This is a genomic window from Catellatospora methionotrophica, from assembly GCF_011297335.1.
GTDB lineage: Bacteria > Actinomycetota > Actinomycetes > Mycobacteriales > Micromonosporaceae > Catellatospora > Catellatospora methionotrophica.
Map to the genome: position 1 here is coordinate 1 of NZ_JAAOTJ010000006.1, position 56,937 is coordinate 56,937.

The 56,937-nt window shown below is 71.6% G+C and carries 53 protein-coding genes, 1 tRNA gene and 1 pseudogene (1 of these 55 only partly in view); 20 read left to right on the forward strand and 35 right to left on the reverse strand.

The features are described from left to right. Positions 1-323, forward strand: a pseudogene (locus HAV40_RS16255) (IS110 family RNA-guided transposase); the annotation flags it as partial. Between the two features lie 86 nt (positions 324-409). On the opposite strand, the gene HAV40_RS16260 reads toward HAV40_RS16255, so the two are convergent. From HAV40_RS16260 to HAV40_RS16295, 8 genes are all read right to left on the reverse strand, one after another. Continuing rightward, positions 410-1,819 carry an acyl-CoA carboxylase subunit beta gene (locus tag HAV40_RS16260; protein ID WP_166382062.1) on the reverse strand — a complete coding sequence of 470 codons (1,410 nt, stop codon included), beginning with the start codon at positions 1,817-1,819 and terminating at the stop codon, positions 410-412. A gap of 108 nt (positions 1,820-1,927) precedes the next feature. Continuing rightward, entirely contained in the window at positions 1,928-3,154 is a 1,227-nt protein-coding gene (gene fabF / locus HAV40_RS16265; RefSeq protein ID WP_166382064.1) for a beta-ketoacyl-ACP synthase II, read from the reverse strand. Positions 3,155-3,169: 15 nt separating this feature from the next. Continuing rightward, complete coding sequence (locus HAV40_RS16270; protein ID WP_120316303.1) at positions 3,170-3,412, reverse strand: acyl carrier protein; 243 nt, start codon at positions 3,410-3,412, stop codon at positions 3,170-3,172. Positions 3,413-3,470: 58 nt separating this feature from the next. Continuing rightward, positions 3,471-4,415, reverse strand: a complete 945-nt coding sequence (locus HAV40_RS16275) for a beta-ketoacyl-ACP synthase III (protein ID WP_166382066.1) — start codon at positions 4,413-4,415, stop codon at positions 3,471-3,473. Then, positions 4,412-5,377, reverse strand: a complete 966-nt coding sequence (locus HAV40_RS16280) for an ACP S-malonyltransferase (protein ID WP_166382068.1) — start codon at positions 5,375-5,377, stop codon at positions 4,412-4,414. The genes HAV40_RS16275 and HAV40_RS16280 overlap by 4 nt, the downstream gene beginning before the upstream one ends. Positions 5,378-5,495: 118 nt before the next feature. Next, on the reverse strand, positions 5,496-6,704 hold the full coding sequence (locus tag HAV40_RS16285) for a PucR family transcriptional regulator (protein ID WP_409364932.1): 1,209 nt from the start codon (positions 6,702-6,704) through the stop codon (positions 5,496-5,498). 310 nt (positions 6,705-7,014) lie between these two features. Continuing rightward, complete coding sequence (locus HAV40_RS16290) at positions 7,015-7,827, reverse strand: LppM family (lipo)protein (protein WP_166382072.1); 813 nt, start codon at positions 7,825-7,827, stop codon at positions 7,015-7,017. Between the two features lie 56 nt (positions 7,828-7,883). Continuing rightward, a complete protein-coding gene (locus HAV40_RS16295) occupies positions 7,884-8,543 on the reverse strand; it encodes a hypothetical protein (protein WP_166382074.1) in 660 nt (219 codons plus the stop codon). Positions 8,544-8,768: 225 nt separating this feature from the next. Between HAV40_RS16295 and HAV40_RS16300 the strand changes: the two genes are divergently transcribed. Next, entirely contained in the window at positions 8,769-9,374 is a 606-nt protein-coding gene (locus HAV40_RS16300; RefSeq protein WP_166382076.1) for a copper resistance CopC family protein, read from the forward strand. A gap of 101 nt (positions 9,375-9,475) precedes the next feature. Here the strand turns inward: HAV40_RS16300 and gltX are convergent, their stop codons facing one another. After that, positions 9,476-10,903, reverse strand: coding sequence for a glutamate--tRNA ligase (gltX, locus tag HAV40_RS16305; protein ID WP_166382078.1), 1,428 nt, complete (start codon positions 10,901-10,903; stop codon positions 9,476-9,478). Positions 10,904-11,010: 107 nt separating this feature from the next. Continuing rightward, complete coding sequence (locus HAV40_RS16310; RefSeq protein WP_166382080.1) at positions 11,011-12,720, reverse strand: glycosyltransferase family 39 protein; 1,710 nt, start codon at positions 12,718-12,720, stop codon at positions 11,011-11,013. A 98-nt stretch (positions 12,721-12,818) separates the two neighbouring features. Between HAV40_RS16310 and HAV40_RS16315 the strand changes: the two genes are divergently transcribed. Continuing rightward, positions 12,819-14,489, forward strand: coding sequence for a stealth family protein (locus HAV40_RS16315; protein ID WP_166382082.1), 1,671 nt, complete (start codon positions 12,819-12,821; stop codon positions 14,487-14,489). Positions 14,490-14,701: 212 nt separating this feature from the next. Here the strand turns inward: HAV40_RS16315 and HAV40_RS16320 are convergent, their stop codons facing one another. Further along, a complete protein-coding gene (locus HAV40_RS16320; protein WP_166382084.1) occupies positions 14,702-16,528 on the reverse strand; it encodes an ABC transporter ATP-binding protein in 1,827 nt (608 codons plus the stop codon). Positions 16,529-16,741: 213 nt separating this feature from the next. Between HAV40_RS16320 and HAV40_RS16325 the strand changes: the two genes are divergently transcribed. Then, positions 16,742-17,401, forward strand: coding sequence for a ThuA domain-containing protein (locus tag HAV40_RS16325; RefSeq protein WP_166382086.1), 660 nt, complete (start codon positions 16,742-16,744; stop codon positions 17,399-17,401). 6 nt (positions 17,402-17,407) lie between these two features. Here HAV40_RS16325 and HAV40_RS16330 read toward each other — a convergent pair whose 3' ends face one another. Both HAV40_RS16330 and aceE read right to left on the reverse strand, forming a co-directional pair. Further along, positions 17,408-18,721, reverse strand: a complete 1,314-nt coding sequence (locus tag HAV40_RS16330) for a M48 family metallopeptidase (protein WP_166382088.1) — start codon at positions 18,719-18,721, stop codon at positions 17,408-17,410. A gap of 316 nt (positions 18,722-19,037) precedes the next feature. Beyond that, entirely contained in the window at positions 19,038-21,773 is a 2,736-nt protein-coding gene (aceE, locus tag HAV40_RS16335) for a pyruvate dehydrogenase (acetyl-transferring), homodimeric type (protein WP_166382090.1), read from the reverse strand. Between the two features lie 202 nt (positions 21,774-21,975). On the opposite strand from aceE, the gene HAV40_RS16340 reads away from it, so the two are divergent. The 4 genes from HAV40_RS16340 (at position 21,976) to HAV40_RS16355 (ending at position 27,577) form a co-directional block, all read left to right on the forward strand. Continuing rightward, complete coding sequence (locus HAV40_RS16340) at positions 21,976-22,533, forward strand: hypothetical protein (RefSeq protein ID WP_166382092.1); 558 nt, start codon at positions 21,976-21,978, stop codon at positions 22,531-22,533. 162 nt (positions 22,534-22,695) lie between these two features. Next, on the forward strand, positions 22,696-23,100 hold the full coding sequence (locus tag HAV40_RS16345) for a secondary thiamine-phosphate synthase enzyme YjbQ (protein ID WP_166382094.1): 405 nt from the start codon (positions 22,696-22,698) through the stop codon (positions 23,098-23,100). Positions 23,101-23,225: 125 nt separating this feature from the next. Further along, positions 23,226-25,826 carry a glycoside hydrolase family 9 protein gene (locus HAV40_RS16350; RefSeq protein ID WP_166382096.1) on the forward strand — a complete coding sequence of 867 codons (2,601 nt, stop codon included), beginning with the start codon at positions 23,226-23,228 and terminating at the stop codon, positions 25,824-25,826. Between the two features lie 182 nt (positions 25,827-26,008). Beyond that, on the forward strand, positions 26,009-27,577 hold the full coding sequence (locus HAV40_RS16355) for a DUF4139 domain-containing protein (RefSeq protein ID WP_166382098.1): 1,569 nt from the start codon (positions 26,009-26,011) through the stop codon (positions 27,575-27,577). Between the two features lie 25 nt (positions 27,578-27,602). Here HAV40_RS16355 and HAV40_RS16360 read toward each other — a convergent pair whose 3' ends face one another. After that, the gene (locus HAV40_RS16360; protein WP_166382100.1) at positions 27,603-28,514 is read right to left on the reverse strand and encodes a metallophosphoesterase family protein; all 912 of its coding nucleotides are present in this window, start codon (positions 28,512-28,514) and stop codon (positions 27,603-27,605) included. A 101-nt stretch (positions 28,515-28,615) separates the two neighbouring features. Here HAV40_RS16360 and HAV40_RS16365 point away from each other — a divergent pair, with 101 nt between their 5' ends. The 4 genes from HAV40_RS16365 (at position 28,616) to HAV40_RS16380 (ending at position 32,450) form a co-directional block, all read left to right on the forward strand. Further along, positions 28,616-30,934: a thiamine pyrophosphate-dependent enzyme gene (locus HAV40_RS16365; RefSeq protein ID WP_166382102.1), complete on the forward strand. Its 2,319-nt coding sequence runs from the start codon at positions 28,616-28,618 to the stop codon at positions 30,932-30,934. A 312-nt stretch (positions 30,935-31,246) separates the two neighbouring features. Next, a complete protein-coding gene (locus HAV40_RS16370; protein ID WP_166382104.1) occupies positions 31,247-31,690 on the forward strand; it encodes a DUF3052 domain-containing protein in 444 nt (147 codons plus the stop codon). A gap of 102 nt (positions 31,691-31,792) precedes the next feature. Further along, positions 31,793-32,251, forward strand: coding sequence for a peroxiredoxin (locus tag HAV40_RS16375; protein ID WP_166382106.1), 459 nt, complete (start codon positions 31,793-31,795; stop codon positions 32,249-32,251). A 127-nt stretch (positions 32,252-32,378) separates the two neighbouring features. Further along, positions 32,379-32,450: transfer RNA gene (locus tag HAV40_RS16380), tRNA-Val, on the forward strand. A 317-nt stretch (positions 32,451-32,767) separates the two neighbouring features. Here the strand turns inward: HAV40_RS16380 and HAV40_RS38005 are convergent. Continuing rightward, positions 32,768-33,229 carry a hypothetical protein gene (locus HAV40_RS38005; RefSeq protein ID WP_203671095.1) on the reverse strand — a complete coding sequence of 154 codons (462 nt, stop codon included), beginning with the start codon at positions 33,227-33,229 and terminating at the stop codon, positions 32,768-32,770. A 258-nt stretch (positions 33,230-33,487) separates the two neighbouring features. On the opposite strand from HAV40_RS38005, the gene HAV40_RS16390 reads away from it, so the two are divergent. Then, complete coding sequence (locus HAV40_RS16390; RefSeq protein ID WP_166382108.1) at positions 33,488-34,486, forward strand: leucine-rich repeat domain-containing protein; 999 nt, start codon at positions 33,488-33,490, stop codon at positions 34,484-34,486. 306 nt (positions 34,487-34,792) lie between these two features. On the opposite strand, the gene cutA is transcribed toward HAV40_RS16390, so the two are convergent. The 4 genes from cutA to HAV40_RS16410 all read right to left on the reverse strand — a co-directional run bounded on the left by cutA (position 34,793) and on the right by HAV40_RS16410 (position 37,198). Continuing rightward, complete coding sequence (gene cutA / locus HAV40_RS16395) at positions 34,793-35,098, reverse strand: divalent-cation tolerance protein CutA (protein WP_239085874.1); 306 nt, start codon at positions 35,096-35,098, stop codon at positions 34,793-34,795. 521 nt (positions 35,099-35,619) lie between these two features. Then, the gene (locus tag HAV40_RS16400; RefSeq protein WP_166382110.1) at positions 35,620-36,450 is read right to left on the reverse strand and encodes a helix-turn-helix domain-containing protein; all 831 of its coding nucleotides are present in this window, start codon (positions 36,448-36,450) and stop codon (positions 35,620-35,622) included. 11 nt (positions 36,451-36,461) lie between these two features. Beyond that, positions 36,462-36,998, reverse strand: coding sequence for a DUF6879 family protein (locus HAV40_RS16405; protein ID WP_166382112.1), 537 nt, complete (start codon positions 36,996-36,998; stop codon positions 36,462-36,464). A 2-nt stretch (positions 36,999-37,000) separates the two neighbouring features. Then, positions 37,001-37,198: a lipid A biosynthesis lauroyl acyltransferase gene (locus tag HAV40_RS16410; RefSeq protein WP_166382114.1), complete on the reverse strand. Its 198-nt coding sequence runs from the start codon at positions 37,196-37,198 to the stop codon at positions 37,001-37,003. A 295-nt stretch (positions 37,199-37,493) separates the two neighbouring features. On the opposite strand from HAV40_RS16410, the gene HAV40_RS16415 reads away from it, so the two are divergent. Both HAV40_RS16415 and HAV40_RS16420 read left to right on the forward strand, forming a co-directional pair. Then, on the forward strand, positions 37,494-37,703 hold the full coding sequence (locus tag HAV40_RS16415) for a hypothetical protein (protein ID WP_166382116.1): 210 nt from the start codon (positions 37,494-37,496) through the stop codon (positions 37,701-37,703). Then, positions 37,700-37,906, forward strand: a complete 207-nt coding sequence (locus tag HAV40_RS16420; protein WP_239085873.1) for a hypothetical protein — start codon at positions 37,700-37,702, stop codon at positions 37,904-37,906. The genes HAV40_RS16415 and HAV40_RS16420 overlap by 4 nt, the downstream gene beginning before the upstream one ends. A gap of 258 nt (positions 37,907-38,164) precedes the next feature. Here the strand turns inward: HAV40_RS16420 and HAV40_RS16425 are convergent, their stop codons facing one another. From HAV40_RS16425 to HAV40_RS16465, 9 genes are all read right to left on the reverse strand, one after another. Beyond that, a complete protein-coding gene (locus HAV40_RS16425) occupies positions 38,165-38,704 on the reverse strand; it encodes a histidine phosphatase family protein (protein WP_166382118.1) in 540 nt (179 codons plus the stop codon). Positions 38,705-38,793: 89 nt separating this feature from the next. Then, entirely contained in the window at positions 38,794-39,402 is a 609-nt protein-coding gene (locus HAV40_RS16430) for a hypothetical protein (protein WP_166382120.1), read from the reverse strand. An 89-nt stretch (positions 39,403-39,491) separates the two neighbouring features. After that, positions 39,492-41,066: a sulfatase-like hydrolase/transferase gene (locus tag HAV40_RS16435; RefSeq protein WP_239085872.1), complete on the reverse strand. Its 1,575-nt coding sequence runs from the start codon at positions 41,064-41,066 to the stop codon at positions 39,492-39,494. A gap of 71 nt (positions 41,067-41,137) precedes the next feature. Next, on the reverse strand, positions 41,138-41,782 hold the full coding sequence (locus HAV40_RS16440) for a GTP cyclohydrolase II (protein WP_409364929.1): 645 nt from the start codon (positions 41,780-41,782) through the stop codon (positions 41,138-41,140). 5 nt (positions 41,783-41,787) lie between these two features. Then, complete coding sequence (locus HAV40_RS16445; RefSeq protein ID WP_166382126.1) at positions 41,788-42,495, reverse strand: RibD family protein; 708 nt, start codon at positions 42,493-42,495, stop codon at positions 41,788-41,790. After that, positions 42,488-43,447 (reverse strand): lysylphosphatidylglycerol synthase transmembrane domain-containing protein, encoded by a 960-nt coding sequence (locus HAV40_RS16450; RefSeq protein WP_239085868.1) that lies wholly within the window; start codon positions 43,445-43,447, stop codon positions 42,488-42,490. The genes HAV40_RS16445 and HAV40_RS16450 overlap by 8 nt, the downstream gene beginning before the upstream one ends. Before the next feature lie 79 nt (positions 43,448-43,526). After that, a complete protein-coding gene (locus HAV40_RS16455) occupies positions 43,527-44,564 on the reverse strand; it encodes a glycosyltransferase family 4 protein (RefSeq protein ID WP_239085862.1) in 1,038 nt (345 codons plus the stop codon). 76 nt (positions 44,565-44,640) lie between these two features. Further along, positions 44,641-45,039, reverse strand: a complete 399-nt coding sequence (locus HAV40_RS16460) for a 6-pyruvoyl trahydropterin synthase family protein (RefSeq protein ID WP_166382130.1) — start codon at positions 45,037-45,039, stop codon at positions 44,641-44,643. Between the two features lie 2 nt (positions 45,040-45,041). After that, positions 45,042-46,022 carry a zinc-dependent alcohol dehydrogenase gene (locus HAV40_RS16465; protein WP_166382132.1) on the reverse strand — a complete coding sequence of 327 codons (981 nt, stop codon included), beginning with the start codon at positions 46,020-46,022 and terminating at the stop codon, positions 45,042-45,044. A 52-nt stretch (positions 46,023-46,074) separates the two neighbouring features. Between HAV40_RS16465 and HAV40_RS16470 the strand changes: the two genes are divergently transcribed. After that, positions 46,075-46,827, forward strand: a complete 753-nt coding sequence (locus HAV40_RS16470) for a CDP-alcohol phosphatidyltransferase family protein (protein WP_239085861.1) — start codon at positions 46,075-46,077, stop codon at positions 46,825-46,827. Here HAV40_RS16470 and HAV40_RS16475 read toward each other — a convergent pair. Then, a complete protein-coding gene (locus HAV40_RS16475) occupies positions 46,759-47,442 on the reverse strand; it encodes an FkbM family methyltransferase (RefSeq protein WP_239085858.1) in 684 nt (227 codons plus the stop codon). The two genes, HAV40_RS16470 and HAV40_RS16475, sit on opposite strands and share 69 nt — an antisense overlap. Positions 47,443-47,667: 225 nt before the next feature. Here HAV40_RS16475 and HAV40_RS16480 point away from each other — a divergent pair, with 225 nt between their 5' ends. From HAV40_RS16480 to HAV40_RS16490, 3 genes are all read left to right on the forward strand, one after another. After that, entirely contained in the window at positions 47,668-48,600 is a 933-nt protein-coding gene (locus HAV40_RS16480; protein ID WP_166382136.1) for an aminoglycoside phosphotransferase family protein, read from the forward strand. Between the two features lie 303 nt (positions 48,601-48,903). After that, positions 48,904-50,340: an alpha-amylase gene (locus HAV40_RS16485; RefSeq protein WP_166382138.1), complete on the forward strand. Its 1,437-nt coding sequence runs from the start codon at positions 48,904-48,906 to the stop codon at positions 50,338-50,340. Positions 50,341-50,451: 111 nt separating this feature from the next. Next, positions 50,452-51,276, forward strand: a complete 825-nt coding sequence (locus tag HAV40_RS16490) for an oxygenase MpaB family protein (protein ID WP_166382140.1) — start codon at positions 50,452-50,454, stop codon at positions 51,274-51,276. Between the two features lie 15 nt (positions 51,277-51,291). On the opposite strand, the gene HAV40_RS16495 is transcribed toward HAV40_RS16490, so the two are convergent. After that, complete coding sequence (locus HAV40_RS16495) at positions 51,292-51,927, reverse strand: hypothetical protein (protein ID WP_166382142.1); 636 nt, start codon at positions 51,925-51,927, stop codon at positions 51,292-51,294. A gap of 139 nt (positions 51,928-52,066) precedes the next feature. Between HAV40_RS16495 and HAV40_RS16500 the strand changes: the two genes are divergently transcribed. Next, positions 52,067-52,825, forward strand: coding sequence for a VOC family protein (locus tag HAV40_RS16500; protein WP_166382144.1), 759 nt, complete (start codon positions 52,067-52,069; stop codon positions 52,823-52,825). Between the two features lie 42 nt (positions 52,826-52,867). On the opposite strand, the gene HAV40_RS16505 is transcribed toward HAV40_RS16500, so the two are convergent. From HAV40_RS16505 to HAV40_RS16525, 5 genes are all read right to left on the reverse strand, one after another. Continuing rightward, positions 52,868-54,208 (reverse strand): peptidase C39 family protein, encoded by a 1,341-nt coding sequence (locus HAV40_RS16505; protein ID WP_166382146.1) that lies wholly within the window; start codon positions 54,206-54,208, stop codon positions 52,868-52,870. 119 nt (positions 54,209-54,327) lie between these two features. After that, positions 54,328-55,050 (reverse strand): hypothetical protein, encoded by a 723-nt coding sequence (locus HAV40_RS16510; RefSeq protein ID WP_166382148.1) that lies wholly within the window; start codon positions 55,048-55,050, stop codon positions 54,328-54,330. Positions 55,051-55,115: 65 nt separating this feature from the next. After that, a complete protein-coding gene (locus HAV40_RS16515; RefSeq protein WP_166382150.1) occupies positions 55,116-55,859 on the reverse strand; it encodes a tyrosine-protein phosphatase in 744 nt (247 codons plus the stop codon). Further along, positions 55,856-56,605, reverse strand: coding sequence for a tyrosine-protein phosphatase (locus HAV40_RS16520; protein WP_239085854.1), 750 nt, complete (start codon positions 56,603-56,605; stop codon positions 55,856-55,858). The genes HAV40_RS16515 and HAV40_RS16520 overlap by 4 nt, the downstream gene beginning before the upstream one ends. A 64-nt stretch (positions 56,606-56,669) precedes the next feature. Further along, positions 56,670-56,937, reverse strand: partial view of a dioxygenase family protein gene (locus HAV40_RS16525; RefSeq protein ID WP_166382154.1) — the final stretch only. The gene runs 521 nt beyond the window's last position; 268 of the gene's 789 nt are visible here — the last part of the coding sequence; the start codon falls outside the window, past its right edge; it ends in the stop codon at positions 56,670-56,672.

The window sequence follows — 56,937 nt, forward strand, 5'->3', positions numbered from 1 at the left end:
GCGCATCGACCGGGCACGGCAACCCGTACCTGGCCCGCGCCCTGGGGCAGATCGCCGTCAGCGCCGCCCGGACCAGCACATTCCTCGGCGAACGCTATCGGCGTATCGCCCGCCGTCGAGGCCCGAAACGCGCCATCGTCGCGGTCGGCCGCTCCGTGCTGACCGTCATCTGGCATCTGATGTCAGACCCCGAGGCCGCATTCCGTGACCTCGGGGCCGACTTCTACGACAACCGCACCAACCCGGCCAGACGGGCACGCAACCACATCACCGCGCTGCAAAGCCTCGGCTACAAGGTCACCATCGAACCGGCAGCCGCCTGACCGCGATACAACGACAAACCCTGTCCCGGCTCCGCTGCGCTACGCCGAGACGCTGCCGCCTGCCCACTCACCCTCAAGTTTTCGGACTAGAGGGGGATGTTGCTGTGGGCGCCTCGGGCGGTGGGGGCGGCGGCGAGGGCTTCGGCTACGCGGCGGCGGGTTTCGGTGGGTTTGATGACGTCGTCGACCACGCCGATGTCGACGGCGCGGTTGACGCCGCCCGCAGTGCGGGTCTGGTCTTCGATCAGGCCGGTACGCAGGGCTTCGCGCTCGTCGGGCGGGGCCGCGGCGAGCTTGCGGCGGTGCAGGATGTTCACGGCCGCGCCCGCGCCCATGACGGCGACCTCGGCGTTCGGCCACGCGAACACGGCGCTCGCGCCGAGCGAGCGCGAGTTCATCGCGATGTACGCCCCGCCGTACGCCTTGCGGGTCACCACGGTCACCCGGGGCACGACCGCCTCGGCGAAGGCGTGCAGCAGCTTCGCGCCGCGGCGCACCACGCCGTCCCACTCCTGGCCGAGTCCGGGCAGGTAGCCGGGCACGTCCACCAGGACGACCAGGGGCACGCCGAGCGCGTCGCACATGCGCACGAAGCGGGCGGCCTTCTCCGCACCGGCCGAGTCGAGGCAGCCGCCCAGGCGCAGCGGGTTGTTGGCGACGACGCCGACGGTGCGCCCGGCGAACCGGCCGAGCACGGTCACCACGTTGGGCGCCCATTTGGCGTGCAGTTCCACGCCGGGTTCGTCGAGCAGCGCCTTGACGACAGGCCGGACGTCGTACGCCCGGTTGGCCGCGGCGGGCATCGAGACGCTGAGGTCCCGGTCGTCGGTGACGTCGGCGGGGGACAGCCTGCCCTGGCGGCCGAGCAGCCGGGCGAGCCGGCGTGCCTGGCTGAGCGCGGTCGCGTCGTCGGGGCAGGTGAGGTGGACGACACCGGAGCGGCGGCCGTGCGCGTCGGGGCCGCCCAGGCTCTCCATGTCGACCTCTTCGCCGGTGACGGAGCGGACGACCTCGGGGCCGGTGACGAAGATCCGGCCCGCGTCACTCATGATCACGATGTCGGTCAGCGCCGGGCCGTACGCCGCGCCGCCCGCGGCCGGGCCGAGCACCACGGACAGCTGAGGGACCCGCCCGGAGGCTCGGACCATCGCGGCGAAGACCTGGCCCACGCCGTCCAGCGCGACGACGCCCTCGGCGAGCCGGGCACCGCCGGAGTGCCACAGCCCGACCACGGGGATGCGCTCCCGGACCGCGGTGTCGATGGTGTCCACGATGTGCTGGCAGCCCTCGACACCCATCGCGCCGCCCATCACGGTGGCGTCGGTGGCGAAGGCGACCGCGGGCACGCCCTCGATCTCGCCCCGGGCGCTGAGCACCCCGGAGCCGTCGGCCCCGGCCAGGGTGCGCACCGTGCCCTCGTCGAACAGCGCCCGCAACCGCACCAGCGGGTCGCGGTGGTCGACGCCCCGGTCGGCTGCCGCCGAGATCGTGGTCATACGGGTCTCCTCGGGCGGGGACGGGTGAACGAAACGACGCCCAGGCGCCTCACGGCACCTGGGCGTCGCCTGGCTGTGACCGGCGGCCGAACTGCTCGGCCGACCGGCTCAGGGCCGCGTGAACAGGAGGGCGACGTTGTGCCCACCGAAGCCGAACGAGTTGTTCAGCGCCGCCGCGATCTGCAGCGGGCGGGCCTTGTGCGCCGCCACGTCCATGGTCAGGGCGTCGTCGGGGTCGTCGAGGTTGATCGTCGGCGGCACGACACTGTCGCGGATCGCCAGGATCGTCGCGATCGACTCCAGCGCGCCCGCCGCGCCGAGCAGGTGCCCGGTCATCGACTTCGTCGCGGTCAGCACGGGGTGCTCACCCAGCGCCGAGCGCAGTGCCGCGATCTCCGCGATGTCGCCGACCGGGGTCGACGTCGCATGGGCGTTGACGTGTACGACGTCGGCCTTGTCGACGCCCGCGTCGCGCAGCGCCTTCGTGATGGCCTTGGCCGCGCCCGTGCCCTCGGGGTGGGGCTGCACGATGTCGTACCCGTCGGAGGTCATGCCCGCCCCGGCCAGCCGCGCGTAGATCCGCGCACCGCGGGCCACGGCGTGGTCGGCCCGCTCCAGGATCAGGATGCCCGCGCCCTCGCCCAGGACGAAGCCGTCACGGCCCTTGTCCCACGGGCGGGAGGCCTTCTCCGGCTCGTCGTTGCGCGTCGACATGGCGCGCATCGAGGCGAAACCGGCAATCGGCAGGGGGTGGATGACGGCCTCGGTGCCACCGGCGATGACGACGTCGGCCCGGCCGGACCGGATCATGTCCAGACCCCAGGCGACGGCCTCGGCTCCGGTCGCGCACGCGCTGGTCGGCGCGTGTACGCCGGCCTGCGCGCCGTACTCCAGACCGACGAAGGCGGCCGGACCGTTCGGCATCAGCATCGGCACCGTGTGCGGGCTGACCCGCCGCGCGCCGGACGCCTCCAGGATGTCGTCCTGGGCCAGCAGGGTCTGTGCGCCGCCGATGCCGGAGCCGACAACAACGCCGAGCCGCTCTTTGTCGAGGCCGGCGTCGGCCAGGCCGGCGTCGGCCCACGCCTCGGCAGCGGCGATGAGCGCCACGGCCTCGGAGCGGTCCAGCTTGCGCAGCCGTACGCGGTCGATGACCTCGCTCGGCTCCACCGCCAGCTGGGCGGCGATCTTCACTGTCAGCTGATCGGCCCACTCCTGGGTCAGCTTGCTGACCCCGGAGCGGCCCGCCAGCATCGCGTCCCAGGTCGACGCCACGTCTCCGCCGAGCGGGGTGGTGGCGCCGATGCCGGTGACGACAACGTCAGGCTTGGTCACGTCAATCTCGCAACTTCAGGAGTTGGCGACGATGAAGGAGACAGCGTCGCCGACGGTCTTCAGGTTCTGGACCTCGTCGTCCGGGATCTTCGCGCCGAACTTCTCCTCGGCGGCCACGACGACCTCGACCATGGAGAGCGAGTCGACGTCGAGGTCCTCGGTGAACGACTTCTCCTCGGAGACGTCGTCGGGGTTCACGCCGGCGACCTCTTCGAGGATCTCGGCCAGGCCGGTGACGACCTCTTCGCGCGTAGCCATGGAACTTGGTTTCCCTTCGGTTGGTGGAACTTATGGTGAGAAAAGCCAGGGGTGGGGCTCAGGGGCAGCGGACTACCTGACCGGCGTAGGTCAGGCCGCCGCCGAAGCCGACGAGCAGCACCGGCGAACCGGACTTCACCTCGCCGCGCTCGATCATCTTGGACAGCGCCAGCGGGATGCTCGCCGCCGAGGTGTTGCCCGACTCGATGATGTCGCGGGACAGCACCGCCGGGTCCACGCCGATCTTGCGGGCCAGCGGCTCGATGATGCGCAGGTTGGCCTGGTGGGGCACGAAGCCGCCCAGGTCACCGGGGGCCACCCCGGCCTTCTCGCAGGCCGCGAGCGCCACCTGCGGGGCGGTGCCGGTGGCCCAGCGGAAGACCTTCTGGCCCTCCTGCACGATGTACGGCTGCCAGCCCTCGATCGCGATAGCGTCGCTGGGCTCGCTGCCCCAGACCACGGGGCCTACACCGGGCTCCTCGCCCTCGGCGGTCCCGGACAGGACAGCCGCGCCCGCGCCGTCCGCGAAGATCACGCAGGTGCTGCGGTCGGACCAGTCGGTGATCTGCGACAGCTTCTCCGCGCCGATCACGAGGGCGTGCTTGGCCGCGCCCGCGCGGATCGCGTGGTCGGCATTGGCCAGTGCGTACGAGAAGCCCGAGCACGCGGTGTTCAGGTCGAACGCGGCCGCCCCGGCGATGCCGAGCTTGTCGGCGACCCGGCAGGCCACGTTCGGGCTGCGGTCGATCGAGGAGCAGGTCGCCACGATCACCAGGTCGATGTCGGTGGCACTCAGACCGGACGCGGCGAGCGCCTTCTCCGCGGCGAACCCGGCCATGTCGGCGACGGTCTCGGTGTCGGCGATACGCCGCTCCTTGATGCCGACGCGGGACTGGATCCACTCGTCGTTGGTGTCGACCATCTGCGCCAGATCGTCGTTGGTCACGACGCGCGACGGCTGGTAGTGCCCGAATGCGAGGATCTTGCTGCCGTTAACGGTCATGATTGCTCTCCGATACGGGCTTGCGGGGTGGACTCGGGCGACCCCGGTGCGCTGTGGCGCGAGATGAGGTCCTTCGCGGCGGCCAGATCGTCCGGCGTGTTCAGCGTGACGATCTCCGGCGTGCCGGGCTTCAGCTCGCGCTTGACCAGCCCGGCGAGGGTGCCCGCGGGCGGCAGCTCGATGACGGCGGTGACGCCGCGCTCGGCCAGGCCGCGCATGCACAGGTCCCACCGGACCGGTGCGGTGACCTGGCGGACCAGACGGCCGAGCATGTCCTGACCGTCGGTCACAGCCGCGCCGTCGGCGTTGGACAGCTGCGGGCGCTGGGCGTCGGCCGTGGCCACGGTGCTCGCGACGGCGGCCAGGGCCGCCTCGGCCGGTGCCATGAACGGAGTGTGGAACGCCCCCGCGACCTGCAGCTTGATGACCCGGGTACGGGCCGGCGGCGCGGCGGCGAACTTGTCGAGCGCGTCGAGCGCGCCCGCGATGACGATCTGCCCCGCGCCGTTGCGGTTGGCCGCGTACAGGCCGTGCGCCTCCAGGGCGGCCAGCAGTTCGGCCTCGTCGCCGCCGAGCACGGCGGCCATGCCGGTGGGCTCCAGCGCGCAGGCGGCGGCCATTTCGCGGCCACGTACCCCGGCCAGCGTGATCGCCGCGTCGGGCGTCAGGATCCCGGCCAGCGCGGCCGCGCCGAGCTCGCCGACGCTGTGCCCGGCCACGACCGACACACCGGCCATCGGCAGCTGGTCGGCGGCCAGCAGCGCGGCGGCGATCAGCAGGGGCTGTGTCTTCGCGGTGTCCTTGATCTCCTCGGCGTCGGCCGCGGTGCCCAGGTGCACCAGGTCGACTCCGGCGAGGCCGGACCACCAGTGCAGACGGTCAGCGGCGCCGTCGAGGTCGAGCCACGGCGTGAGGAATCCGGGTTTCTGGGCACCCTGGCCCGGGGAGAGTACGGCGAGCACGTCTTCAACCCTGAGGGATCACGGACCCGCACGCTGTTGCCGGGGATGACTAAATCCTCCTACCGATGTTGTGGGTACTCCACAAAGATCGGCGCACAGTGGCGGAATTATGTCCTGTTCATGTCGGCTTAGTGAGCTGTTCGCCCTGCGTACCGGGCTCCAGGCGACCCAGCGCAAGGGCGATCTTGAGGGTGAACGCGTCACGCGGAGTCAGTGGGCCGAAGCCTGTGACCTCGGCCACTCGGCGCAGTCGGTAACGCACCGTGTTCGGGTGGACGAACAGTGCTCGCGCCGTCGCCTCCAGCGCGCCACCGTGCACGAGGAACGCGTCCAGCGTCTCCAGCAGCTCCCCGCTGGTCCGCGCGAGCGCCCCGTACGCCGAGTGGCGCAGGATGCGCCGCGCCTCCCCGTCACCGGCCAGGGCCCGTTCGGGCAGCAGATCGTCGGCGGCCACCGGCCGGGGCGCGGCGGGCCACGCGGGCGCGGCCCGGTAACCCGCCATCGCCGACCGGGCCGACTCGGTGGCCGCCTCCAGCGACGGCACCGCCGGGCCGACCACGACCGGGCCCTCGCCGAACGCGGGCAGCAGCCGCTCGGCGACCGACACCGGATCGCCCGCCCCACCCATCACCACGACCAGCCGGTCGCCGTGCACACCGCCCAGCACCTCCACGTCGGCGCGCCGGGCGGCCCGGTGCACACCGTGCAGCACGATCGCGGCCTCGCCGCCGGGGGAGCGGCCCACCACCACCGCGACCGGCGGCGCGTCGGTCCAGCCCAGCGCGGCGGCCCGGCTGGCCAGCACGTCGGCGGAGTCGCCGCGCAGCAGCGCGTCGACCAGCAGCGCCTGTAGCCGCGCGTCCCACGCGCCGCGCGACTCGGCCGCGCGGGCGTACACCCGGGCCGCGGCGAACGCGACCTCGCGGGAGTAGCGCAGCACCGCCTCGCGCAGCTGCTGCTCCTCGCCGTCAGCGGCCAGGTGCGGCACCTGCTCCTCGACGACGTCGATGGTGACCTTGATCAGGGCGACCGTCTGCTGCAGGTTGATGCTGCGGGCGAGCGCCCGCGGCGCGACGTCGAAGACCTCGTCGGAGACCGCCTGCGGCCCGCCCCGCGTGCCCGCGCCGGTGCGCAGCCACTGCACCAGGGACTGGACCCCCGCCTGGGCCACCAGCATGACCCAGGACCGCTGGTCGGCCGGCAGCTCGCGGAACCACGGCAGCGACTCGTCCATGCGGGACACGCTGGCGGTGGCCAGGGCACCGGCGGACCGCTCGATCTGCCGCAGGGTCGCGGCCAGCGGCTCGCCGTCGGTCATGTGCCCCATATTAGGGAGCTTGCGCGCTCCCGGGCTCCGGCTCACGCGGCACGCCCCCGGGACCGGCCCGGCCCGGCCGGGATCACGGCCCGCCGCCCGGCCGCCAGCCCGCTTTCACGGTGCCCGGCCGCCAGCCCGCTTTCACGGTGCCCGGCCGCGCGGTGCGCGGGTCTGCTCGCGCGGTGCGCGGTGCGCGGTGACACGACGCGACAGGCGCTCGCGCGGTGCGCGGTGACGCGACGCGATGGGCCGCTCGCGCGGTGCGCCCGCCGCGGAGCGGGTGAGCAGGCTCCGGGGACGGGCGCGCCGCCGCGTGCGGTCACGGCTGCGGATACCCGTCCGTGCCGCCCTGCTGCGGCGTGGGATGGGTCGACGTCGCCGGGTTCGCGCCGACTGGCTGACGCACGGTTGCGGGGTCGAACGACGTCGCGGCCGGATCGGCCAGGGCGGGAGCCGCCTTGCGGCGGGTGAGCCAGACGGACAGCAGCACGATGCCGACGATCACGGCGAGCCCGAGCACGCCGCCGACGATCGCGACGACCAGCCACGGGAAGGCGCTGCCCTCCTCGGCCACGGCGCGCAGCTCGTTCTTGCCGCCCAGTGCCACGTTCCAGCGCACAGTGTCGCCGTCCACGACCGCCTTGGCGTCGTGCTCGACGACCTTGCCGGGGAAGGTGACCGCGAAGCTGATCTGCAGGCTGCTCAGGAACGGCTTGACCATCTCGGCCTGCGGCCCGAGGCCGTCCGCGCCGGTGTCGAGGTCGGCGGTGAACAGGTACTTGCCGTTCGCGTGGGTGATCGAGGGCGCGCCCTTCTCACCGGTGTTGAACTCGGTGAGCGGCAGGTCGTCGTAGACGATCTTCTTGCCGTAGTACTTGCCGTCGTCGTAGACCTCGGTGCGGGTGCCCTTCGGCAGCTCCGTGAGACTGTCCCCGGCCTCGGCGAAGGCCTGCTCCGGGCTCTTGCCGCTGAGCTGCAGCACCGACTTGTCCAGCGCCATGATGATCGTGCCATCGACGGTGTCGTCGCTGTTGACGGTCATGTTCATGTCGAGCTTCATGCAGCCGGTGAGGCTGAACGCCGCCACGGCGAGCACGGCCAGCGTGCGCAGGGGTTTGCGGGGCAGTCGCATCGGGCCAGTATGTGGCACCTGCGCCCCGGCCGGAAGCCGGGGCGCGGGTGCTGACGTCAGATGGTGCGACGGAAGGCGTACGCGATGGCGAAGACGCCGAGCGCGATGACCACGACGACCGCGCCGTTGAGACCGACGAAGCGCTGCCAGTCGCCGACCATGGCACGGATGTCCGGCTCGGCGGTCGCCGACTCGACCAGTCCGCCGCCCACGCCGCCGCCCTCGGCCGGCGGGGCCGTGCCCAGCAGGACCCCGGCGCCGCGCAGCGAGGCGTCCATGGTGAAGCGGCCCAGGAACCAGGCGGCGGTTACCTTGCGCTTGTCGGGCTGCGCGGCCGGCCGGAACACCCGGGGCCCGCCCGCGGCCAGCGGGTACAGGTCGTAGGTCTGCTTGTCGACGCCGTTGACTGCGCTCAGCACGGTGAACTTCGGGCCGAGCTTGTCGGCAGGCAGGCCCTTGAGCGTCGAGGTGCCGCCGGCCAGCCAGTCGACCTCGCCCGCCATCGCCGTGAACGGCCGCTGGTGGGAGTCGGAGCGCAGCACGATGGGCGCGCCCAGCGTGTCGGAGGAGATGGTGATGCTCCGCACCGTCGGCGACGGGCTCGGCTTGGGCGACGGCGTCGGCGCACCGAACGCGGGCGCGCCGATCAGCAGCATGGCTGCCGCGCACAGTCCTGCCGCGATCTTCACGATGGTGCCCTTCACGATGCCCTGCATGGCCCGCCCCGTTTCGCTGCGTCACCTGGTGCCAGTGTGACTGGTGGTACCTCTTTTAGACCCGCGAGAAACCTGTCAGGTTGCTGCTCGGATAGTCACGTTTCGGACACGGAAGCGATGCTGTCCGGATCCGGGGCCGTTCCACGCGATTCGCCGGGAACTGAACAGGCCGGTAACGTCGACCAACTGCGGATTGCGGTGGATCATAACGAGGCGGAGGCGATCGTGGCGGACAGTCGGCAGCGGACCGGACAGCACCGGGCCGCTAGGCGGGGCGCGGCGGCGCTCGCCGTCCTGATGGGACTGGGCGCGCTGCTGCTCGGCGCGACGCCCGCCTGGGCACACAATGCCCTGGTGGAGGCCTCTCCGAAGAAGGACGCGAAGCTGAGCGAGGCCCCCGCGGCGGTGAAACTGACCTTCCTCGCCACGCTGAAGAGCGATGGGACGAAGCTCACGGTGACCGGTCCGGACGCGGCCGTCGCGTCGGGCCCGGTGACGGTCAGCGGCAAGGCGGTGTCCGCGCCGTTCACCGGTGCCGCGGGCGGTGTCTACACGGTGGCGTACGAGGTGCTGTCGAAGGACGGTCACGTCGTGAAGGGCTCGTACAAGTTCACGCTGACGGTGGCCGAGAGCGCCGCGCCGAGCCCGTCGCCGGTCACCGAGTCGGCGCAGGCCAGCCCGTCGGCCAGCCTGGCGGCGGCGAGCACCGCCCCGGTCGCCGACACGGAGTCCGGCGATCCGTGGTGGCCGTGGGTCGGCGGGGCCACGGTGGCGGGCCTGCTGGTCGGCGGCGTCGTGAACCTCGTCAAGAAGCGCCGCGAGAAGGTCTGAACCCCACCCCGTCCTTAATAGACGCTGGCCTATCTCGTCGAAAACGACACGCGTTTTTTCGATGAGATAGGCCAGCGTCTATGTGAAAAGGGGGCGGGCGGTCAGGCCGCGGCAGCCTCCAGGCGGCGCAGGGTGCGCTCGCGGCCCAGCACCTCCAGCGACTCGAACAGCGGCAGGCCGACCGAGCGCCCGGTGACCGCGACGCGGACCGGGGCCTGCGCCTTGCCGAGCTTCAGCCCGTGCGCCTCGCCGACGGTGACCAGGGTGTTCTTCAGTGACTCGGCATCCCAGGACGGCAGCTCGCGCAGCGCGGCGATGACGTCGGGCAGGATCCCCGCGTCCTTGGACGCCTTGGCCCAGGACGCCTCGTCGAGCAGGGGCTCGTCGAGGAACAGGAAGTCCACGTACGACGGGACCTCGGACAGCACCGTGATGCGGGTCTGCACCAGCTCGGCGACCTGTGCGAACACGGCCGGGTCGTACGCGTCCGGCGACCACGGGGGCGGCGTGATCCCGTACCCCCGCTCCTCGCGCTCCTGCGGCGTGGGGAACGGCCCGGTCAGCCACGGCGTGCAGACCTCGGTGAACTCCGCGACCGACAGCGCCCGGATGTACTCGCCGTTGAACGCGCGCAGCTTCTTCTCGTCGAAGAACGCGGGGGACGGGTTGACCTCGTCGAGGCGGAACTCGTCCTCGATCACCGACCATGCCACGATCTCCCGGTCGCCGCTGGGCGCCCAGCCGAGCAGCATCAGGTAGTTGCGCATGGCGGCGGCGAGGTAGCCCTCGTCGCGGTACATCTCCAGGGCGACCTTGTCTCGGCGCTTGGACAGCTTCTGCCGCTTCTCGTTGACCACGACCGGCACGTGCGCCCACACCGGCGGGGTCTTGCCCAGCGCCTCCCAGAGCAACTGCTGCTTGGGCGTGTTGGGCAGGTGCTCCTCGGCGCGGATCACGTGGGTGATCCCCATGGTCATGTCGTCGACGACGTTGGCCAGCAGGAACACCGGCGAGCCGTCGCCGCGCGCGATGACGAAGTCCTCGAGGAGCTTGTTCTCGAAGGTCGGCTCGCCGCGGATCAGGTCGACGACCTTCGTCACGCCCTCGTCGGGGGTGCGGAAGCGCAGCGCCCGGCCCTCGCCCGCGCTCAGGCCCCGGTCGCGGCAGAAGCCGTCGTAGCCGGAGTACTTGTTCTCGGTGCGGGCCTGCACGTCGTCGCGGGTGCAGTCGCAGTAGTAGGCCTTGCCCGCGTCGAACAGCTGCTGGGCGGCCTTGGTGTGCTCCGCGTGGTACGCCGACTGGAACAGCGGGCCCTCGTAGGTGTCGCGGGCGATGCCGATCCACTCCAGCGCGGACAGGATGCCCTCGGTCCACTCGGGGCGGTTGCGCGCGGCGTCGGTGTCCTCGATGCGCAGCACGAACACTCCGCCCTGCTGCTTGGCGAAGACCGCGTTCTGCAGCGCCGAGCGGGCGCCGCCGACGTGGAACATACCGGTCGGGGAAGGGGCGAATCGCACACGTACCGTCACGGCCTCCAGCGTACGGCGCGACCCGGGGTGCTCCGCCACCAGGTTTGCCGTCCGGTGGATACGCGAAGGCCCACCCCGCGCGGGGTGGGCCTTCGCGTGCTCGGGCGCTACTGCTGGGCGGGCGAGGGCTGCTCGCGGACCAGCAGGGCGACCGCGACGCCCTGGGTGCGCTGGGCGAACACCGTGGTGAACTCGTCACGCAGCAGCTCGGCGCGGGCGACCGGCATGGCCGCGAACAAGTCTTGGTCGGGCGCGGAGGTCACCAGCCAGAGCCGGGTGACGCCCTTGGCGCACTCGGCCGGGTCGGCGCACTCGACGGCCTCGAAGCTGCCCCGGTCCTGGCCGCGCACGGACACGAACACGTCCCTGGGCCCGTCGAGGTCGCGCAGCTCGTAGGTCATCCCACGGCGGAAGGTCCGCGGGCCGCCGTAGGGCTCGCCGCCGTAGGCGATGGCGTCGCCCGGCAGCAGTCGCGGCCGCATGATCTCGGCGGCGGTACGCAGGTCCGCCTGGTTCCCGGCGGGCAAGGTGCGCGCCTCGACCTGTCCGGGCACCCCGAGCAGGGCCAGCGCCGCCAGCACGCCGAACGACACGGCCCAGGCGGGCCCGTCCCCGGCGAGCGCCCGCGCCGGCCGGACGGTAACGCCCCTGGCCGACCCTGCGCCGCGCTCCGCCGATCCACCGGTCGCGGCTCCCGCGCCGAGGACCGTCTTCGCGCTGCGTTGCCCGGCGGCGGCCGCGCTGCGCGCCGCCGTGGTGGGCGGGACCGGCGACACCGCGCGGGCCGCCGCGGCGCGGGCCGCCGGGGTCAGCGCGGCGACCCGTGCCGAGGCGTGCCGCAGCGTGCAGGCGGCCAGCAGCACCCAGGCGGGCACCGTGAACAGCAGGTACCGCGACAGCATCATGTTGATCACGGGAGTGAGCGCCAGCACGGAGGCGGGCGGCAGCAGGGCCCAGGCCAGCAGGAACCGGCGGCGCGGCTCGGCCAGGCGCACCGACAGCAGCGCCAGCGCCAGCACCGCGAGGCCGATCCACAGCGAGCCGAAGGTGCTGGTGATGAACTCGCGGATCGACTCCTCGCCGCGGTCGCCGATCCAGCCGATCTGACCGGTCTGCCGCTTGCCCAGCCACAGCAGCGGCAACACGGGCAGCCCGCCGAGCACGGTGGCGGCGACCCAGTTGCGCAGCGCCACCGAGCGCACCCCCGCCGCGCCGACGACGGCGACCGCGTAGGCCGCCAGCACCGTCAGCGCGACCAGGTGCGACCAGCCGAGGGCCGCCACGACCAGGGTGTACGGCACCCAGCGCCGCCACCGTTCCGGCTGCTCCAGGGCGCGCAGCAGCGCGAGCGCGCCGGCCACGGTGAACGCCAGCGCGAACGCGTACGGCCGGGCCTCCTCGCCGTAGCGGGAGACGGCGGGCAGCAGCGCGAACAGCAGCCCGGCGACCAGTCCCGCGCCGGGGGAGAACAGCCGCCTGCCGAGCGCGCCGATCAGGCCCGCCGCAGCGGCCATCGCCAGCGCGGAAGGCAGCCGCAGGCTGGTCAGGCTATCGCCGAACAGGGCGACCCACGCGCGGGTGAACAGGTAGAACGGCGCGAACACCGCATCTACCTTGGACAGCAGGAGTTGCAGCTGGTCGGTGGAGAGCGAGGCCGCCCACCAGGTGGCGTACTCGTCGCGCCAGAGTGCGCGCCGGTCGTGCCCGACGAGCACGACTAACAGGGTGACCAGCGCGGGGATCGTGATCGGAAGGCCGCGGGCGAGCCGGGAGCCGAACGGGGCCGCCTCGAGGGCGTGCGGTTGTGGGCGGGTCAAGCGTTGACCCCCTGACAGCGGAAAACGGCAGTCAACATGAATGTCCTTATTATCCAAATACGCAGCCTTATGCGGCTTATACACTATGTTGGGTTGTTGTGAAGCAGATTGTCAAACGCCTCCTGCCGAGACCCGCCCTGCGTGCCGCCGCCTACCGGCTCCCGCTGCGCCAACGGGTCCGCATCGCCAAGCTGCTCGTCGGTGGGACGGCCCGCACCCGGACCCCCGGCACCGCGAACCCGGCCACCGGGTCCTCGCCCGCCCATGCGTGGCACGACAATCTGCAGACCGTGATCGCGCTGCTGGAAGCCGACAACGTCGACTACTTCTGCGTGCCGCACACCGACCCCCGGCGCAGCGCCGTCGCCGTCGCCGCCGAGCACCGCGCCCAGGTGCTGCGCCTGCTGCGCGGCCGGTCCGGCAGCGACGCGGTGATCCGCACACTCGACACCGCCGGACGCCGGGTCAGCCCGCAGCGCTGCGCGATCGTGCAGGTCTACCGGCCCGCCACGGGCCCGTCGGTCACGCCGCTGACCGAGGGCGCGTACGCCTGCGAGATCGAGTTCTGGTCGACCGTGAAGCAGCAGGGCTGGCAGGCCCCGCGCCAGGTCGGCCCCCGCAACCACAAGGTCGGCACCGTCATCAGCGTGGACAACCCCACGCAGTACGTCGCCGCCGCGCGCCTGTCGGCGTTCGTGCCCCGCGACACCGAACCCCGCTACCGCAGCCGCGCCGTGTACGCCGAGCCCGGCCCCAACGACGTGCAGTTCCCCATCGACGTCGTGTTCACCTGGGTCGACGGCGACGACCCCGCCTGGCGCAGCCGCAAGGCCCAGGCCCTCGGCGAGGACCCCGACGACTCGTTCGCCGGGCTGGCCACCAACGCGTCCCGGTTCACCTCACGCGACGAGCTGCTCTACTCGATGCGCTCGCTGCACGCGTTCGCGCCGTGGGTCAACCACATCTACCTGGTGACCGACGACCAGACACCGTCCTGGCTCGACCCGACCTCGCCGTACGTCACGCTGGTCTCGCACAAGGAGATCTTCGGCGACGTCGGCGTGCTGCCGACCTTCAACTCGCACGCCATCGAGTCGCGGCTGCACAGGGTGCCCGGCCTGTCCGAGCACTTCCTCTACTTCAACGACGACATGATCCTGGGCCGCCCCGTGCTGCCGACCCAGTTCTTCTTCGCCAACGGCGTGGCCAAGTTCTTCCCGTCCAGCTCGCTGGTGGACGTGAACCCGCCCGCACCCGCCGACGCGCCCGTGGACGTCGCCGCGAAGAACAACCGCCGCCTGCTGCAGACCCGCTTCGGCACCCAGCTCTACCAGAAGATGCGGCACGTGCCGTACCCGCTGCTGCGCGGCGTGCTGGAGGAGATCGAGACCGAGCTGCGCGAGGAGTCCCACGCCACCGCCTCGCACCAGTTCCGCGACCGCGGCGACCTGTCCATCCCGTCGTCGCTGGCGCACTACTGGGCGCACAGCACCGGGCGTTCGGTGCCCGGCTCGATCAGCCACACCTACATCGACCTGGGCCGCCTGATCGCGCCGATCATGCTGGCGCGGCTGGTCCGCCAGCGCAACGTCGACGTCTTCTGCCTCAACGACACCAACTCGGCCGACGGCGAGATGGACGAGCAGACGGCGATGGTCCGCGACTTCATGGAGGCCTACTTCCCGTTCCAGGCCCCCTGGGAGCAGACCGGCCGCATGGACCTCACCCAGCGCACCGCCCAACCCGCCACCGCCGCGCTCGCCGGCTGAGACAGCCGCCCCGCCGGGCTGGGCAGGGCCGGGCGGGGCCGCACCTCGTTTCACATAGACGCTGGCCTATTACATCGAAAACGAGCCTCGTTTTTTCGATGTAATAGGCCAGCGTCTATTTACGACGGGACGGTGTGCGCGGCAAGCGGAACGGGGCGCGTAGCCGCCCGGATCCCGGAAGTTGCGGCAAGGGTGTTGCGGGGAGGGGGTCGTCAGGCGGGGTCGGGGGTGGCGAGGAACTGGTGGGCGGCCAGTTCGCGGTAGAGGGGGCTGGTGTCGAGGAGTTCGGTGTGGCGGCCGGTGGCCACGACGGTGCCGTGCTCCAGGACCACGATCTGGTCGGCGTCCACGACGGTGGACAGGCGGTGCGCGACGATCAGCAGCGTGCGGCCCTCCGCGACGGTGTCGATGGCGGAGCGCAGGGCGGCCTCGTTGCGCGCGTCGAGGTTGCTGGTCGGCTCGTCCAGCAGCAGGATCGGCGGCGCGGCCAGCAGCGTACGGGCGATCGCCAGGCGCTGCCGCTCCCCACCGGACAGCAGCACACCGCCCTCGCCGACCTGCGCGTCGAGCCCCAGCGGGGTGCGGTCGACGAGCTCGTCGAGGTTGACCGCGACCAGCACCGCCCGCATCTGCTCCTCGGTCGCGTCGGGCGTGGCCAGGCGCAGGTTCTCCCGCAGCGTCCCGGCCAGCACCGGCGACTCCTGCTCGACGTAGCCGAGCCGGGACCGCAGCGTGTCATGGCTCAGCTCGCGTACGTCAACGCCGTCGACCCGCAGGCTGCCCGAGGTCACCTCGTAGAAGCGCTCGACCAGTGACAGCAGCGTCGACTTGCCCGCCCCGGACGGCCCGACCAACGCGGTACGCGTACCGACCGGGGCTCGGAAGCTGACCTCCCGCAGCACCGGCTCGCCGACCCGGCCCTCGGCGTCGGTGTAGCCGAAGCCGACCCGGTCGAATTCGATCGCGGGTGCGCCCGACTCGGCGCGGGCCGGTCGCCCCGCGGCGGGCTGTGGCGGAACGGGGCCCGAGGCCGGGGCGACGGTCGCCGGATCACCGGCGCCCTCCAGCGGGATGACCAGCACCTCCTCCATGCGCTGGAGCGCGCCGAGGCCGGCCTGGAGCTGGGTGTACGCGTTGAGCGCCTGACCGAGCGGCATCACCAGGAAGAACACGAACAGCACGAAGGCGACCAGGTCCCCGACGGTGATCGCGCCGGAGGCGACCCGTGCCCCGCCGACGCCCAGCACCAGCAGGAACGAGCCCTGGATGGTGGTCACCATGGCGGGCTGCACGATCGCCTGCAACCGGGCGATCCGCACCCCGGCGTGGTACGCCTGCTCGGCGCTGTGCGACACGGTCGTGGTCTCGCGGGCCTCGGCGCGGCTGGCGCGGATGGTGCGCGCCGCGGTGATGGACCGTTCGACGGCGGCGGTCATCTCACCGATGCGGGCCTGCGCGTCGCGGGACATGCCGCGCACCTTGCGGGCGAAGAAGATGCCGCCGGACAGCCCGATGACCAGGCCGATCAGGGTGACGCCGAACAGCAGCGGGTCCAGCAGCACCATCGCGGTCGCCGCGCCGAGCACCATGATCGCGCCGCTGACGGTGTCGAACAGGCCCGAGGTGACCACGGCGCGCAGCAGCGTGGTGTCCGCGCCGACGCGCGACAGCAGGTCACCGGTGCGGCGCTGGTCGTACTCGGCGATGGGCAGGCGCAGCAGGTGGCCCGCCAGGCGGCGGCGGGACGTGAGGACCAGGCCCTCCGCGGTGCGCTGGAGCAGGAAGTGCCGGAAGCCGTCCACGGCGGCGACGCCGACCAGGGCGGCCACCAGACCGAGCACGCTGGCGCTGATCGGGGTGCCCGCGCCGAGCCCGTCGAGCACGTCGCGGGTCAGCACCGGCTGCAGCAGGGTGCCCGCAGTGGTGACCAGCGACAGGGCGGCGACGATGATCAGCGAGGAACGGTGGGACCGCAGGTACGGCCAGAGGGTGCGCAGGCCGACCTGGGGCTCTGCGGCGGAGGGGGCTTCCGGGGGCATGTCCCGACACTAGCTCCAGCACCACAGTCACCGTCCTGAGCACCGCGTTCGCCGCCGCCGCACACGCGGAGCCGGATCCCCCGCGAACCCTGACGCGGCCGCCGACCGGATGCCCTCCGGCCTGACGGGACAGCCGCCCGGATGCCCTCCGGCGGTATCGGCCGCCGTCGACCGTGTTCGCCGCGCCGGGGGAAAACGTTTACCCTGTTCGCCATGCGTAGCGCGTTGATCGTCCGCGGTGGTGCCGACTTCCACGACCCCGTCGGCACCACCGACAGCTTCCTGCCGTTCCTCAAGGAACAAGGGTTCACCGTCGAGACCGCCGACGACCTGTCCGTGTACGACGACGCCGCCCTGCTCGCCCGCACCGACCTGATCGTCAACTGCTGGACCGCCGGCGGCGACGCGTTCACCCCCGACCACGCGGCCAACCTGGACCAGGCCGTACGCGCCGGCACCGGGCTCGCGGGCTGGCACGGCGGCATCGTCGCCGCGTTCGCTGAACGCCGCTACCAGTGGCTCACCGGTGGCTGGTTCACCTGCCACCCCGGCGACTTCGTCCCGCACACCCTCACCGTGCGGCCCGAACGCGCCGATCACCCGATCGTGGCCGGGATCAGCACCGTCGCCCTGCATACCGAGCGCTACTGGATGCTGGCCGACCCGCTCAACGACGTCCTCGCCACGGTCACGTTCGGCGTCGAGGACGGCGAGCCGTGGCACGAGCCGGTGACCCACCCGGCGGTGTACACCCGGCAGTGGGGCCTGGGCCGGATCTTCGTCTCCACCGTCGGGCACCACCTGCCCGACCTCGACGTCCCCGAGATCCGCACCCTCACCGAACGCGGCCTGCGCTGGGCCGCCCGCGGCTGAGCGCGCTCACCACGATGCGGCGATGATCCGGCGGTAGCGCTCCTCGAAGGCCGCCAGCTCGACGTCGATCGCGGCCGCTTCGGCCTCGCCCAGCACGACCTGCGGGTCGCGGTGCGGCTGCGCCGCGATGACGCGGTGGCGCAGCTCAGCCGGGGGATGGCCGGTGAACGGCGACGCGTCGCGGCGCAGCGTGAGCTGGCGCAGCCGGGCCTGCCGTGGCGCGATCGCGGCACGGGCCGACTCGACCGCCTCCCGCCAGCCCTGCATACCCGCACCGCCGCGAGCCCGGCTCCCGATGATCCCGACGTAGACGTGGGCACAGCTCGCCATGTCGGTCAGGGTGAGCGCCGCCGTGCTGCCGGCGGCCCGCGCGGCCAGGTCGTCGGCGTAGTACTCCGCGTGCTGGCAGGCGCGCGCGCCGAGCACGTTCAGCCCCAGGTGCAGCAGCCAGCTCAGTCGCGAGAGCAGCCAGAACACGGGCGCCACGACCAGCTCGACCACTTTCACGGCCAGCTCCATCAGGCCGTCGAACTCCGTACGGCCGAACAGTTCACGGGGGTCGAGCAGCTGGGCGACGTACGCGAAGAAGGTCAGTGCGGGCTGCTTGCGCAGGCTGCGCCGGTGGTCGTTGTTGATGAGATGGCCCAGCTCGTGTGCGATCAGGGCCACCCGCTCCTGCGGGCGCAGCGCCGTCCACAGCGGCAGCCCGAGTGTCAGCACCCGCCGCCGCGCGAACCCCACCACGGCGACGGACGCGTTCCACTCGGGGCTGAGTACCAGCACGTGCGGCATCGGCGCGCCGACGGTCTGCGCCACGCGGTCGAGCAGGGCGAACAGCCGCGGCTGCCGGTCCCGGGTGATCTCGTCGTACGGGCTGTGCACGTCGCGCAGGCGGCCCAGCCGCGGCCGGCACAGCACCGCGAAGCCGACCATGATGAGGCCGATCAGCTTGACCAGGAAGTGGCCGGCGATCACCAGCCACACGCCGCCCGCGGCGAGCCCGAGCAGCAGCGCGGCCAGCACCAGCGAGACCGTCGTCAGCGCGACGCCGACGACGCCGGACCGCGGCCGGGTCAGCGGCCGGCCCGACAGCTGCGCGAACAGGTCCCGGTTCAGCCCGTACCCGATCCGGCGCGCCCAGCGCTCCTGCAGGTTGGCAAGCCGTCCCAGCAGCGGGTTCGGGGTGTACACGCCGAGGTTCCACTCGCAGCGCGCACACCACGGCGCCTCGCCGGGCTCCACGGCCAACGTGGTCTGACACTGCGGGCACAGGCCGCTCTCGACGGCGATGATCGACACGGCGGCGATGCTGTCACCCACCCCCCACCCCGTCAACGGCACAAATCGCCCTGCCGCCACACCTCTCCGGCCTCAGCCATCCCCACCACGCCGTCCCGCAAAGCGCAGTCCCGCGCATGATCGTTGTTTCGTGTCACTTTCTGCGGCCCGAGCCCAGGTTCTGACCTGAAACGGCGATCTTCGCCGCCGCCGCCCGACGAGGACGTCGACGACGACGCCCGTGTCAAATCAGTGCGAAGGCCCCGCAACACCAGGTCGCGGGGCCTTCGTGGTGAGGAAGGGCACCTTCCTTACCGGTACGTATAGCGGTAAGGAAGGTGCCCTTCCTTCGGTTCGGTTAGGAGTCGCCGCCGGTTTCGCCGGCGGGAGCCGCCAGGACGTCGTCGATGGCGTACTTGCGGGCCGCCTCGGCCGGGGCGGTCGCGGGGACCTCACCGGCGCGGGCGAGCTGGGCCAGGACCGCCACGGCGATCGACTCGGCGTCGACGTTGAAGTGGCGGCGCAGGGCCGAGCGGGTGTCCGACATGCCGAACCCGTCGGTGCCCAGCGACGTGTAGTCGCCCGGGACCCAGCGCGCGATCAGGTCCGGGACGGCGCGCATCCAGTCGGACACGGCCACCTTCGGGCCCGGCGCGTTCTCCAGGGCGCGGGTCACGTACGGCACCTTGGCGGGCTGGTCCGGGTGGAGCAGGTTGTACCGCTCGGTGTCGATCGCGTCGCGGCGCAGCTCGGTCCAGCTGGTCGCCGACCACACGTCGGCGGACACGCCCCAGTCCTCGGCCAGCAACTGCTGGGCACGCAGCGCCCAGTGCAGGCCGACGCCCGACGCCATGATCTGCGCCTTCGGGCCCTCGACCGTCGCGGGCGCGTACCGGTACAGGCCCTTGAGCAGGCCCGCCACGTCCACGTCGGCGGGCTCCGCCGGGTGCACGTACGGCTCGTTGTAGACGGTCATGTAGTAGAAGATGTCCTCCGGCGTCTCGCCGTACATCCTCTTCAGGCCGTCCTCGACGATGTACGAGATCTCGAAGCCGAACGCCGGGTCGTACGCCACCGCGGCCGGGTTGGTCGCCGCGATGAGGTGCGAGTGACCGTCCTCGTGCTGCAGGCCCTCGCCGTTGAGCGTGGTGCGGCCCGCGGTCGCGCCGAGCAGGAAGCCGCGCGTCATCTGGTCCGCCGCCGCCCACAGGCCGTCGGCCGTACGCTGCCACCCGAACATCGAGTAGAAGATGTACACCGGGATCATCGGCTCGCCGTGCGTGGCGTACGCGCTGCCCGCGGCCGTGAACGAGGCGACCGAGCCGGCCTCGTTGATGCCCTCGTGCAGGATCTGCCCGGCCGTGGACTCCTTGTAGGACAGGAACAGCTCCCGGTCCACCGAGGTGTACGTCTGGCCGTGCGGCGAGTAGATCTTCGCGGTCGGGAACAGCGAGTCCATGCCGAAGGTGCGCGCCTCGTCGGGGATGATCGGCACCCAGCGGTGGCCGATCACCTTGTCCTTCATCAGGTCCTTGAACAGCCGGACGAAGGCCATCGTGGTGGCGATCTTCTGCTTGCCGGAGCCCTTCTTCAGGTCCGCGTAGACCTTGTGCTCGGGCAGCTGCAGCGGGACGTGCTTGGTGTTGCGCGAGGGCATCGAGCCGCCCAGCGCCGCACGCCGCTCCATCAGGTAGCCGATCTCATCGCTCTTGGCACCCGGGTGGAAGTACGGCGGCTCGTACGGGTTCGACTCCAGGGCCGAGTCCGGGATGTCGAGGAAGAGACGGTCGCGGAAGCTCTTCAGGTCGTCCAGCGTCAGCTTCTTCATCTGGTGCGTGGCGTTGCGGCCCTCGAAGTGCGAGCCCAGCGTCCAGCCCTTGATGGTCTTGGCGAGGATGACCGTCGGCTGACCGGTGTGCTCGGTCGCGGCCTTGTAGGCGGCGTAGAGCTTGCGGTAGTCGTGGCCGCCGCGCTTGAGACCCCAGATCTCGTCGTCGGACATCGTCTCGACCATCTTGCGGGTCCGCGGGTCGCGGCCGAAGAAGTGCTCGCGCACGTACGCGCCGGACTCCGCCTTGTAGGTCTGGTAGTCACCGTCGGGCGTCACGTTCATCAGGTTGACCAGCGCGCCGTCGGTGTCCTGGGCGAGCAGCGGGTCCCACTCGCGACCCCAGACGACCTTGATGACGTTCCAGCCGGCGCCCCGGAAGAACGCCTCCAGCTCCTGCATGACCTTGCCGTTGCCGCGGACCGGCCCGTCGAGGCGCTGCAGGTTGCAGTTGATGACGAAGGTGAGGTTGTCCAGCTCCTCGCGCGCGGCCAGGCCGATCGCGCCCAGGGTCTCCGGCTCGTCCATCTCGCCGTCGCCGAGGAAGGACCATACTCGCTGGTCGGAGGTGTCCTTGATGCCGCGGTGGTGCAGGTAGCGGTTGAACCGCGCCTGGTAGATCGCGTTCAGGCCGCCCAGGCCCATGGACACCGTGGGGAACTCCCAGAAGTCCGGCATCAGGCGCGGGTGCGGGTACGACGGCAGGCCGCCGCCCGGGTGTGTCAGCTCCTGGCGGAAGCCGTCGAGCTGGTGCTCGGTCAGGCGTCCTTCCAGGTACGCGCGCGCGTACATACCGGGGGAGGCGTGGCCCTGGTAGAAGATGTGGTCGCCGCCACCGGGGTGGTTCTTGCCCCGGAAGAAGTGGTTGAAGCCGACCTCGTAGAGCGAGGCGGACGACGCGTAGGTCGAGATGTGCCCGCCGACGCCGACGCCGGGGCGCTGCGCCCGGTGCACGGTCATGGCCGCGTTCCACCGGATGTACGCGCGCAGCCGGCGCTCGATGTGCTCGTCGCCGGGGAACCACGGCTCCCGCTCGCTGGGGATCGTGTTGATGTAGTCGGTCGTGGTCAGCGGGGGGACGCCGACCTGCCGCTCACGAGCCCGCTCCAGCAGGCGCAACATGACGTACCGGGCGCGCTTGGCGCCTCGCTCGTCGATCACTCCGTCGAGCGACTCCACCCACTCGGCCGTCTCCTCGGGATCGATGTCCGGGAGCTGGCTCGGCAGGCCGTCGCTGATCACCGGGCGCTTGCGTTCGGTGGCCACAGGCGTTCCCTCGTAGTTGTAGTGATGATCGGACTAGACACAGAGTTTGTCTGTTCGACCCATCCTGCCCCTCCGGTGGGGGATTCGTCACGCGTACCGCCCTGCGATGCGACACGCGACACGCATACTGACCAGTAACATTTGGGTCGGTTTCACGACCGGGGGAGCGCTCCAGTGGCGTACGCCGATTAGATTGCCGCTCATGCGACGACTCCTCGGTCTCCTCCTCATCGCATGGGGCTTCCTGCTCGCCGTCAACACGACCTTCCCTCTCCTGGCCGACCTGGGCGGCGAAAAGGTGACGGCAGGGGTCAACGGTGATGAGTGGACATGTGATCCGGACTTCCTGGCCCCGCCGTACGCGGGCATCTACGGCAACTGCGAGCTCAGCTGGGTGAACGGCCCGCTGCGCGACAGCGGCCGGGTGGTCGGCCCGGATGTCGCCGACGCCGTCGAGGCGAACAAGACCGCGGTCCCGGCGGTCGCGATCACCGGCATGGAGGGGTACGCCTTCCTGCCGCCCACGGGCCTGGAGCACATCGTCGGCTTCATCGCCCCGCTGGTGATCGTCTTCGGCCTCATCCTGCTGTTCGCCCCCCGCAGGCGCCGCCGTCGCGGCCGAGGCGGCCACTCCCACGGCCACCACGACCACGACGATGACGACGACTACGACAGCGACGACTCCGGCGACTCGGGCGACTCCGGCGGCGACAGCGGAGGCGGCGACAGCGGAGGCGGCGACGGCGGAGGCGGCGACTGACCCCCACCCCCGCCTCCCGGCCCCACCCCCTGGCCACCCCTTCCAAGATCGGCGTTTCGGGTCACAAAGTGAGGTCCGACCCCACTTTTTGACCGGAGACGCCGATCTTTCTGTGGCGAGCGGCGGTGCGCGGCAGCGGGGACGGGCGTTTAGGGTGGGCGGGTGCGTAGTGAAGTGCTGACAGTGCGGACCGGGAACCGGGCGGCGGTCGTGGACATCACCGATGAGGTCGCGGCGTTCGTGCGGGAGCTGGGCGACGGGCTGGTGCATGTCTTCGTGCCGCACGCGACGGCCGGGGTGGCGATCATCGAGACCGGTGCGGGCAGTGACGACGACCTGCTCACGGCGCTGGAGCACGTGCTGCCCGCCGACAACCGCTGGCAGCACCGGCACGGCTCGCCGGGCCACGGGCGCGACCACGTGCTGCCCGCGTTCGTCGCGCCGTACGCGAGCCTGCCGGTCCTGAACGGACGCATCGCGCTGGGCACCTGGCAGTCGATCTGCCTGGTGGACACCAACGGCGACAACCCCACCCGTCAGGTGCGCCTGTCCTTCCTCGCGGGCTGAAACTTCCACGGTCCCGCTGAAGGGGCGATTGACACTCCGGAAACGCGGCGGCAATAATTCATGGGCGCAGATGGGAGCGCTCCCAGGTCAATTGGCGCATTTCCCCTGCTCACGCCCCGCTTTCGATGCAACACCGATCGCTCCATCGAAAGGACCTCCCAGTGCGTAGACCCGTGCTGATCGCGCTGGCCGCCGTGGCCGGGCTCGTGTCGACGAGCCTGACCGCGGCCGCCGCCTCGGCCGATCCTCCCGAGCAGATCGTCAACGGCACCTTCACCTCCGGCCACGCCCCCTGGTGGGGGACGTCGAACATCACGCTCGACTCCAGCGGCGGGCAGCTGTGCGCCGACATCCCCGGCGGCACCGTCAACCCGTGGGACGTGATCATCGGTCAGGACAACGTGCCGCTGGTCGCGGGGGAGACCTACAGCTACACCTTCACCGCGAGCGCGACGCCCGACAAGGTCGGCAAGGCGCTCATCCAGCTCCCGGTGGACCCGTGGACGCAGTTCCTGGCCGCGAATCCGCTGATGACCGGCACTGCCACCGGCTACTCGTACACCTTCACCGCGCCCGTCTCCCTTCCGAACGCGCAGGTGGCGTTTCAGATCGGTGGCAGTGCCTCCCCCTGGCGGCTCTGCCTCGACGACGTCTCGCTCAAGGGCGGCGCCGAGCCCGAGGTGTACGAGCCCGACACCGGCCCGCGGGTGCGGGTCAACCAGGTCGGCTACCTGACCAGGGGCCCGAAGAACGCCACCGTCGTCACCGAGGCGACCGCTGCCCTGCCGTGGCAGCTCAAGAACGCGGGCGGCAGCGTCGTGGCCAGCGGCAGCAGCACCCCGCGCGGCGTCGACGCCAGCTCCGCCCAGAACGTCCACTCGATCGACTTCAGCGCGTACGCGGTCGCGGGCACCGGCTTCACCCTGGTCGCCGACGGCGAGACGAGCCGCCCGTTCGACCTGGCCGGCAACCTCTACAGCGGCCTGCGCGACGACGCGCTCAAGTTCTTCTACACCCAGCGCTCCGGCGTCGAGATCCTGGACAGCCTGCGGCCCGGCTACGGCCGCCCGGCGGGTCACGTCGGCGTCGCGCCGAACAAGGGCGACACGTCCGTGCCGTGCCAGCCGGGCGTCTGCGACTACTCGCTGGACGTCTCCGGCGGCTGGTACGACGCCGGTGACCACGGCAAGTACGTCGTCAACGGTGGCATCTCGGTGTTCCAGCTGGTCAACGAGTTCGAGCGGGGCAAGTGGGCGGCGACCGCCCAGGCCTTCCCGGACGGCCAGCTGAACCTGCCGGAGAGCGGCAACGGCGTGCCCGACATCCTCGACGAGGCGCGCTGGCAGCTGGAGTTCCTGCTGAAGATGCAGGTCCCGGCGGGTAAGCCGCTGGCCGGCATGGCCCACCACAAGATCCACGACAGCGAGTGGACCGGTCTGCCGCTGCTGCCCCACCTCGACGACAAGCAGCGCGAGCTGCACCCGCCGTCGACCGCGGCGACCCTGAACCTGGCCGCCGCGGCGGCGCAGGCGGCCCGCGTATACGCCCCGTACGACCCGGCCTTCGCGGCCCGCAACCTGGCAGCGGCCCGCACCGCCTACGCGGCGGCGGTGGCCCACCCGGCGATCCTCGCCAGCCCGGCCGACGGCACCGGCGGCGGCACCTACGACGACGTCGAGGTGTCCGACGAGTTCTACTGGGCGGCGTCCGAGCTCTACCTGACCACGGGCGAGAGCCAGTACCAGGCCGCGGTGACCGGCTCGCCGCTGCACACCGCCGACGTGTGGAGCAGCAACGGCTTCGGCTGGCAGTCGCTGGCCGCGCTGGGCCGCCTCGACCTGGCCACGGTGCCCAGCGCGCTGCCCGGCCGGGCAGCGGTGCGCGCCTCGGTGGTGACCGGCGCGGAGGAGTACCTGGCCGCGCTGGCGGCGCACCCGTACGGCGTGCCGTACCAGCCTGCGAACAACGCCTACGACTGGGGCTCCAACAGCGGGATCGCCAACAACCTGGTGGTGCTGTCGGCGGCGTACGACATCACGGGCCGGGACCGGTTCGCCGACGCGGTGGCCCAGGGCGCGGACTACCTGTTCGGCCGCAACGCGCTGAACATGTCGTACGTGACCGGCTACGGCGAGGCCAACGCGCACAACCAGCACAGCCGCTGGTACGCCCACCAGCTCAACCCCGAGCTGCCCAACCCGCCGAAGGGCACCCTGGCCGGCGGCCCGAACTCGTCCATCCAGGACCCGCTGGCGCAGCAGAAGCTGACCGGCTGCGTCGGGCAGTTCTGCTACCTCGACGAGATCGACTCGTGGTCCACCAACGAGCTGACCATCAACTGGAACGCCCCGCTGGCCTGGGTGGCGGCCTTCCTCGCCGGTCAGGGTGACGGCGCGTCGGCACCCGCTCCGGCCTGCAAGGTGACCTACACCAAGCACAGCCAGTGGAACGACGGGTTCAACACCCAGATCACCGTCAAGAACACCGGCTCGACGGCGGTCAACGGCTGGACGCTGCGCTGGTCGTTCCTCGGCGCGCAGTCGATCGACGACATCTGGAGCGCCTCGGCGACCCAGTCCGGTGCGACCGTCAGCGCGTCGAACCTGCCCTTCAACAAGGTCATCGCGCCCGGGAAGTCGGTGACCTTCGGGTTCGTCGGCGACCCCGCGAGCGGTCCCAACCCGAACCCGGCCCTGTTCACCCTGAACGGCGCCGCCTGCTCGTAACTCCTCCTCCCCGGAAAACGGGGCGGTCGCGGCACACCCACGCCGCGGCCGCCCCTCCGCATTGGTGCGCTTGCCCGGAGCCGGTGTGGGTAGCCTCAGCTCATGAGCGGGCGAATCGCCGCACCGGCCGACCGGGCGGGTGCGGGCACGCACGCCCACCACGAGCGCAGCGAGGAGACGGCATGAGCCTGAGCACGGACGGTTCCGAACTCGTCGACGCCCCGATCGTCGCGGTCACGGTGTTCCCGGACCGGGCCCGGGTGACCCGGCGCGGCACGGTGACCCTGACCCCGGGCGAGCACCGCGTCCCGTACGGACCCCTGCCGCTCGGCCTGCTGCGCGACTCGGTGCGGGTGTCCGGGCACGGCCCGGCGACCGTCGCCGGGGTGAACGTGGTGACCCGCCGCGAGCCGGTGACCTCCGACGCCGCGGTCACCGCGCTGGAGGCGGAGCTGCGCGAGATCGAGGCGGCCATCGCCGTGCTCGACGACGCCGACAAGGTCGCCACCGCACGGGAGCGTTTCCTGGGCCGGCTGGCCATGCGCGGGGCCGGGACGCTGGCCACCGGCGAGCCGACCGCCGCGAGCAGCTTCGCCGACGGCCTCGACGAGCAGCTCACCGCCCTGCACGCGGGGCGCCGTACCCGTGACCGGGAACGGCTGGACCTGCACCGCCGCCGGGACGCGGCCGAGCGCCGCCTGATGGACCTGCGCGGCAGCACCCGCCCCGACCGGCTGGTCGCCGAGGTGCTGCTGGAGGTCGACGGCGACGGCGAGATCGAGCTGGAACTGTCGTACGTGGTGCCGGGCGCGAGCTGGAGCAGCGGCTACGACCTGCGGCTGGCCGGGGAGAACCTGAACCTGACCTGGCACGGCATGATCACCCAGCGCACCGGCGAGGACTGGCCGGAGTGCGCGCTCAAACTGTCCACGGCCCGGCCCGCGGGCGCGCTCGAAGTACCCGAACTGGACCCCTGGTACGTCGACGTGCTGCGCCCGATGCCGGTCGTCTACGCGGCGGCCGCGATGTCGATGTCCGCCCCGCCGCCGCCCGCTCCCGGAGCCGCGATGCCGACGATGATGCCCAAGGCGCGGGCCGCGGTGCGCGACACCACCGCGAGCGTCGAGGAGGGGCCGGTCGCGGCGACGTACACCCCGCTCAAGCCGGTGGCCGTGCCCGCCGACGGCACCACGCACCGCACCCTGATCGCGCGCTTCGACCTGGCCGCCCGCCTGGACCACATCACCGCGCCGGTCCGCGCCGAGGAGGCGACGCTGCGCGCGATCGTGCCCAACACGTCCGGGCACACCCTGCCCGGCGGGGCCGCCGCCCTGTTCCACGAGGGCGACTTCGTCGGCTCGACCCGCCTGGAGCCCTGGGCCCCGCAGGAGGAGCGCGAACTGGCCCTCGGCGTCGACGACCGGGTCCGCGTCGAACGCGAGCTGGTTCGCCGCGCCGCCAGCAAGGCGACCCTCGGCTCCACCCGCCGCACCGACGCCGAATACAGGATCACGGTCGCCAACCACAGCCCCCGCCAGGTCAGCGTGACCGTGCTGGACCAGCTCCCGGTCTCCCGCGACCCTCAGATCACGGTCAAGGAGCTGGGCGCCAGACCGGAGCCCGCCGAGCGCTCCGAACTGGGCGTATACACCTGGAAGCTGACCCTGGCGCCCAACACCACCCAGGAGATCCACTTCGCCCTGCGGGTCGAGTCCGCCAAGGGCGTCGACCTCGCCGGCTGGCGCGACTGACGGCGGCGGGCAGGGCGTCGGCGGCTCAGTGGCAGGCGCCGACGCCCTGGTCCTGGAAGGTGCTGCCGGCCGGGGTGACGAACTTCCAGGTGTAGGAGTCCTGGTAGAGCGAGAGCTTCAGGACGCCGAAGGTGTCGGCGTTGCGGGCGCGCGAGTTGGCGGCGATGCCGTCCTTGCTGAAGCCGTTGAGACCGCCGCCGCCGGTGCCGACCGTGAACTGGCGTACGCCCTTGGCCTTGTCCAGCTCGCCGTCGGGGGTCTGCGGGGCGAAGCGCTCGTAGTGGTGGTTGTGGCCGTTGAGGACGACCTCGACGCCGTGGTCGTACAGGAGCTGGAAGAACGGCTTCACGCGCGGGTCGGAGCCGTGCTTCCAGCCGGACGTGAACAGCGGGTGGTGCCACATCGCCACGGTGCACTTCGCGTCCGAGGACTCCAGGGTCTCGCGCAGCCAGTCGGCCTGCTCCGCGTCGCCCTCGCAGTCGATCACGTCGCAGGACGAGTTGAGCACCACGACCTGCCAGCCGCCCAGCTCGTACGCGTACCAGCCCTTGCCCTTCTCGCCCGCGGCCTCGCCGAAGTAGTCGTAGTACGGGCCGCCGTCGTCGGTGCGCATGTCGTGGTTGCCGATGGCGGGGCGGGTGCGGTCCTTGTGCCGGCCCCAGTGGGGCTCGTAGCACTTCTGGAACTGCTCGGCGGTGCCGGCCACGTACGCGTTGTCGCCGAGGGTGAACACGGTGCCGGGGATGCGGTCCAGGAGTTTGGCCGTGGCCTCGTCGCCGTCGCTCAGGCAGCTGCCGATGTCACCGGCCCCGACCAGCACCGCGGGTTCCGCCGCGGCGGGTGCGGCCTGGGCGGCCGGTGGCAGGACGGCGAGCGTGGCGCACAGGCCGAGTCCGGCGAGCAGCAGGCGGCGGGCACGGGGGGACCGGGGAGTCATGACGCAGATTATGGGTAAATCTGGATAAATCGTCCAACTTGCGGAGTGGTGTGGCGTGTCCGATCACCGATCCGGGTGGTCGCTCCTATGTCCTCTGAGTAATGCTGTGCAGCGTGAGCACCTCTCATGATCTCGACGAACGGTTCCGGAGCGCGCTGGCGGCGTGGCCCGCCAGCACCCCGCCGAACGGCGATCCGCATGCGACGGTGCGCCCGGACAGCGGCCTCACCGGTGTCCTGGCCAGGGACCTCTTCGACGCGCAGATCACCAGCAGGCACCTGGACCTGGCCGCGCGGCGGCTGCGCGCCGACGGCGCCGGGTACTACACCATCGGCTCGGCAGGCCACGAGGGCAACGCGGGCGTCGCCGCCGCACTGCGCCCCACCGACCCCGCGCTGCTGCACTACCGCTCCGGCGCGTTCTACGCCGCCCGCGCCGCCCAGCTCGCCGAGGGCAAGGTCGACGCCATCCGCGACGTGCTGCGCGGCGTCGTGGCCAGCGCCGCCGAACCCATCGCGGGCGGGCGGCACAAGGTGTTCGGCAGCACCGACCTCAACGTCATCCCGACCACCTCCACGATCGCCTCCCACCTGCCCCGCGCCGTCGGCCTGGCGTTCGCCGTCGAGCGCTCCCGCCAGGGCCTGGACGCCCGGCAGGGACGGCACGCCGCCGACTCCGGGCAGCCCGCGCTCGTGCCACCCGCGTGGCCGCGTGACGCCGTCGTGCTCTGCTCCTTCGGCGACGCCTCGGTCAACCACGCCAGCGCCGTCGCCGCCTTCAACACCGCCGGCTGGTCCGACTTCACCGGGCTGCGGCTGCCGCTGCTGTTCGTGTGCGAGGACAACGGCCTGGGCATCAGCGTGCGCTCGCCCGCGGGCTGGGTCGGCGAGACCCTGCGCTCGCGCCCCGGCGTGCGCTACTTCCACGCCGACGGCTGCGACCTGGCCGACACGTACGCCGTGGCCCGCTCCGCCGTCTCCTGGGTGCGCCGCCACCGCCGCCCCGCCGTGCTGCACCTGCGCACCGTACGGCTGATGGGCCATGCCGGGGCCGACGCCGAGCTGGCCTACCGCACCCCCGCCGAGATCGAGCACGACCTGACCCTGGACCCGCTGCTGCGCACCGCGCGGCTGCTCGTCGACGCGGGCCAGGCCAGCCCCATGGAACTGCTCAGCCGGTACGACGAGATCGGCTGGCGGGTCCAGCAGACCGCCGCCGCCGTACGCGACGAGCCGAAGCTCGCCTCCGCCGCCGAGGTCGTCGCCCCGCTCGCCCCGCGCCGCCCGCTGCGTGTCGCCCGGACCATCGCGCGGGCCGGGGAACGGGCCGCCGGGGCCGCCCTGGCCGAACGCCACCGGATCTTCGGCGGCAAGCTGCCCGAGACGACCGGCCCGCAGACGCTCGCCCAGGCCGTCAACGCCACCCTGTCCGACCTCATGATCAGCCACCCGCAGGCGCTGGTCTTCGGCGAGGACGTGGCCCGCAAGGGCGGCGTCTACGGCGTCACCAAGGGCCTGCGGGACCGCTTCGGCCCCGCCCGCGTCTTCGACACCCTGCTCGACGAGACGTCCATCCTCGGCCTCGGGCTCGGCGCGGGCCTCGGCGGGCTGCTGCCGATCCCCGAGATCCAGTACCTGGCCTACCTGCACAACGCCGAGGACCAGCTGCGGGGCGAGGCCGCCAGCATGCGCTTCTTCTCCCAGGGCGCCTACCGCAACCCCATGGTCGTACGCATCGCCGGTCTCGCGTACCAGAAGGGCTTCGGCGGCCACTTCCACAACGACCACTCGGTCGCCGTCCTGCGCGACATCCCCGGCCTGGTCGTCGCGGTGCCCTCGCGCGCCGACGACGCCGCCGCGATGCTGCGCACCTGCGTCGCCGCCGCCGAGGTCGACGGCACCGTCAGCGTCTTCCTGGAGCCGATCGCCCTCTACCACACCCGTGACCTGCACACCGACGGCGACGGCGGCTGGCTGAGCCCGTACACGCCCCCCGACCGCTGGGCCGACACCCACGTGCCCGTCGGCCGCGCCCGCAGCCACGCCTACGGCGCCGGAGACCGCCTCACCGTGCTCACCTTCGGCAACGGCGTACGCATGTCCCTGCGCGTCGCCGCCCGCCTGGCCGAGGAGGGCCACGGCTGCCGTGTCGTCGACCTGCGCTGGCTCGCCCCGCTGCCGCTCGCCGACATCGTGCGCGAGGCCGGGGCCACCGGCCGCGTCCTGGTCGTCGACGAGACCCGCCGCTCCGGCGGCGTCGGCGAGGGGGTGCTCGCCGCGCTCGTCGACGCCGGATACGTGGGCCTGGCCCGCCGCGTCGCCGCCGTGGACACCTTCCTGCCCCTGGGCCCCGCCGCCGACCACGTCCTGGTCGGCGAGGACGCCATCGAACGCGCCGCCCGCGCCCTGCTCGCCGCCTGACGCCCCGCCGCGCCGCGCGTCACGCGCGGTGCGGCCAAGATCACTCGACTCGCCTGGCAGGTGGGCGAAAAGCCGTCCAAGATACGCACAGGCGCCCGGCAAGTCCGATGACCTTGGGCGGAACGGGGCGGCGCGGGGCGCTCGGGTAGGGGGCCGGGCCGCGATTTTGGCGACCCGCCGAGGCCGCCACTTGCGCTGGGCGCTAGAACTGTGTGGACTACCCGCAGTCGGCTGTGACGCCGACGACAATAATCGAGAGGCACCGCGGGCCAACCGCGGGTGTTCCCGAAAACGAAGAGGAGGCACAAGACAGTGAGCGCGACCGCTGGTCAGGCCGCCGAGGGCGTACGCAGCCTGGCGGACCGGTTCGGCATCGAGCCGGACATGGTGGTCATGGAGATGGGCTACGACGACGACGTCGACGCCGAACTCCGTGACGCCCTGGCCGACGCATGCGGATCAGATCTGGTGGACGAGGACACCGACGAGGTGGTCGACGCGGTCCTGGTGTGGTACCGCGAAGACGACGGTGACCTGTTCGAACTGCTTACCGACGCCATCTCCCCGCTCGCCGAGAGCGGCGTGGTGTGGCTGCTGACCCCGAAGTCGGGTCGGCCAGGGCACGTCGAGCCCAGTGAAATCGCCGAGGTGGCACCCACCGCGGGACTCTCCCAGACTTCCACCCTCAGCGCCGGCAAGGACTGGAGCGCGGCGCGGCTGGTGGCACCGAAGGCGGCCCGCGCGTCCAAGCGCTGACCTCCGCCGCGGTTCTCGAGCGGCCTGCCCCGAGCGGCAGGCCGCCAGGTAGCTTTGCGACCATGGAAGGTGAATCTTCACCGACTGTGGAGGCAGAACACCATGCCTATCGAGGCCGGCGCGCAGGCGCCCGATTTCGTCCTGAAGGACCAGAACAATCAGGAAGTACGCCTGTCGGACTTCCGTGGCACGAAGAACGTGCTGCTGGTCTTCTACCCGCTCGCCTTCACCGGCACCTGCCAGGGCGAGCTGTGCGAGATCCGCGACAACCTCAACGACTTCGTCAACGAGGACACCCAGGTGCTGTCGATCAGCGTCGACTCGGTGTTCGCGCACAAGGTGTGGGCCACCGAGCAGGGCTACGAGTTCCCGCTGCTGGCCGACTTCTGGCCGCACGGCGGGGTGGCCCAGGAGTACGGCGTCTTCAACGACGAGCGGGGCTTCGCCAACCGGGGCACGTTCGTCATCGACAAGGCGGGCGTCGTCCGATACGCGGAGATGAACCTGCCCGGTGAGGCCCGCGACCAGGACGCCTGGCGCAAGGCGCTCGAAGCGCTCTGAGCCGGTTCGTTGATCACGTCCTGGTCCGGGCGGGCCGGGACGTGATCATGGCGTGGCGCGTAACTCCCGCGAAGGCGGGGTCGCCCGTCAGGTACGATTCTCCGGTTCGTGTCGGCGCAAGCCGAGCGGGCGTGTAGCTCAGCGGGAGAGCATCCGCCTTACAAGCGGAGGGTCGCAGGTTCGAACCCTGCCACGCCCACAGTCCAGGAGCAGATATTTTACCTGCTCCTGCTGTTTTCTCGTGGTCCTCAGTGCGGTCAAGCTTTCGCCGCAGTTGACCGCCGCAGATCCTGAGTTGCCGCCGCTAGTTGCACGGACGTTGCACGCAAGATCGACATAGACCTGATCGGCGTGGAGGAACCCGCGGTTTAGGAAGGGCATGTCCTCGGCGACTCGGTATGGCGTCGACCTGCGTGGACATGCTCCGCCGAACTGTGGCCAACCAAGATCATTCCGTAAATGTTCCGCAGAATTCTCGCTGCCGGTTCAGCGACCCGCGTACCTGGTGGCCAGGTGTTACCACTCGAAGATCTTCCATTCCCGTCGCGGAATCCAGCTTTCGCTGGTATCCCAGCAGCGGTCAGCCCATGCCGCCGCAACCAGCACAGGTCGGCTCAGCACAACGTCGCCAGCTCGTTGAGCCCGCAGCACCAACCCGAGCTGTGGCGAGCACGGATCGGCGCACTGCGAGTATCGCAACTCCATACCCTGCGTCATGAGGTAGGCCGTGAACTCATCCTCCAGGCGTGAGGGCGTCTGCCCCACCAGGCGTATCCCTTCATGGATTACCTGTGGGCCACGAAGTGCGTTAACCGCAATGGCCGCCAGCCCGGTCGACTTGTCGTAGTAGGCGGTAACCGCTGGCCCAGGGGAGTCCCTGTCGGTGAAATCCGTCCAATCTTCGCGCTCCGCGGCGCTTTGCCAACTGGCGACGCTGAAGAGGCCATGCATCGCCGCCTCGGCCTGGTTGTGCGTCATGCCGAACTCCAACGGGCCGACACGTTCGAAAGGCGTAAACGACCAAGTAGGTCGTTGCGCTTCCGTCAGGATGGCCCAAACCTCCGTCGCCATACTTCCCTCCGATGGAAGTGCCATACCTCGCCAGGCTGCGGAGGCATGGTAACGGCCGGAGCGGGCTGCCCCTGCTGCTGTCGGCGGCTGAGAGCCACGATGAACTGGTGAGGCCCGGCGGCAGCGTGACCCTAAAAACGCAGCAAGCCGCGTTAGGTTGTCGCTGTGGAACGCGACATGACAAATGTGACGGTCGGCGGCCTGCTGAAGGCGTCCGGGGTCGTGGAGGTCGGCTCGCCACTTGATGTCGCCGCAGTCAGACAAGATCTACCGGCAGCCCGCTTGATCCAATTCAGCGATCCTCTGACGGATGACGAGTTCAGGACGCTGGGAGAGCTGACGCGGAGCTCTCCCGAGGTCGAACTGCGGGCTTACAGCGTCTACGAGCCGGTGACCCTCGACTTCCTCCGCCACTTCCCCCATCTGCGCCGCCTGAGCTTGGACCAACACTGCCTCACCGACGTCTCGGCGTTGAACGAACTGCTGCCTGATCTCCAATCACTCGAACTCGGCGAGACGTACCGGGCGCTCGATCTGCGCCCGCTCCGGCTGCGTGGGCTGCGCCGGCTGGGAGTGACAGGACATCGAAGCGGACTCGCCGACCTGGTCGACGGCAATCCGGGTCTTCGGTCGTTGTCGCTGCGAGGACTCCCAGTGGATCAACTACTGGGCGACGTGGAGCTGCCGAAGCTTGAAGAGCTGAACCTGAGACTCGGCTCGATCAATGAGCTGAGCTGGGTGTGCCGATTCCAGAGCCTCAGACAACTCATGCTCTGGAGGGTACGCGGGGTTGCCGAACTTAGTGCGCTCGCGCGGCTGCCAGAACTCAGATGGCTCTGGCTGGACACCCTCAAAGCAGTGGAACGACTGCCGGACCTCTCGGCCTCAAGAAACCTGGTCCGAGTCGATCTCGAAAATCTGTCCAGCATGCGCACGGAGGATGCGCTGGCGGGCCTTGCTCGGGCAGAAGGACTGGAAGAGCTTGGCCTATACCAAGGCCGTATACCGGTGACGGCGCTCAACGCGCTGGTGGGGCATCCGCGCCTGAAGCGCATCGTGCTCGGGCTTGGCAGTGAGCGCCGTAATCGGGAGGCTTCGACTGTCATAGACCTGCCGAGCCCGATGTCGGTCTACGCGTATGCGCAGCGGAACGCCGTCTACTGAAGCCGCTGCTACGGTTCGGCGGCGATCTGTAAATCCGTCGCGAAAGCTTCAGAGGTTCGAATCCTCTACCCGCCACCACCAGCACAAACGCGGCTCTGACCATAAGACCGGTCGGGGCCGCGTTTCGTTTGGGGGCCAGGTGTGTCCGGCTGAGTCCGGCCGTCTACGGCGGGTGCTGGGGAACATAGGGGGGAACACGCTAGCCGCGCGTGTCCCTGGTTTTAAAGATCAGGTGGCACCTAGTTCCCCGTCTGCCGTCGGCCCGCACCCGGAGATCATGAAGGCTTCGCCCGGGTCGAACGGCGCTTACGCCGTCTTGACGGCAGTTTGTGCCCACGCGATGCAGGCAGGTGCGGCCGCTGTCACGGAAACGGCGGTGATCTGAGGGTTCTGCCAGGGATGGTGTGCGGCGAGGTACCTCTCGACCTCCGGGTACCGGTCCTCCGTCGTGATGAACACGGCCTGCCATTCCTGGCCGGTGCCATACTCCCCGAGATGCCAGAACACCGATGTCACCGGTCCGACGACCTGTGCGGATGCGGCCAGTCTGGCCTGCACCACCGCGCCTGCGAGGGCGACCGCGTCGTCGTGGTGTTCCGTTGCCGTGGTCACCTGAATCAGCCCAGTCATGCCGACAGCTTCTCATCGGAGCTGTGCCCAGCTGATGCCCCAAGTCCGGTGCAGAACAGGTCGCGGCTTTGGGACCGTTCCACGACGCGGTGACGGAGTCGTGAAGCCGGCGCGCCGCGCTGTCAGCTATCACGGCCGGACAGGTCCGGCCGCCTGGGGCGGTTCACCGGGCCTGAGCAGTGCTTGCCCGGACGGGGTGACGGCATCCGTGCCGAAGACCGACCGGAGGCGGTGCAGTTCGGCTTCGGTGCCGATGGCGGCACGGTGTTCGGGCGCTCGATGTAGTTGCGGACGGCTGATGCGAGCCAGGCGTAGTTCACGCCGAAGCCCTGGACGACGGTCTCCGTTCGGGGACGGCAATTCGGTGGCCCGAGCACGGTGAGGCGTACACCCTTTCGTGTCGGCGCAGCCGAGCGGGCCACAGTGATCCACTGTGGGGTTGGCGCCCCGGTCGAAGAGGATCCGCTTAACGGTCGCCGAACGTAGATCCCGGCCCCGACGGGTCAGCGGCGCGCGGCGGCGATCAGCGCCAAAGCGTCCGGTCCCTCCACCGCGAATCGCCACAGATGATCGAGCGCGCGGCCGTACGCCGCCGACTCATCCTCCGAGCAGACCAGCTCCGACGTGATCGTCTCTACTACGGCCGTGGAGTCGTACAGCTGGAAGCTGTTCTGCGGCGTGATCGGCAGCAGTGCGGAGAACGGCAGGATCCCGAACCGTACGTGCGGCAGGTCGACCGCGCTCGCCAACCGGTCCAGCTGCAGCCGCGTCACATCCGGCGGGCACAGCCGCCAGTGCAGCACCGGCTCCGCGAGCAGGAACGTGAACCGCTTGCTGGTGTCGTACAGGTGCCGTTGCCGCTCCAACCGGGCCGCTACTGCGGCGTCGACGTCGTCGACGGCCAGGCCGTGCAGGTCCACCATTTCGCCGATGATCCTGCGGGCGTACGCGGCAGTCTGTAGCAGGCCCGGCACGTACACCGTCTCGAAGTGGGCGACGGTCGCGGACTGCGCGACCAGGTCGTTGTAGGACCGCTGCACCGGTGCGACACCCGCGCGCATCCGGCGGTGCCAGTCGCGGTGTACGTCGCGTACCTCTGACAGCAGTTCGCTGAGTTCGTCTGCGGCGGCTGGTGCACCGCAGGCTGCCGCCCATGCGCCGAGGTCGGCGAGCGACGGGGCTTGCTTGCCGTGCTCCAGGCGCGACACCTTCGATGCCGCCCAGTTGAGTGCGGCGGCGAGCTCCTTGCCGGACAGCCCGGCTGCCTCGCGCAGCGAACGTAGGCGGTCGGCGAGGCCACCGGGCTGGATCAGCAGGTCTTCAATCGTGGGCATGTGACTCCGGGCTATGCGTCGGCACCAACCGGGGTGGAGGTGCTGTGGTGGACTGCCAGGTCCCGCCACGCTCGCGCCTGCGACACAGTATCGGAGTCGGTGACGATGTCGGACGTCAGGCGGCGCCCGTCGTCGTCGAACGTCATCACGACCAGCCACGTGTCGTCGAACAGCCACCAGTCGCGGTTGCCCGCAGCCGGCAGCAGTCCGACCTCGTGGGCACGTGCGCGCGTCATGTACCTGATGCTCTCCCCGGCCGCAGTGTTCCACGTGCCGATCCACCGCTCCCAGCGCTGGTAGTCGGTCGGTGGTTCCTCATGCACGCGGACGCGCCCGACGGTGCGCCCGGCGGCCGTGTGCGCCCGGATCTGGTCGTACCAGTCGGTCAGTCCTGGCACCTCGGTCGGTGGCTGCGGGTCGCCGGACCGCCAGCGGGCGAAGGTCGCCGCCTCGCTCGGTTCGAGGTACGCCCGCTGCAGCTCCAGCCGGAACGCGCTGGCGCGGAAACGGCCGAATACGGCGGCGAACTCCTCGTCAGTGAGCGACACGGTCACGCCCCGCGCAGGCGGTCGAGCACGTTCGCCGGGACGAACACGGCGTCCTCGCCCTCGGCGAGCTGCCGGAGCTGGGCGCGGTCGTCGTCGGTGAGCTTGACGCCCTGGACGACGTAGCCGCCGTCAACGGCGTAGAGCGCCGGGCAGCCGCCGCCGCCGGAACTTGCGTCTTTCCACAGGAACTGCAACTGCATGACCTGCTCCTCAGGTAGCCATTTGTCCATGTCGATGGTTGCAGCGGATTGCGCGATTTGCAACACCTCCCCTCACGTGGTGCGGGATGGGGTGGCGCTCCCGAACGGACCTGGCGTGCACAAGTCTACTGGCAATTGCTGGCAATTGCTTGACTTGCTGTGCTCGGGTGTGGACACTCAGACAAGCACCGGAGGGAACTGGGTTCACTCTCAGGTCGACCCCTCCGGCTTCCAGTCGGCCCGCAGCGATGTGACCGCACCCGCTCGCTGCGGTGCCCCTCCCAAGGAGGCCACGATGGACGTGTTGTTCACCGCGATCGTCTTTGCTCTGGCTGGCGGATTAACAGGCTGGATGCTGCGGAAGCGTTCGGCGCTCTGGTGCCAGGAGTGCGGCAACCCGCTGCCCCGACGACACCGTGCGGGCGAGGGGTGTCACGCCGACCGTCCGGCGCTGATCGCCGCGTACGCCACCCAGCTCGCTGCGGAACCAGGCACCCGGCCGTGAGCACCTTGACCGCGCTCTTGCCGATCACCGACGCCGCTGCGGCCCGGCTGCAGCGTCAGCTCCACGAGCACGCGGCGTCCGCGGCCGGCCGCTGTCGGGTCTGCGGCCGCCGCCGGTGCCTGCCCTGGCAGGACGCGTACGCCGAGCTTGCCGCAGCGGGCCGGATCACGCCGCTGCGCCTGAACGCGGGGCGAGTGGCGTGACCGAGCAACTGACGTACGAGCTGCCCGACGACCACCCGGACCCGCAGGTCGGTGACGTGCTGCGGGTGCCGCACTACCTGGTCGACCGCGAGCCCGTGCTGGTCGCGGTCCGGACGGTCAATGCGCTGCTGTCGTTGCAGCCGCCGGCGTGGTGGGTCCATGGCATGGACCGTGCGGGCTACGGCGTACGGGTCTACGTCCACCGGCAGCACCCGCAGCGTGCCGCCAAGGTGGCAGCCGTGGGATCCGCACCGCTCGCTAGACGAGGAGCCGGTACTCCCACCCTTCGCGCCAGGCGAACGGGCTGCCGATCTGGTCGTCCAGCCGGACTCCGTTGATCCGTTCGTCCAAGGCCCAGGCCGTGGCGACATGGCCGATGACCAGCACCCGCTGTCCCGACCAGCGCGAGGGCAGGTCGTCGAGGAATCCGCCGACCCGGGCGACGGCCTGCCGCCAGCTCTCCCCGCCCGGATAGGGCTCGTCGAGGTAGACCAGCTTGTCCTGGTGCAGCTGGGCCGCTGGCATACCGTTGAACCGGCCGTAGTCGCACTCGCGCAGCCGCCAGTCGTGCAGGATCGGCACGCCGGTGGTGCCGAAGGCGATGTCGGCGGTCTCCGTCGCGCGGCGGAGGTCGGAGGTGAAGACCGCGGTGATGCCGTCGCCGCGGCGGCGTTCGCCCAGTTCCGCGGCGAGTGCCCGGCCGCGTGCGGAGAGCCTGCCGGGCAGCCAGCCGGTCGCCAGGCCGAGGTCGTTGTCCTCACTCCACGAGTGCGTCTCGAACACGATCTCCGTCACCATGGCCGCGACCCTAGCCGGATATCGCTCGCGGCAGTGCCCCGTGGACGCCGTTCCCGCTGGGGCGCCGGCGTCCACGGGTGGGGACAGCGTCAGCAGAAGTCGGTGCCGCCTTCGTAGCTGGACTTCAGGTAGGCGCCGTCACCGGCGATCATCGCGAAGACCTTCTTGTTCTGGTCGAGGTCGAACAGGATGCCCCGCCCGTTGGCGGTGGTGACCAGGTACGCCGCGCCGCCGCTGAGTTCCTTGCCGAGGTTGCCGTAGATCGACGACACGGCGGCCAGGGTCATGCCGAGCCGGGCCCCGGACGGCGTGGGGATCGTCTTGGACCGGTTGACCGCGATGTACAGCTCTCCGTCGGGGCGGAACTGCAGCTGGATGTCCTTCCAGACGCCGGTGCCGGTGGCGGTGGTGTTCACCGGGCAGGTCTCCGCGCCGGTGGCGACCTTGTCGAGCAGGCCGCCGGCCTTGAGCGCCTCCAGGTTCGCGCCGATCAGGTACGGGCCCGCGCCGTCGACCGTGAAGTTGATCGCGGGGGAGGGCGACGGCGACGCCGCCGGGCTCACCGCCGCGCTGGGAGAGGCCTCGGCGGACACGCTGGGCTGCGCGCTCGGCGAGGGGGTGGTCGGGGCGGGATCGTCGTCGCCGCAACCGGCGAGGACGGTGAGGGCGAGCAGGGCAAGGCAGGCACGACGCAGCATGTGCTGAGTGGAGCCGATCAGCGTTTGTTGCGCTATCAGCAAACCGACTCACGTTGCGCACCTCACGGCCGACGGCCGTGCCGGACCGGTCAGCGGGCGTACGCGGACAGGAAGTGGTCGCGGAAGGTGTCCATGCGCCAGACGGGGGCGGTGGGGCCGGGTTTGAGGCCGTCCTGCCAGGACCAGGAGGTGATCCGGGCGAGGATGGCGGGGTCGCGGGCGACGATCGTGATCGGCGCGTCGCGGCTGGCGCGCTGGCCGGAGACCGACGGGGAGGGCTGGTGGTCGCCGAGGAACACCAGCACGAGGTCGTCGCCGCCGTAGGTCTCCACGTAGGAGACGAGCGTGTCGACGGAGTACGTGATGGCGTTGCGGTAGGCGTGGCGTACCCGGTCGCGGTCGCGTTTCTCGACGATCTCGGCGGGGTCGTCGGATCCGGCGGCGGTGTCGTACACGGAGCCGTCGCCGACCGCGTCCCAGGGCAGCGTCTTCGGCACCGGCTCCCAGGGGGAGTGGCTGGAGATGAGTGGGATGACCGCCATCACGGGCAGGTGGCCGGGGGCGCGTTCGCGCTGCTGGAAGGTGTGCAGGGTGTACTGGTCGGGCATGGTCGCGAAGCTGTAGCGCGGGCCTTTGTAGCCGAGGTCGGGGGCGGTGTAGAGCTGGTCGTAGCCGTAGACGGCGCCTTCGGGCCACGCGGTGGTGGTGGCGGGCATGACGGCGACGGTGCGCCACCCGGCGCGGCCGAACGCGGCGGGCAGGGTGAACCGGTCGCTGGCCATCATGGTGGTGTAGCGCTGCTGGTTGTCGATCCATACGCCGGACAGGAGGGTGGACTGGGCCAGCCAGCTGCCGCCGCCGGTGGTCGGTGAGGTGAGCCAGGCGCTGCGGGCGGTGTACCCGGCGGCGCGCAGCCGGTCGTTGCCCGCGTCGAGGGCGGGGCCGACCTGCGCGGACAGTTCGGGGTCGTCGATCGCGACGCGGCCGTAGCTCTCCACGAACGCGACGACGACGTCCTTGCCGCGCAGTGCGGTGAGCAGGTCTCCGGCGGGCGTGGCCCGGTAGGCGTCGGTGGACAGCAGCGCGCCGAACACCTGCTCGTCCTGCGCGCCCGTACGCACCTGGATCACCTGGTCGTAGGAGTCGCGGGCGGCGACCGGAACGCCGGGCACGAGCTGGACCCCGGCCAGGGCGCAGGCGGCCCACGCGGCGGTGAGCGTGGCGACGGTGCGGGTGGTGGCGGTGCGGTGGCGCAGGGCGAGGCGGGTGGCGTGCCGGTAGGCGGCGACGACGAGCAGCAGCAGGCCCAGGGCGAGCAGCAGCGCGCCCGCGACGGCGGCCCACATGGCGGCGGGGCCGCTGGACTGGCGCAGGTAGTCGGCTCCGGCGACGAGGAACGGCCAGTCGAGCACGGGGTGGAACGGGCGGTCGAGCACCGCCGAGAAGCCCAGGCTGATGATCTTCAGGATGGTCAGCACGCCGAGCAGGACCCCGGCCACCGGGACGGCGACGCGCCGGAACCGGGTCGGCAGCAGCACGGCCAGCGCGACGGCGGCCAGGCCGTCGATCGGGATGCGCAGCAACGCCGCCGGGGTCAGCCGCCCCAGCTCGTTCGGCACGACGAGCAGCGCCAGCAGGAGCACCACCGCCGCCCCGAGCAGCACCTTTCGTATCCTGCGCGGAGGCGCGGGCGCCGGGACGTCGGTTGCCTCGCTGACCCGTGGTGCGTCGAGCATCAGCGGGCCGGGCGGAGCTGGAGGGTGTGCGCGGCGTGGCGGGCCTTGGTGGCCAGGTAGCCGGCATTGGCTGGGGACAGGTGCACGGCGGTGGGCACGCGTTCGGTCACCGCGACCCCCAGGCGGGTGAGCTGTTCGGCCTTGTCGGGGTTGTTGGACAGCAGCGCGACGCGGGACACGTCGAGGGCGTGCAGCATCTGCGCGGCGACCGTGTAGTCGCGGGCGTCCTCGTCGTGGCCGAGGGCGACGTTGGCCTCGTAGGTGTCCAGGCCGGTGTCCTGTAGCGCATAGGCCTCCATCTTGGCGTACAGGCCGATGCCGCGTCCCTCCTGCCGCAGGTACAGCAGGAATCCTCCGGCGATCGTGATGCGCTCGGCGGCTTCGCGCAGCTGCGGGCCGCAGTCGCAGCGCTGGCTGCCGAACACGTCGCCGGTCAGGCACTCGCTGTGCGGGCGCACCAGCGGCACGGGCAGGTCGTCGGCGTCGCGGCGCAGGGTCGTGGCGTGGTCGCCGAGGCCGATGGCCAGGTGCTCGCGGCCGTCGACGAGCCCGGTGAACGTGACGACCCGCGCTGTGGTGCTGTAGCCGTCGGGGAACCGCAGCGGGACCTGGACCTGCGTACGCACTGTCGCCGGGGGCAGCATGGCGGTCACCGGCCTTCGGAGTCGGCGCTGTCGAACCGGGGCGACAGCGCGTAGCGCAGCAGCACGACGTCGCCGATCTGCTGGACGTCGGCGAGTTTCGCGCGCCGTCCGGGGTTGAAGGGGAAGTCGCCGTCGTTGACGAAGCGGCTGGCGCGGGAGTCGCCGACGAAGAACGGCGCGACGACCAGGTGCAGCTCGTCGGCGAGGTCGGCGGTCAGGAACTGGGTGTGGATGGTGCCGCCGCCCTCGACCATCAGGCGGCATACGCCGCGCTCGTACAGGTCCTCGGTGACGTGGCGCAGGTCGACGGGCAGGCCGCCGTCGACGACGGTCGCGACGCCGTCGAGCAGGGTGCGGGCGTGCGCGACGCGCGGGGTGGCGCAGTAGACGATCTTCTCGGCGTCGCCGGCGGTGAAGAACGCGGCCGTGGGGTCGAGTTTGGCCTTCTCGGTGACGGTCACCTTGATCGGGCACTCGGGCAGGCCCTGGGCCGTGCGGGCGTCGCGGCGGGCCTGCGTGCGGACCATCAGGCGCGGGTTGTCGCGGCGCACCGTACGCGCGCCGACCAGGATCGCGTCGCAGGATGCGCGGACCGCGTCGACCCGGTCGAAGTCGGCGGCGTTGGACAGCAGCAGCCGCTCGTCGGTCGCGCCGTCGAGGTAGCCGTCGATCGACATGCTGCAGCTGAGCAGGACGTACGGGCGCTCACGCATGCTTGCTCCTGGTCCGTGCCAGCAGGACGGCGGCGCCGGGCAGCGCGGCGACCAAGCCCAGCACGCCGTACGTGACGGCCGCCGCGACGCCCTGCGTGGAGGTCATGCCGGCGGCGGCGAACGCCCAGGCGGCGACGCCCTCGCGGGGTCCCCAGCCGGCGATGTTCAGCGGCAGCGCCATGGCCAGCAGGGCCAGCTGCGTCAGCGGCACCAGCAGGGTCACCGGCGCGTCCGAGCCCGCGGTGCGGGCCGCGATGACGAACATGATCAGCTGTCCGGCCACGACGACCGCCGAGGCGAATCCGATGCCGACCCAGCGCCGCCGGGTGAGCAGCACCTCACGCACATCGGCGTACGCGGTGCGCAGCGCGGCCGCCCAGCGGGCCGACCGGCCACGGGCCAGGGCCCGGACGCCGAGCGCGACGGCCAGCGCGGTCGCCGCGACGACGGCGACGACCAGCGGCATGCGGTCGCGGACCGGGGACGGGAGCACCAGCAGCATCAGCAGCGAGGCGGCGATCTGCACGGTCAGCCCGATGGTGCGCTCCAGCACGACGGCCCGCACGGCCAGGCGCACGTCGCTGATGTCGAGGCCGTGGCGCACCGCGCGGTGCACGTCGCCGACGACCCCGCCGGGCAGCGTCGTGTTGAGGAACAGCGAGCGGTAGTACGCCTTGACGGCCTGGAGCAGCGGCAGGCGCACGCCGAGGCCCTCGGCGACGAGGCTCCACCGCCAGGCGCAGCACACGGTGCTCAGCGCGCCGAGGCCGAGCGCGGCCAGCAGCGCGGGCCGGTCGACCAGGCGGACGCCGTCGAGGAACGGCCCTGTGCCGACCTGCCACACCAGCAGCGCGAGGATGAGCACTCCGGCGGCGGCGCGCGCCCAGGCCCCGAGGCGTCCCGCGGCACGGCCCGAAGGCCGCGGGCGGACCCCTGTCACGGCACGGTGCAACGCGACCTCCTGTCCAGAAACTTCTTCCTTTCTAGAGGCATCGTCCCCGCGTGTCTGTGGATTTATACACACAGCGCCGTCATCGGGCCAGCGGGGAGAGCGCCGCGCCGACCTGATCGGCGGTGTGGGCCCAGCCGGTGAGCCCGCCGCGCCGCGCCTGGGCCGCCTGCCGGAGCCGTTCGCGCAGCCCGGGGTCGGTGAGCCAGCGGCGCAGCGCGTCGGCGAGCGCCGCGCTGTCGGGCGGGACGAGCAGGCCCGGCACGGTGCCGTCCGGGGCCGCGCCGAGCGCCTCCGGCAGGCCCTGCACGTCGGTGGCCAGCACGGGGATGCCCCGAGCCAGCGCTTCGGTGACGACCATGCCATAGCTCTCCCCGTGCGAGGGCAGCACGAGCAGGTCCGCCGCGTCGTATGCCGCGTCCAGCCCGCCTCCCGTGCGCACGCCCGCGAAGGTGATCCGGTCGGCGACCGGGTGGGCCCGCAGGCGTGCCGCGTACGCCGGGTCGCGCTCCGGCGAGCCGACGAGCACGCAGCTCCAGGGTAACCCGGTGAGCGTGTCCAGGGCGTCGAGAAGCAGGTCGTGGCCCTTGTGTGGGGCGAGCGCGGCCACGCAGAGCAGCCGCGTCCCGGCCGCTGTGGCGGGGGCCGGGGGAGCGGGGTCGACGCCGGGCGGGGCCGCGTGGACGTGGGCGGGCGGCAGGGCGTACGCCTCGATGGCCCGCCGGCGGCACCAGTGGCTGGTGGTGACGACGGCGGCCGCGCCCCGCAGCACCCGGGCCTCACCGGGCCGCAGGTCCGGGTCGGCGTCACCGAACAGCATGTGCGCGAGCACGACGGGCCGCAGCCGGGGCGTGCACGCGGCGAGCACGTCCGGCGCGGCGACGGCCACGAGCCCGTCGAGCAGCACGACCGCGCCGTCGGGCAGCGTCGCCAGCACCCCGGCGAGCCGGTCCAGGTCGGTCGCCGTGGGATACGGCCACGCGCCGGGCACCGGGTGTTCGTGCACGGTCCAGCCGGACGCGGCCAGGCCGTCGCAGACCCGCCGGTCGTAGACGTTGCCGCCGCTCGGCGCGGCCGGATCGTCCACGCCGCCCGGCAGGACGACGTGGACGGCGTTCACCGGCCGCCCCATGCGGATCTTGTGCGCTCGGGGCTGCGGGGGCGACCCGAATCGCACGAGATCCGGATTCGCGTGCTCACAGGGGCCGTTCGTAGCTCGCCCAGGCGATGTGCGACTCGTGCAGCGTCACCGCGATGCCGGACAGGCCGCGCGCGTTGTCGCCGAACGCGCCCGCGTGCACGCGGGCCGCCAGCCGGTCCGCGATGACCTGGGCCAGCTTCTCGGTCGTGGTGTTGACGCCCGCGAACGCCGGGTCGTCGTCGAGGTTGCGCAGGTTCAGCGCGCCGACGATCGTGTTCAGCTCCTGCGACGCGGCGGCGATGTCGACCACGATGTCGTCGGCGTCGAGTGCGGCGCGCTTGAACGTCGCGTCGACGACGAACGTCGCGCCGTGCAGGCGCTGCGCGGGGCCGAAGACCTCGCCCCGGAAACTGTGGGCGATCATCATGTGGTCGCGGACCGTCACGCTGAACATGGTCACTCTCCGTCGTAGCTGATGGTGTGGCACAGGGCGGGCAGGGTGCCGTCGGCGAGGCCGGACAGCACCTCGGGTAGGCGGTCGAAGCGGGACTCGCCGGACAGCAGCGCGTCGAAGGCCGGGTCGCGCAGCAGGTCCAGGGCGATGGCGAGCCGGTCGGTGTAGGAGCGGCGCGCGGCGCGGGCCGGGGAGACCGTGCCGACCTGGCTGGCACGGATGCTCAGCCGTCCGGAGTGGAAGGCGCCGCCCAGGGACAGGCTCACCGCGCGGTCGCCGTACCAGCTCAGCTCGACGACGGTGCCCTCCGGGGCGAGCAGGTCCAGGGCGCGTTGCAGCCCGGCGGCGCTGGCGGAGGCGTGGAAGACCAGGTCGCAGCCGCCCTCGGCGGCCTCGGGCGAGGTGAACGCGACGCCGAGCGCCGCCGCGACCGCAGCCCGCTGCGGGTCGAGGTCGACCAGTCGCACCGAGACTCCGGGGAAGCGGGCCAGCAGCGCCGCGACGCAGCAGCCGACCATGCCCGCGCCCAGCACCGCGATCCGGTCGCCGACCAGCGGCGCGCCGTCCCACAGGGCGTTGACCGCGGTCTCCACGGTGCCCGCGAGCACGGCGCGGCGGGCGGGCACGCCGTCGGGGACGGGCACCACGGCCGAGGCCGGGACGACGAAGCGGGTCTGGTGCGGGTACAGGCAGAACACGGTGCGGCCGAGCAGCTCCGGTGGGCCCTGCTCGACGACGCCGACGTTGAGGTAGCCGTACTTCACCGGGCCGGGGAAGTCGCCCTCCTGGAACGGGGCACGCATCACGGCGTACTGGTTCGGCGGCACCTCGCCCCGGAAGACCAGCGTCTCGGTGCCCCGGCTCACGCCCGTGTGGACGGTGCGCACCAGCACCTCACCGGGGCCCGGAGCAGGCAGTGCGACACGGCGGATCTCGCCCGCGCCGGGCGAGGCGGTCCAGAAGGCACGCGCGTAGGATGCCATCGGCTTCCTCTCCTCGATCACGGTCGAACCTAACGGAGGTACGGTGCCGCCGGTGAGACCGGGCCCGGTGATCGGGCTGTTCCTCCAGTTCGCCATGCTCGCGCTGCTGTCGGCGGCGGTCGGCCTCGGACACGCCGGATGGGCGGCCGGGATCGCGTACGCCGTCGGATCGGGCGCGCTGCTCACCCGTGCCATGCACACTGCGGGACTGGTCGCGTTCGGACCCGCAGACCTGGTCACGCAGACCCGCGCGGCGCTCGTCGGCTGCGTCACGGCGCTGACCGCCGTCTCGTTCACCGGTGACGTGCCGGTGCCGGTGCTGGTCGGGATCACGGTCGTGGCGCTGGTGCTCGACGCCGTCGACGGCAAGGTCGCCCGGAGCACCGCCACCGCCTCGGCGTTCGGCGCGCGGTTCGACATGGAGGTCGACGCGTTCCTGATCCTGGTGCTGAGCTGCTACGTCGCCCCGTCGGCCGGGTGGTGGGTGCTGGCGATCGGCGCGATGCGCTACGTCTACGTCGTGGCGACCTGGCTGCTCCCGTGGCTGCGCGCCCCGCTGTTCACGCGGTACTGGCGCAAGGTGGTGGCCGCGATCCAGGGCATCGTCCTGGTGGCCGCCGCCGCGGACGTGCTGCCCCGGCCACTGGTCGCCGTCGCGCTCGCGGGCGCGCTCGCCCTGCTCACCGAGTCCTTCGGCCGCGACGTGGTCTACCTCTGGCGACGCCGCGCCGGAGCGCTACCGCAGGCGCGCGTAGACGTCGCCGGATCGGCCGAGGGGACGGAAGCGCTGGTCCAGAAGCTGTAGCAGGTCGGCTGCGGTCAGCCACCGCTCGGCCGCGAAGCGCATGGTCTCGACGGGGGCGTAGTTGTACTCGTACCCGCCCGCGCGTGCGCCGAGCTGCTCCACGAGGTCCAGCACGGTGAGCGCGGCGTCGTGGGCGAACGGCAGGTACTCGAAGGACAGGGCGCGCAGCGGCCGGGACAGGCCCCGCAGCACGTCCGCTTCGAAACCCTCGACGTCGATCTTGCAGAAGGCCGGTTCGCCGTGCGTCGCGATGAGATCGTCCAGGGTGACCACCTCGACCTCGACCGCGCGGTCCCAGCGGACGTCGGCGAACCGGTCGTCGGCGGCGGTCACCGACGCGATCCACTCGTGCGACAGCGAGGACACCGTCGGCGTCGCCGACGACAGCGCCAGCGACGCCGTACCCGGCCGTGCCCCGACCGCCGTGGGCAGGATGACCACCCCCGGATCGCGCCCGAAGAACAGCCGCAGGGCCCGCAGGCAGTCCGGCTGCGGCTCGATCGCCACCACCCGCGCCCCGAGCCGCCGCCACGGCCGCACCCGGCTCCCCACGTGCGCCCCCACATCGAACGCCAGGTCCCCGGCCCCCAGGAACTGCCCGTAGAACCGCCGCATCCGCCGATGCCGCCCCGGAATCCCGTGATACATCACGAGAGACCGCCCCATCCCCCAAACCCGCTTGAGCATGGCCGACCTTAACCCCGAAAGAAAAGGGAAGGGCACCTTCACATCGCGATAGGCAGTGCGAGGCGCCCTTCCCCACCTCGGCGGTGCCTCGGAGCAGGGGCGGGCCGAGGTAATCCGCTCGTCGGGCGGGTCGGCGGGTGGGATCGTGGGGCCGTGATCGAGTTCCCCGACCGGATGCGGCGGACCGCGCTGAGCAGAGGGGCGGCGGGCCGGGAGTGGCTGGCGGCGCTGCCGGAACGGCTCGCGTACCTGTGCGAGGCCTGGTCGCTGAGGCCTGGGGCGGTGCTGGACGGCGGGTCGGCGGCGCTGGTGGTGCTGGCGCGCAGGGGCGACGGCACCGATGCGGTGCTGCGGCTCGGGCCGCCTGGGGACGGGTTCGCGGGGCAGGTGCGCACCATCGGGGTGGCAGGCGGGCACGGGTACGTCCGGCTGTACGCCCACGATCTCGAACGTGACGCCGCGCTGCTGGAAGCGCTCGGCCCGGCGCTGGGGACCACCGCGCGCTCGGCCGAGCACGCGCTCGACGTGCTGGCCGCGACGCTGCGGCAGGCGTGGCTCGTGCCACGGCCGCCGGACGCGGCCGTGCCGCCGGGGACGGACAAGGCCAGCACGCTCGCCAAGCTGATCATCGAGCTGTGGCCGCAGACCGGCCGTCCCTGCCCGGCCGAGGTTGCCGAGCGTGCCGTCGGGTACGCCCGCCGCCGCGCGGCCGCCTTCGACCTGGACGGCAGCGTGGTCTGCCACGGTGATCCGCACCCGGACAACGCGCTCGCGGTGCTGACGCCCCGGCCCGGCGCGGAGTCGGGGTATGTCTTCGTCGACCCGGACGGCTTCCTCTGCGACCCGGCGTACGACCTGGGGGTCGCGGTGCGCGGCTGGACGGATGAGGTGCTCGCGGCGGCGGACCCGGTCGGGCTGGTACGGGACTACTGCGCACGGCTGGCGGCGGCGACCGGAGTGGACGAGCAGGCGATCTGGGAGTGGGGCTTCACTGAGCGCGTCTCGTCGGGCCTCTACATGATCCGGTACGGCGCACCGGCCGAGGGGCGCGAGTACCTCGTGTCGGCCGCCCGGCTGCTCGGCTGAGGCGGCGCCGGGCGGGGCGGCGGAGCACGGCGGGGGCGCGGGTCGCGTCGGGCGCGGCTGGAGATCGCTGTTTCGTGTCAGAACGTTGGGCGACACCGCACCTTTTGACCCGAAACGACGATCATGAAAGGGGAGGGGGCGGAAAGATCTTGCGTAGGGGGCGTCGTGCCGTTTCGGGGCGGATGCGTTGACTTCGATGAAAGTTCTTGTGAATATTGCGGCAAGGTTTCAGGGTGGTTTCGAGCCGTGTCTCCTGTTCCGCTGCGCGACGATCCGTCCCCCTCGTACGTCCGGAGTGTTCTCATGCAACGACGCAGACTTCTCCCTCTGGCGCTGGCGGCGGTTCTGGCCGCCATGCTGCCTGTCCCGATCGCCAGCCCCGCCGCGGCGGCGCCGTCGGGCAGCAAGGACGTGATCGTCCAGCTGTTCGAGTGGAACTGGCCCTCGGTCGCGGCCGAGTGCACCAGCTTCCTCGGCCCGCGCGGCTACGGCTACGTGCAGGTGTCCCCGCCCCAGGAGCACGTGCGCGGCCAGCAGTGGTGGGTCGCGTACCAGCCGGTCAGCTACCGGGTCGAGTCCCGCAAGGGCACCCGCGCCCAGTTCCAGTCGATGGTCACGACCTGCCACAACGCGGGCGTGAAGGTCATCGTCGACGCGGTGGTCAACCACATGACCGGCGTCGGCTCGGGCACCGGCTGGGCGGGCTCGACGTACACGTCGTACACCTACCCGGGCAGCTACCAGACGCAGGACTTCCACCACTGCGGGCGCAACGGCAACGACGACATCGTCAACTACGGCGACCGCTACGAGGTGCAGAACTGCGAGCTGGTCAACCTCGCCGACCTGAAGACCGAGAGCGACTACGTGCGTACGAAGCTCGCCGGTTACCTCAACGACCTGCTGACCCTCGGCGTGGACGGGTTCCGCTGGGACGCCAGCAAGCACATGCCCGCCGCCGACATCGCCGCGATCAAGGGCAAGCTGTCGCGTTCGGTCTACCACGTGCAGGAGGTCATCTACGGCGGGGGCGAGCCGGTCCAGCCGACCGAGTACACCGGCAACGGCGACGTGCACGAGTTCCGCTACGGCAAGGACCTGGGCCGGGTGTTCCGGCACGAGAGGCTGTCGTACCTGAAGAACTTCGGCGAGCCGTGGGGGCACATCGCCACCGCCAAGGGCGCCGTGTTCGTCGACAACCACGACACCCAGCGCGAGGGTGGCGACATCCTCACCTACAAGGACAACGGCGCCTACGCGCTCGCGAACGCGTTCATGCTGGCCTGGCCGTACGGGTCGCCGACGGTGATGAGCAGTTACGAGTTCAGCAACAAGGACCAGGGTCCGCCGTCGGACGCCAACGGCAAGACGAACAACGCGACGTGTTTCGCGGGCGGCTGGCGGTGCGAGCACCGCTGGCAGGCCATCGCGAACATGGTCGGCTTCCACAACGCGGTCAAGGGCACCACGGTCGTGAACTGGTACGACAACGGCAACAACCACATCGCGTTCGGCCGCAACGGCAAGGGCTACCTGACGATCAACGACGAGGACGGGGCGGTCAACGGGCGGTCGTACCAGACCAACCTGCCCGCGGGCCGCTACTGCGACGTGATCCACGGGGAGAAGAGCGGCTCCACCTGCACCGGCCCGGTGATCACGGTCGACGCGAACGGCTGGTTCGTCGCCAACGTGGCCGCCCACGACGCCATCGCCATCCACGCCAACGCCAAGATCTAGTACGCCTCCTTGATCGCTCGACCTGCCCCATCCGGGTGGTCTTCCGCCCGGGTGCCGGGCAAGTCGAGCGATCTTGGCCGAGGCCGGGCCGGGCGTGGCACGCTGGACGGCATGGACGAGGCCGCTGACGTCGGACTGTTCGGCCCCGGGTCGGTGACCTGGCGGGTCCATGGCGAGCCGGTGCTCTGGGTGGCCGGGGTGCGCTCGCTGTTCCTGCAGGCCCTGCACCCGCGGGCCATCGCCGGGGTGGTGCAGAACTCCAGCTACAAGGTCGAGCCGTGGGGCCGCCTGATGCGCACCGCCGACTACGTCGGCACCGTCATCTTCGGCACCACCGCCCAGGCCCGCGCCGCCGGGCGGCGTATCCGGGGCGTGCACGCCCGGATGCGGGCGACCGACCGGCACACCGGCGAGACGTACCGCATCGACGAACCCGAGCTGCTGCGCTGGGTGCACGTCACCGAGGTCGAGTCGTTCGTCAGCACGGCCCGCCGGGCGGGTCTGGCGCTGAGCGCCGCCGACGTCGACGGGTACTACACCGAGCAGCGCCGCGCCGCCAAGCTGGTCGGGCTGGACCCGGACACGGTGCCGGGCACGGCGGCCGAGGTCGACGCGTACTACCGGCGGATGCGCCCCCAGCTTGCGCTGACCCGCGAAGCCCTGGACACGCTGTTCTTCCTGATGGTGCCGCCGCTGCCGTGGCACCTCGGGCTGACCCCGGCCCGGCTGGTCTACACGGGCCTGGCCGCGACCGCCTTCTCCCTGCAGCCGGGCTGGGCCCGCCGCGTCTACGGCACCCTGGGCCTGCCCACGACCGACCTGTCCGCCTCGGTCTCGGTCCGCGCGCTGCGCCTGACCATGCGCGCCCTGCCCGAGCGTTTCCAGCACGGCCCCATCTACCGCGAGGCCATGGCCCGCGCCGCCCTGGCCGCCTGACCCACCCCGCCGCCGTCAGGGCCAGGCCGGGGACGGGGGCTGGAGCTGCTGGGCGGCGGGGGAGACGCGGGGGTCGCCGGCGCGGAAGGCGTGCCACCAGCGGCTGCCGTCGGCGGCGAAGGAGGTCAGCGGGACCGTCGAGCCGTCGGCGCGTTCGACCGCCAGGCGCTCGAAGTGGATGTCGCCCTCGATGCAGTACGCCATGTCGCCGCCCGGCTCCTCGCGGCCGCACTCGCTGAACCAGTACATGCTGTGCGCGGCGCGGCCGGTCGCGGCGAGCACCAGGCTGACCGTGGCGGGCCAGGACCGGGTGAGCTCGGGGTCGTCGAGGAAGCTCCACCCGTACATCGGGTTCGACCAGCCGGCCGAGGCGAGGAACGCGTCGGCGGCCGCGGCGTCGGGCAGTTCGATGGCGTGGCCGTAGTCGCGGCTGTGCGACCGGTCCGCGCGCAGCAGCACCCGCATCAGGCGTACGCCGGTGAACACCAGGGCCCGGCGGGTGTCCGGGTCGGCCGGGCCGTGTTCGGGCAGCGCGAGCACGTGCAGCAGCAGGCGCACCGTACGGCCGGGCCAGTTCACCCGCAGGCCCACCACATCGGACTCGTTGAGCGCCGTGTTGCACCCGGCGAGCAGGGAACGATCGTGGAGCATGGCGCCATCATCGCGCAGCGATCGACCCGAGCGCACCGTCCCGGCTGCCCGGATCGGCCCCGTCGGTCAGCCGAACGGGGCGGTCCGGTCGGCACCCGCAGTGGTCGCCCTGAGCCGCGGATGGCCCTAAGGTGGCGGCATGCGAGTGAGGGGATACGCGCCCGCCACCCCGTGCTGGGCCGAGTACATGACCGCGGACCCGGCCGGGGCGTCGGCGTTCTACAGCGGGTTGTTCGGATGGACGCCAGGTGAGGTGTTCGCGCTCGACGGCCGTGCCGTCGCGGGAATGCTGCCGGGTGAGCCCGGCCGGCCGTCGACGTGGCTGTGCTACGTGTCGGCGCTCGCCGCCGAGGACGGCGTGGCGGCGGTGCTCGACGCCGGCGGCTCGGTGCTGGTCCCGGCACACGACCGCGGCCCGCGCGGGCGGGCGGCACTGGTCGCCGACAGCGCGGGCGCGGTCTTCGGGCTGTGGCAGCGCGGCACGTCCGGTGGTGCGGAGGCGGCTGCCGAGCCTGCCACGATGTGCTGGACCGAGGTCGTGACCTGGGACGAGGCGACCGCGGTCGCCTTCTACGGCAGGGCGTTCAACTGGTCGGAGCGCAAGAGTGAGATCGCCGAGGGCGTCGACCACATCGAGTGGTTCGTTGAGAGCCGCACGGTCGGCGGGCTGTCCGTGATGGACGAGCGTTACCCGGCCGGAACCCCGTCGCACTGGCGGGTCACCTTCGAGGTCGAGGACTGCGCCGCGACGATCGCGCGCTGCGTCGAGCTCGGCGGGGCGGTGCTCACCGGGCCGCTGGACCTGCCGGTGGGGCACTACGCGATGCTGGCCGACCCGCAGGGGGCCACGTTCGGCGTGATCGCGCTGTCCGACGCGATCCTGGACACCCGGGTGTGATCCGGGTGCGCCCCACGGCGGGGGCGCACCCGGATCGCCGGTTCACCAGTTGGTCGAGCCCGCGACCACCGGCCACGGCTTCCACCACGGCTTGATCAGGTAGGCGACGCCACCCGAGCCGGAGGCCACCGTGCCGTTCGCGCGGTAGCGCTTGGTACGCAGCCAGATCTGCTCGAACTGCTCACGCGGGTAGATGTTGCGGACCGCGTCGTTGCTCGACGACGCCGGGTCGTTGATGATCACGTCGCCGTCGGCGGTGAAGCCGACGATGACGAACAGGTGCCCGGACGTGCCGTAGCCCGCCCCGTCCAGCTCCGTGGACAGGAACGACTGGCTGGTGATCACCGGGATGCCGGCCTTGATGAAGCGCTCCGCCTCGTCGAGGGAGTGCAGGCGGGTCACCTTGGCGTCCAGGCCCGGGAACGACGCGGCGTACGCCGTGTTGAAGGGCCAGTTGCCCGCGCCCTCGTAGGCGTAGTCGTAGGTCATCCGGGCCGCGTGGTCGACCTGCGGGTCGGCGTAGGACGGGTCGACCCAGGAGGTGTCCTGCGCCGACGGGCCCCGGCCGTAGTACTCGACGACCATCGAGGTCGACGTCGGCGAGCACCAGGCCTCGCCGCCGCCGTCGTACTCCGGGTACTCCCCGGTGTGGATGTTCTGCGAGAAGCGCGGCACGGCCAGCTCGGTGCCCCAGGCGATGCCGCCCGCGCTCGGGGTGACGGTGAACCGGTCCGGCACGTTGGAGCTCATCGCGCCGAGCATCCACACCCGCGGCGAGCGCCACTGGCCCGGTGCCCGGTACAGGGTCAGGCGCAGCTGGTAGGCGTGCAGCAGCACGCCGTTGTCGGCGTCGTCGATGGAGAAGGTGTCGGTCCAGATCGTCGACCAGGGGTCACCCTGGCCGTCGACGGTGGTGCGCTTGATGTCGCCGTCGCCGGACGCCCAGCGGCCCATGGTGTACCAGGGCGTCTGCCCGCCGGTGTTGTAGGTGCCCTGCATCTCGACCTGGATCCAGGTGCCCGCCGGGGTGTCGGCGTTCCACGAGGCGACCAGTTCGGTGGCGTCGAAGCCGACCTCGGTCACCGGCGAGGTCCAGGTGGAGTAGTTCCAGCTCTTGGTGACGCCGGTGTACGGATCGGCGTAGTCGGCCGTGCCGGCCGGCAGCAGCATGGTGATCCCGGTGCGCACGCCGGGGATGGCCAGGGTGCCCTGGTGGGTGCCCTGGCGCCAGTCGGCGTAACGGGACCACTCCTGGAAGGTGACCTGCTCGTCGTGCGTGGGCGGCGCGGCCGCGGCGGGCGCGCCGGCGGCGGCGGACAGCGCCGCGAGGCTGAGCGCGGTGAGGCCGGCGACGACGGCCGCCCGCAGGCGTGATCTGGCCATGGATACTCCGCGGAAGTGGGGGATGGACATTCACCCGCCACTATCGCCCTTGAAGTTAACTTTCGCCAGACCCTAGTTGTCCGAAGATTTCTTCATTCGGTACGCGGGGGCGGCCGCGATCAGGCGGTCGCGTTGGCGACCGAGGGCTCCGGGGCCTCCTCCTGGGGCGCGCCCGTCCTCCGCCTGCGGCGGCGCAGCAGCCAGCTCACCGCGCCGACGAGGCTGGTGACCACGGCCGACCAGGTGCCCCAGTGGGTGAGCACCTGCCACGCGGTGAACGCCATCGTGCGGCGCACCTGCACCGTCAGCGCCACCTCGTGCGTGATGACGTGCCCGTTGCTCAAGGGCACCTCCAGGTATGCGGTGAGCAGCAGCTTGTCGGTCGGCTGCTTCGGATGCACCAGCCAGGTCCACAGCATCTGCACGTCGCTGCCGGTGGTGGCGTTGACCGACTCCGACGGCGTGATCTCCACGTCCTCGGCGTTGCCGCGCAGCGTCGCCTTGACCGTGGGACCGACCTCGACGGGCCCGGCCGCGGTCTTCCGGGTGCCCTCCAGCATCGCGTTGATCTTCTGGGTCAGCTTCTCGCCCTCGCCGACCGCCAGCCCGATCCGCTGCGTCTGCTCCACGTCGAGCGCCGCGGGCGCCTGCCAGTAGGCCTGCCGGGTGACCAGCTCCCGGGCCGCGTTGTCGACGTCCTTGAAAGCCCCCGAGCCGGGAGCCACCTGGCCGGGGGAGGGCATCTGGGTGGAGTCGTCGCCCGATCCGCTCGCGCAGGCGGCCAGTACGGCGACGGCGGCGGCGGTGGCCACGGCCAGCAGCGCTCGCGTTCCGATGTGCATGGTGAACGGCTCCTCCCCGAAGAATCCGTCACATCATGGCATCCGTCGATAACGCCGAGGTCACCTCACGGCCGCTGCTCGCGCACTCTCGACCGCAACGCGTCGATGCTCTGCTCGGGCAGCCCGGCTCCGGTCAGGTATGCCCGCACCGAGCCGTGCCGCTCGCGCAACTGCGCCAGGAAGGTGCGCATCACCTCGGCGGGCGTGCTGGCCAGGTACGGCTCCAGCGGGCCCTTGTCCGGCCGGTGCTGCCGCTGCCAGGCGAGGTAGCGCTCCATACCCTGCTCGGTCAGCTCGTAGTCGGCGGCGATGTCCGCATCGGACACCCCCGCCAGCTCCAGCACCAGGGCGATCACCACGCCGGTGCGGTCCCGGCCGCCCCAGCAGTGCACGACCACCGGCCCCTCGGCGGCTGCGATCAGCGCGATCGCCCGCGCGATGTCGGCCGCCGCGTGCTCGGCGGTCTCGTGGTAGCGCGCCAGCAGGAACGCCACCACGCCCGCCTCGGCGGAGTAGTCCTCGGCCCGCCACACCGGGTTGTTCAGCGGCACGTTGTGCCAGTCCTCGCAGCACCAGGCGGGGGCCCGCCCGAAGCGCTCCAGCTCCACCGGATGCCGCAGGTCGATCACGGTACGCACCCCGAACCGCGCGAACCGCTCCCGGTCGGCCTCGCCCAGCGCGGTCAGCGTGTCTGACCGGAACAGCACCCCCCGGCGCACCTCGCCCCCGTCGGTGGTGGCCAGCCCGCCCACGTCCCGGAAGTTGAACAGCGGACTGTCGAAGTCCACCAGCCGCGACCGCTCGCTCATGCTTCCAGCAGCCGATCGCGCAGCCGGGCCACCCGGTCGCGGTGCAGGCCCGCACTTACCAGGTACTCGGTCACCGAGCCGTGGTGGCGGCGCAGCCCCTGCAGGGTCATCAGCATCGCCTCAGCCGGGGTGTACGTGAAGAACGGCGGCGTGGCGACGTCGTTCTCGTTCGGGAAGGCCGTACGCACCCACTGGCTGAACATCGGGGCGCTGCGCTCGGTCAGCGCGTAGTCGTAGGCGATCTGCTCGTCGGGCACGCCCAGCAGGTCCAGGGTCAGCGCCACGATCAGGCCGGTGCGGTCCTTGCCCGCCACGCAGTGCACCACGGTCGGGCCGTGGTCGTCGTCGGTGAGCATGCCGATCACCCGCGCGATGTCGGCCCTGCCGTGATACGCCAGCTCCAGGTAGCGTTCCGCCAGCCAGCGCGGGACACCGATCTCCGCGGTGTAGGTGGAGTGGTCCCAGAGCGGATGTTCGAGGTGGTTGTGCCGCCACACCACCCGCGTCCACTCCGGCACCCGGCCCATCGAGGCGACCTCGGCGGGCCGGCGCAGGTCGATCACGGTGCGGATGCCGAGCGCCGTGAACGCGTCGCGGTCCTCGGCGCCCAGCCTGCTGAGCGTGTCGGACCGGTACACCGTGCGCCGGCGTACGGTGCGGCCGTCGACGGTGGTCAGGCCGCCGAGGTCACGGAAGTTGAAGACGGCGGCGAAGGCGATGCTGCGCTCAACGGGCGTGGTGGTCACCCCGATACCGTAATCAAGGTCACGCGGCGCGGTGTAGCGCGACCGCATCACATCCTCGATCGGGTCAGCCGAGTTGAACCGAACGTTTGGCCAGGCCCATCCAGAAGCCGTCGATGACCGTACGCTGCGAGGACAGGTCCGCCTCGCCCGCGCCCAGAGTGACGAACAGCGGCGCGAAGTGCTCGGTGCGCGGGTGCGCCATCACGCCGGACGGCGCCTTGTGCAGGAAGTCGAGCAGCCCGTCGATGTCGCCGCCGTCCAGCGCCTGCCTGCCCCAGTCGTCGAACTCCGCCGACCAGCCCTGCACCGGCGCGTCGAAGCCCAGGTGCAGG

Coding starts and splice junctions, on each gene's coding strand:
- HAV40_RS16340 (WP_166382092.1), top strand. CDS start 21,976: ATGCGACGACTCCTCGGTCTCCTCCTCATCGCATGGGGCTTCCTGCTC.
- HAV40_RS16260 (WP_166382062.1), bottom strand. CDS start 1,819: ATGACCACGATCTCGGCGGCAGCCGACCGGGGCGTCGACCACCGCGAC.
- HAV40_RS16410 (WP_166382114.1), bottom strand. CDS start 37,198: ATGCAGTTGCAGTTCCTGTGGAAAGACGCAAGTTCCGGCGGCGGCGGC.
- HAV40_RS16375 (WP_166382106.1), top strand. CDS start 31,793: ATGCCTATCGAGGCCGGCGCGCAGGCGCCCGATTTCGTCCTGAAGGAC.
- HAV40_RS16510 (WP_166382148.1), bottom strand. CDS start 55,050: ATGCACATCGGAACGCGAGCGCTGCTGGCCGTGGCCACCGCCGCCGCC.
- HAV40_RS16325 (WP_166382086.1), top strand. CDS start 16,742: ATGCGTAGCGCGTTGATCGTCCGCGGTGGTGCCGACTTCCACGACCCC.
- HAV40_RS16460 (WP_166382130.1), bottom strand. CDS start 45,039: ATGTTCAGCGTGACGGTCCGCGACCACATGATGATCGCCCACAGTTTC.
- HAV40_RS16285 (WP_409364932.1), bottom strand. CDS start 6,704: ATGGGGCACATGACCGACGGCGAGCCGCTGGCCGCGACCCTGCGGCAG.
- HAV40_RS16355 (WP_166382098.1), top strand. CDS start 26,009: ATGAGCCTGAGCACGGACGGTTCCGAACTCGTCGACGCCCCGATCGTC.
- HAV40_RS16490 (WP_166382140.1), top strand. CDS start 50,452: ATGGACGAGGCCGCTGACGTCGGACTGTTCGGCCCCGGGTCGGTGACC.
- HAV40_RS16320 (WP_166382084.1), bottom strand. CDS start 16,528: ATGCCCCCGGAAGCCCCCTCCGCCGCAGAGCCCCAGGTCGGCCTGCGC.
- HAV40_RS38005 (WP_203671095.1), bottom strand. CDS start 33,229: ATGACGCACAACCAGGCCGAGGCGGCGATGCATGGCCTCTTCAGCGTC.
- HAV40_RS16440 (WP_409364929.1), bottom strand. CDS start 41,782: ATGCTGCCCCCGGCGACAGTGCGTACGCAGGTCCAGGTCCCGCTGCGG.
- HAV40_RS16500 (WP_166382144.1), top strand. CDS start 52,067: ATGCGAGTGAGGGGATACGCGCCCGCCACCCCGTGCTGGGCCGAGTAC.
- HAV40_RS16430 (WP_166382120.1), bottom strand. CDS start 39,402: ATGCTGCGTCGTGCCTGCCTTGCCCTGCTCGCCCTCACCGTCCTCGCC.
- HAV40_RS16295 (WP_166382074.1), bottom strand. CDS start 8,543: ATGCAGGGCATCGTGAAGGGCACCATCGTGAAGATCGCGGCAGGACTG.
- HAV40_RS16290 (WP_166382072.1), bottom strand. CDS start 7,827: ATGCGACTGCCCCGCAAACCCCTGCGCACGCTGGCCGTGCTCGCCGTG.
- HAV40_RS16400 (WP_166382110.1), bottom strand. CDS start 36,450: ATGCCCACGATTGAAGACCTGCTGATCCAGCCCGGTGGCCTCGCCGAC.
- HAV40_RS16475 (WP_239085858.1), bottom strand. CDS start 47,442: ATGCGGCGGTTCTACGGGCAGTTCCTGGGGGCCGGGGACCTGGCGTTC.
- HAV40_RS16485 (WP_166382138.1), top strand. CDS start 48,904: ATGCAACGACGCAGACTTCTCCCTCTGGCGCTGGCGGCGGTTCTGGCC.
- HAV40_RS16495 (WP_166382142.1), bottom strand. CDS start 51,927: ATGCTCCACGATCGTTCCCTGCTCGCCGGGTGCAACACGGCGCTCAAC.
- HAV40_RS16350 (WP_166382096.1), top strand. CDS start 23,226: ATGCAACACCGATCGCTCCATCGAAAGGACCTCCCAGTGCGTAGACCC.
- HAV40_RS16270 (WP_120316303.1), bottom strand. CDS start 3,412: ATGGCTACGCGCGAAGAGGTCGTCACCGGCCTGGCCGAGATCCTCGAA.
- HAV40_RS16415 (WP_166382116.1), top strand. CDS start 37,494: ATGGACGTGTTGTTCACCGCGATCGTCTTTGCTCTGGCTGGCGGATTA.
- HAV40_RS16275 (WP_166382066.1), bottom strand. CDS start 4,415: ATGACCGTTAACGGCAGCAAGATCCTCGCATTCGGGCACTACCAGCCG.
- HAV40_RS16425 (WP_166382118.1), bottom strand. CDS start 38,704: ATGGTGACGGAGATCGTGTTCGAGACGCACTCGTGGAGTGAGGACAAC.
- HAV40_RS16360 (WP_166382100.1), bottom strand. CDS start 28,514: ATGACTCCCCGGTCCCCCCGTGCCCGCCGCCTGCTGCTCGCCGGACTC.
- HAV40_RS16505 (WP_166382146.1), bottom strand. CDS start 54,208: ATGGCCAGATCACGCCTGCGGGCGGCCGTCGTCGCCGGCCTCACCGCG.
- HAV40_RS16445 (WP_166382126.1), bottom strand. CDS start 42,495: ATGCGTGAGCGCCCGTACGTCCTGCTCAGCTGCAGCATGTCGATCGAC.
- HAV40_RS16515 (WP_166382150.1), bottom strand. CDS start 55,859: ATGAGCGAGCGGTCGCGGCTGGTGGACTTCGACAGTCCGCTGTTCAAC.
- HAV40_RS16465 (WP_166382132.1), bottom strand. CDS start 46,022: ATGGCATCCTACGCGCGTGCCTTCTGGACCGCCTCGCCCGGCGCGGGC.
- HAV40_RS16365 (WP_166382102.1), top strand. CDS start 28,616: ATGCTGTGCAGCGTGAGCACCTCTCATGATCTCGACGAACGGTTCCGG.